The sequence below is a fragment of the Streptomyces sp. NPDC001002 genome (assembly GCF_053599215.1).
Genome location: NZ_JBSFLV010000072.1, coordinates 1 through 47,948, shown reverse-complemented (window position 1 = coordinate 47,948; position 47,948 = coordinate 1). Strand labels below are relative to the sequence as shown.

The window sequence follows — 47,948 nt, the reverse complement described above, 5'->3', positions numbered from 1 at the left end:
CGACGCGATCGTGGTGGAGATGGGCCTGCCGGGCGCCGGCCTGAGCGGAGCGGTACAGATCTTCACCCACGGGGCCTCAGGCTCTCGCCCGTGAAGACCCTTCACACCGTCGGGACGACAGGATTTGAACCTGCGACCCCTTGACCCCCAGTCAAGTGCGCTACCAAGCTGCGCCACGTCCCGGTGCGGCTCACTCGTCGAAACGTGTGATCACGCAGGTAAACCCTACCGCATGCACACGGCCACCCCGCACGGTCACGGATCGGTCACCGCACCACGGAACCCCTCCTGCCGCGTGCGGCGCAGCACTACCGTCCCCTCACACGAAGTACGCAGGGGGGTACGAAAATGAGCAATCCGTACAACACTTCGCCCACCATCCCGCCCAACCCACCGGCCGGCATACCGTCGGCCGGTCCGGCACCGCGCTGGGCGAGAAAGCGGTACGTCATCCCGGCCGTCGGATTCGCCTTCCTGGTGGGCCTGTTGGCCGGCGGAGGCGACGACGGAAAGGAGCCGGCGTCGGCGTCCGCCGCTCCTCGGGTCACCGCCACGGTCACCACGACCGCCACCGCCACGGCGACGGTCACCGAGGCCGCGGATCCCGAACCGGCCACCACGGTCACCGTCCGGGCGACGCGGACCGTGAAGGCGACGGTCACGGCTGAGCCCGCCGAAGTCGCCGGTGGGAGCGACGATTCCGGCGGGCAGGACGTGTACTACGCCAACTGCGCCGCGGCCCGCGCGGCCGGCGCCGCCCCCGTCCGGGTCGGTGACCCGGGATACGGGCGACACCTCGATCGGGACGGGGACGGCGTGGGGTGTGAGTAGCGGGGCGGGGCCCGCGTAGGGGTCCGTCAGCCTCGCGGGGCGGGGCCCGCGTAGGTCCGTCAACCTCGGGGGCCAGAGGCAAGCGGCTCCGGGTTCGACTCCGCGTTCAACTCCGCCGTCTTCGACAGGTCGTTCGTCACGTCGGTGGTGGCTCGGAGTGAGCCCGAGAGTCCGCGGGCCCGCGTCGGGACCAGGAGTGCCGCCAGCGAGGCCGCCAGGCACAGCGCCGCCAGCAGGGCGAAGCCGTGGGTGTAGCCGGACTCGTACGGCAGGCCCGAGGATTGCAGGTGCCCGGTGACCAGGACGCTGGTCAGCGCGGCGCCGATGGAGCCGCCGATGGTGCGGATGTTGGCGTTCATGCCGGTGGCCGCGCCGGTCTGCGAGGGCGGCACGCTGCCGACGATGAGGTTGGCCATCGAGGCGAAGGCGAGTCCGATGCCGAGGCCGAACACGCCCGAGACCAGGGCGACTTGCCACTGCGCGTCGTGCCACAGGGCGAGCATGCCCAGGGCCAGCGCACCGAGCGCGGCACCGGTGGTGAGGAGCGACTTGGCGCCCACCGCCGGTTCCAGCCGGCCGCTGAGGATGCCGGAGACGAACATCGCGACCAGCATCGGGAGCATGAGGAGCCCGGAAGCCGTGACGCTCGCGCCGAAGCCGTATCCGGCGGCCGACGGGGTCTGCACGAAGCCCGGCAGGAAGGACCACAGCGAGTACATGCCCGCGCCGAACAGCAGCGCGGCCGCGTTGGTGGTCCACACGGCGGGCAGCCGCATCACGCGCAGGTCGATGAGCGGGGTCCGGGAACGGGCCTCGGCCAGCAGCCACAGCGCGAACAGCACGACGGCCGCGGCGAACAGGCCGATCACGCGGCCCGAGCCCCAGCCCCACACGCTCGCCTGGCTGAGCGGCAGCAGCAGGGCGACCAGCCACGCCGAGAGCAGCCCGGCACCTAGCCAATTCACCTTGCCCTCCGCCCTGTTGGGCGACTCGGGCACGTAACGCAGGGCGATGAGCGTGGTCACCGCGACCACGGCGACCGGGATCCAGAACAGCCAGCGGTAGTTGAGCGCGGACACGATGGGCCCGGCCGCCACGATGCCGACGCCACCACCCGCGGCGATGACGGCGGACAGGTTGCTGATGCTGCCGCTGACCCGGGAGGCGTCGAACTCGTCCCGGATGATGCCGAACGACAGCGGGAACAGCGCACCGCCGATGCCCTGGACGACCCGGGCGACGATGAGCACACCGATGTTCGGCGCGAGCGCGGCGAGCAGACAGCCGAGCGCCACGACGACCAGTACGGACACCAGCGTGCGCTTCTTGCCGATCAGGTCGCCGACCCGGCCCAGTATGGGCGTGAAGACGGAGGCGGACAGCAGATACGCCGTCATCACCCAGGTCGCGGTGGACTGCGAGGTGTGCAGCGCGTGCTGGACGGTCGGCAGGGCCGGCGCGATCAGCGACTGCAGCATGGAGAACACGCCGGCACCGGTCGCGAGCACCGCGAAGGTGAGACGGGTGGACTTGCGGGGCATGAAAAGGCCTCTCCGAACCGAGGGAGATGGAGAAAGGGGAGAGCGAAGGGAGAGAAGAGGGAGATGGAGATACGGGGGTGGAGTCGCGTCGGTCGGGCGTGCGGCCGCACGCATCCACACCGAGCCCACCCACACTGGTAAAGTGGAGGTACCCCTCCACTGTAGCGGAGGTATACCTCCGGTTCAACCCGCCCCATCCCGGGAGGCACCCGTGACCGCCCAGCCGTCGCCCCTCAGCGAGGCACAGTCGTTCCCCGTCAGCGAGATCGTCGCGTCCCAGCGGCCCCACCGTAAGGACGCGGCCCGCAACTACGACGCACTGCTGGTCGCGGCACGCGAGGCCTTCGCCGAGAACGGCGCGGAGGCCTCCCTGGAGGACATCGCCCGCCGCGCGGGCGTCGGCATCGGCACGCTCTACCGGAACTTCCCGACCCGCCGCCATCTCTTCGAGAGCGTGTACGCGGACGAGGTGAACGACCTGGTCCGGGTCGCCCGGGAGGTGGCCGACCAGGAGCCTTGGGAGGCCCTGTCCTCCTGGCTCGCCAGGTTCGCCGCCTACATGGTGACCAAGCGCGCGATCCGGGAGGCCCTCGACGGGGAGTCGGAGATCCTCAACGCCTGCCGCGACTCGATGTACGCCGCGGGCGGTCCGCTCTTCGAGCGCGCCCAGGAGGCCGGGGTGGCGCGCAAGGACATGGACTTCGGCGATCTGATCCGGATGGTCGCGGGCGTCACCGGGACGACCTTCCTGGACGACGCCCAGCGCGACCGGGTCCTGTCCATCGCCCTGGACGGCGTCCGCGTGATCCGCTGAGAACGGAGCCCACATGTCGCTTCTCGCCAGGCCGGTAGTGGCCGCGTTCGTCGCCAAGGCGATGCAGCGCGCGACCCTGGCCGCCGAGCGCCGCTCCGGCGGGCGCGGATCCGCTGCCGCGTCGCACGCGCGGTTCCCCGAATACCCGCGCGTGGTCACCGAGTTGACGATCCCCACGTCGATCGCTCCCGCGCGGGCCGTTGTGTACCTGCCGACGACCGAGGGCGACGATCCGCCACCGGTGCACGTCAACTTCCACGGCGGCGGATACGTGATGTCCGTGACGGAGATCGACGATCCGCTGTGCCGGTTCCTCGCCGTCGAGGCGGGAGCGGTGGTCATCAACGTCGACTATGCGGTCGCCCCGCAGCACCCGTTCCCGGCTCCCCCGCGGCAGGCGTACGAGGTGGTCCGCTGGGTCGCCGAACACGGCGCCGAGCACGGGTGGGACGGCGGGCGCCTCACCATCGGCGGGCAGAGCGCGGGAGGCGGGCTCGCGGCGGCTGTGGCGCGGCAGGCGTTGGAGGAGGGCGGGCCGTCGATCGCACTTCAGGTGCTGCACTATCCGCCACTGGACCTGACGACCGAGGCGAGGTCGAAGCGGGCCGCCGTCGACAAGCCGGTGCTGCGGCCCTGGATGGCCGACGTGTTCGACACGGCGTACATCCCTGACGTGGAGTTGCGTCGGGATCGGCTCGTATCGCCCGCGCATCCGTCGGACACGGTTTCCCTGAAGGGGATCGCTCCGGCGGTGGTCATCACCGCGGAGTTCGATCTGCTGAAGGCGGAAGCGGTGACGTATGCGGATCGGCTGCGGGCGGCGGGAGCGTTGGTGGAGTACCGGGATGTGAGTGGGGTCGATCACGGGTACGACGGCCAGGATGATCAAAAGGCCCGTGAGACCTACGAGTTGATTGCTCGTCAGGTGCGAAGGGCTTCTGCGAGCGCCTAAGAGCTCGGTGGCTTCCGGCTGTTGGCGGCCAGCGGTTTTCTGTGGCTGGTCGCGCAGTTCCCCGCGCCCCCACGGGGCGCTGGGGGAACCCGCGTTGTGAGCGCTAGCCGATCGTCCCCGGCAGCCTCACATCCAGCTTCTCCGCCTGTTCCGTCAGGTCGCGCCAGACCTTCGGGGCCACCGGGATGCCCAGCTCGCCTCGCTCCACGGCCACGGCCGCGCTGCGTTCGCCGGGGTAGTGGACACCGTCCGCGCCCTCCGCCACCGGGAGGTCCTTGAGCGTGGCCAGGGTGGTGTCGACGTTGGCGGTGAAGGCGTCGGCGTCACCGAAGGCGGCCGGGTCGAGAGCGATGAGCAGGGCGTTCTGGCGGTGCTTGCGGCCGGCCGGGTCGTCCGAGTGGAAGGCGGAGAAGATCGGCGCGCCCACCAGGACGCTGGTCAGCAGCTCGAAGGCCAGAGACATCCCGGACCCCTTGGCGCCGCCCAACGGCAGTGGCATGACCGCCAGTTCGGGGTCCGTGGTGGGGGTGCCGTCCTCCGTGGCCGCCGCGCCCTCGGGCAACGGCGTGCCGCTCGCCTTCGCCTGGCGGATCTTGCCGAGGGCGATGGTCGCGGTGGCCATGTCGAGGAGCAGCGGGGCGTGGTCGCGGGCCGGTACCGCGACGGCCAGCGGGCTGGTGGCGACGGCTGCGCCCTTGACGCCGGTGTAGCCCATGTTGGGCATGCCGGCCACGAACCCGATCCCGACCAGGCCCTGTTCGGCGATCCTGGAGACGTAGTAGCCGATGGCGCCGGTGTGCACGGTACGGCGGACGCCGACGGAGGCGATGCCCGTCACGCGGGCCCGGCGTACGGCCTCGTCGGCGGCGGCGCTGAGGGCAACCGGGCCGGGGGCGCGGTCGGCGTCGAGGACCGCGGCGGCCGGGGTGGTCGACTCGATCGTGATCTCGGCGTCGGCGTTCGCGACCCCCTTGGCAAGCAGCTCCAGGTAGGCGGGGACGCGGGCGATGCCGTGGGAGTCGACTCCGCGCAGGGCGGCCCAGACGAGCACGTCGGCGGTGGTGCGCGCGTGTTCGGGGCTGAGGCCGCCCTTCTCCAGGAGGGCCGCGGAGAAGGTGCGCAGGTTGTCGGCGGGGACCAGGACCTTCGTCGGTGTGGTGGACATGGTGGCGGGTGCCTCCTGGATCAGCGGGTGACGAGCACGTCGACGACGGCGGTGGTGCCCCCGGCCACGGCCTTGAGGGCGCGCTCCAGCGCGGGCGCGAGCGCGTCCGTGGTGTCGACGGTCTCGGTGTGCATGCCGAACGGCTCGGCGAACTGCGCGAGTCGGGGCAGCCGGCGCAGGTCGGTGCCGAGCCACTCACCGGTCTCGGCGGCGGCGCCGTCGGGGTAGAAGCGGCGGTGGTTGAGGTTCATGGACTTGTAGACGCGGTTGTTGAACACCACGATCAGCAGCGGGAGTTCGTACGCCTTGGAGGCGTCGTACGACGGGATGACCGGGTTGTAGGTGAAGGCGCCGTCGCCGATGGTGAGCACCACCGGGCGCTCGGGCGCGGCGAGTTTGACGCCGAGGGCGACCGCGATGCCCTGACCGAGGCCGCCCTGGACGTAGAAGTAGGAGTCGGGGGCGTCCGTCCGCAGGTGCCGCTTGACCACGCGGCTGTGCGTGATGGTCTCGTCGACGACGATGCCGCCCTTGCCGTCGAGGAGCCTGCGCAGGGTCGCGGCGACGAGCACGGGGTCGATGCCCTCGGCGTCCGCGGCCTTGGTCTCTGCGACGGTGACGGCGGCCAGTTCGGCGGTGTGCCGCTGTTCCTGGGCGCTTCGGCGGACGGCGATCGCGGCCTCGTCGAGATCCCTCGCCCGTTTGGTCAGCTGGCGCAGGGTGTTGGTGACATTGCCTTCCAAGTAGCGGTCGGCGAACAGGACTTGATAGACGACGTGCGGGCGCTGCGGCACCTCGTCGATGACGACGACCTTCGCCTTGGCGGGGCGGCGGGACGGCGGGTAGAAGGGGGCACGGCAGTTGACCAACAGGATCAGATCCGCCTCGTCCATCCATGGTCCGATGTCGCTGCCGGCGTGCAGCGGGTGGGTGCGCGGGAAGTTGCCGCACACCGCCGAGTCGGGCTCGACGACCGGGATGTGCCAGGCCTCGGCGAAGGCGACCAAGGCCTCGAAGCCGCCCGCCTCACGGCCCGAAGTCTCCGTGACGATCACGGGGTTGGCGGCCTCACGGATCAACTGCGCGACGGGGTCGACCTCTTCGGGCGAGCTGTGCGTGGAGCCCGGCGCGACGATCGGCTTGGCCTCACGGCCGTCCCACTCCTCAAGGAGGATCTCCAGCGGGATGTTGAGGTACGCCGGACCCGCCGGCGCCCGCCACGCCAGCTCCGCCGCCCGGGTGATCATCGTGGGCAGGGTGTGGACGCTCGCGGCCTCGTTGGACCACTTGGTGAAGGGCTGCGCGATGCCGTGCGGACCGCCCACGACGGACAGGTTGCGGTACCACTGGCCGCCCGGATCATGGCCGGGGGCGTCGCCGTACGTGGTCGACTCCGAGGAGGCGACCACCATCGGGACGCCGGCCAGGAGCGCGCCGTGCACGGCCATGGAGCCCTGGAGCAGACCGGGGGCCGCGTGCAGCAGGACGCCCTGAGGGCGCCGCCTGACCAGGCCGAAGCCGGTGGCCATGCCGACGGCGACCGTCTCGTGGGTCAGGTCGAGGTACTCCGGGGCGGGCTCGCCGTCGCGGTGCCGGCGGGCCAGCGCCTCCCACACCGGGGCCCACTCGGACCCCGACGAGCAGAAGAGGTACTCGGCGCCGACGGCGTTCAGGGCGGAGACGACGGCGTCACCGCCGTCGGCGCCCGGGTTGTACTGGGTGTCCGTCATCTCTGGTGCTTCCTCAGCCCTCGATCGGCCAGTTCAGGACCTCGGAGATACCGCGGCCCATGATCCATTCAAGCTCCTCGGGACTGAAGTCCCAGTGCTTGGTGAACTGCTCGATCGTGTCGGTGTACGTGATGCCGTGGCCGAGCAGCCGCGTGATGTCGGTGCCGTAGAAGCAGCGCCGCGGGCCCATCTTGTCGACCATCTCGCGGACGTACTTCTGGATGTTGTTGTTCGGGAAGGGCTGGGTGGAGTAGCCCGGCAGCGCCGACACCTTGACGTAGATGTTCGGGTGGGCCGCCAGGTCGGCGGTCTCCGAGACCCAGTAGCCGATCGCGTCGTCCACGCAGCGGGCCATGATGCCCATGTGATCGATGATGATCTTCAACTCGGGGTGCTTGTCGGCGATTTCGCCCAGCTCCCGCTTCCAGATCGGGGCGTGCACCATCGTCGGGATGCCCAACTCGGCGGCGACGGGCCAGTACCAGTCGTTGGTGCCGTCGATCATCCAGTTCCGGTCCTGCGGCCGGTGGAAGGTCAGCCGCGTGCCCTTCACATGCGGGTTCTGGGCGAAGTCCTTCAGCATCGCCGTGCCCTCTTCGGGCTTGTTCTGCGGGATGCGGGCCATGATGCCGAAGCGGTCGGGATGCGCCTCGCACGCCTCCAGGGCGTAGTCGATGCGGTCGCCCTCCCAGGACGGCGGCAGGATCAGCGCACGGTTGACGCCCGCCTCGTCCATCAGCTCCAGGGCCTCCTCGTAGGAGAAGGGGTCCTCCCGGTGACCGTTGAGACGGATGCGCTCCCGGGCGCCGGGGACCCAGGGGCGGTCCGGGGTCTCTTCCTTCCAGATGTGAATCTGGGTGTCGACGACGAACATCCTTCAACTCTTTCTGTCGAACGGGGTGATGGGCGTTACGGAGGGAACGCTAGGCGGGTCCCGGGGCCTTGCGGAGTCCCCGGGAGCGCAAGCAGTTGTTGCGTGAAAGTGCGCCGCACGCAGGGCATTTTCAGTTTGCGGCGACATCTTCGAAGACCGCGCGCACGATGTGTTCGGCGATCGCCATCGACGCGGTGGCGGCCGGCGAGGGCGCGTTCCGTACGGCGGTGACGCGGCCGGCCCGGTGGATGCGGAAGTCGTCCACGAGCGTGCCGTCCCGGTCCAGCGCCTGGGCCCGCACACCCGCCCCGCCTCGCACGACGTCACGGACGCCGACTCCGGGGACGTACAGCCCGGCGTCCTTCATGAAGGCCGCCGTGGAGAAGGAGCCGCGGTACTCCTTGATTCCGGTACGCCAGTGCTGGGCCGCCATCTTCCAGGCGCCGGGGTAGCCGGCGAGGCCCAGCAGGTCCCTCGGCGAGATCCTCGTCCGGGTGTAGCCCTCCCTCGCGAGGGCGAGGACCGCGTTGGGGCCGACCTCCACGGAGCCGTCCACGCGGGGCGTGAAGTGGACGCCGAGGAAGGGGTAACGCGGGTCCGGCACTGGGTAGATGAGCCCGCGCACCAGGTTCGTACGCTCCGGCCTGAGCAGCATGTACTCGCCCCTGAAGGGGATGATCCGCGGTTCTTTCGCGTCGTGCGCGAGCCTCGCGACCACGTCGGACTGAAGACCCGCGCACAGGATCAACCGGTCCACGCGAATACGTTCTTGCGCGGACCCCACCTCGATGCCACCCGGCACGTCGGTCAACGAGCCGACCGGGAAGCCCAGTTTCACCTCGCCGCCGGAGTCGACGACGTCCTCGGCGAAGGCGCGGGCGATCGCCGGGTAGTCGGTGATCGCGGTGCGCGGGGAGTGCAGGGCGGCGATCCCGCCGGCGCGCGGTTCGATCTCGCGGATCTCCTCGCGCGACAACTTCCGCAAGTCCGGCACGTGGTTGTTGCGGGCCCGCTCGAACAGGGCGTCCATCCGGCCGAGTTCGTCCTCGCGGACGGCCACGACCAGCTTGCCGATCTCGCGGTACGGGAGTTGGCGTTGCCCGCAGTACTCACGCAGCAGGGCCACGCCCCGGACGCACAGGTCTGCCTTGAGGCTGCCGGGCGGGTAGTAGAGACCGGCGTGCACGACACCGGAGTTGTGGCCGGTCTGGTGGCGGGAGACCTCCGGCTCCTTCTCGAAGACGACGACTCTGGTGCCGGGGCGGCGCAGGGCGATCTCGCGGGCGGTGGCCAGGCCCACGATGCCGGCGCCGACGACTCCGACGGTCTCGTCAGCCACGGGTCTGCTCCGGAGCACCGAGGTTGACGGCGACCGTCTTGACTCGGGTGGAGAAGCGGAGCACCTCCTCGCCCTGCTCCTTGTACGCCGTACCGGAGTCGTGGAACCCGCCGAAGGGCAGGTGGACGTCCCAGCCGGTGGTCGTGGAGTTGACCGCGACCTGCCCGCACTCGGCCGCGTCGGCGAAGCGGTACGCATGGCCCAGGTCGCGGGTGAAGACGGCGGCGGCGAGGCCGAAGTCGGAGTCGTTGACCGCCTCGACGGCCGCGTCGAAGTCGGCGACGGCCCGCAGCACGAGGACGGGACCGAAGACCTCCTCGCGCCAGATCGCCAACTCGGCGGTGACGTCGGCGAGTACGGTCGGCTGGACGTAACAGCCGTGCGCGCGCTCGCCGTTGGTGTCGGCCCGGCCGCCGGTGAGGACGGTGGCGCCCTGGTCGAGTGCGCGGGCCAGGTCGGCCAGGACGGAGTCGCGCTGCCTGGGGCTGGAGAGAGGGCACAAGGTGGTCGCCGGGTCACTGCCGGGACCGACGGTCAGGGTCTCGACCTCGGCGACCAGCAACCGCGCGAACTCCTCGTACACCGGCTGTTCGACGATCACCCGGCTGGTGGCGGTGCAGCGCTGTCCGGCCTGGCCGAAGGAGGCGGCGACGACCGCCTTCGCGGCGGTCGGCAGGTCGGCGTCGCGCAGGACTACGGAGGCGTTCTTGCCGCCGAGTTCGCCCTGGAAACGGACGTTGCGGTCGGCGAGGCGGCGGCGGATGCGGTTGCCTACGGCGTTGGAGCCGGTGAAGGTGATGCCGACGACGCGCGGGTCGTCGAGGAGGGCCTCCTCGATCTCGGCGGTGCGGCCGGTGACGACGTTCAGGACACCGGCCGGCAGGCCCGCGTCGTGCAGGGCGCGGGCGAAGTGCAGCCCCGCCAAAGGGGTTTCGGTGGCCGGCTTGAACACGGCCGCGTTGCCGGTGGCGAGCAGCGGGGCGAGTTTGCGGGCCGGGGTGATCAGCGGGTCGTTCCAAGGGCTGATCACGAGGATCACGCCGATGGGCTCGCGCTGGGTGTGCGTACGGTGGTTGGGGCGTACGTCGTGCAGGAGCGTGCCGTAGCCCTGCCGGGCGAGAGCGGCGTAATACTCCAGGAAATCCGCTGACTTGAGTGTCTCGGCCGTCGCCTCGGCGCGGGTCTTGCCGTTCTCTGCGGTGACGTCGGCGGCGATTCCCTCGACCCGCTCGCGGATCAGGCGCGCCGCGTCGGTGAATATCCGGGCCCGCTCGAAGGGGCTCGTGCGCTTCCAGACGGCGAACCCGCGTTCGGCGTGGTCGTAGGCCCTGGTGACGTCTTTCGCGGCGAGGGCGGGGACGCGGGCGATGGGGGCGCGGACGTCGGCCGGGTCGTGGACGTCGATCCAGTCGCCGGTCGTGATCCACTCCCCTCCGGAGAGGGTTTCGAGAGTACGCATGCGGTTCACCACACCTCACTGGGCGATGGGGGGCCAGAGCCGGGGCGGCACACATTGGTTGCGCTCCGTGCGAGCCGCTCATCAGGGGATTCGTGCTGGAATCGGCGGGTCGGGGGATCGGAATCGCCGAGGAGAGAACAAGACATGGGGTACGCAGTCATTGCCCGTTACCAGTGCGCGCCGGAGGACGAGGCCGCAGTGCGTGACGCTCTGCTGGAGATGCGCGAGTTGACCAGGGCCGAGCCCGCGAATGAGGCGTACGAGGTGCATGCCGTGGCCGACGGGTTTCTGCTCTACGAGCGGTATGCCGACGAGGTCGGGTTCGACGCGCATAAGGCTGCGCCGCATTTCAAGGAACTGATCGTGGAGGCTGTGTGGCCGTTGCTCAGCGAGCGAACGGTGACTTTTGCCGAGGCGCTTTAGCGTCTGCCTGGCTTGTGTGCGATGTGGGGCGCGGGTTGTGTGTGGTTGATCGCGCAGTTCCCCGCGCCCCTTAGGGCGTTCTAGAACTCGTTGCCCCAGCAGTAGCGGGCGATTGTCTCTACCAGGACCAGCTTCTGGCGCTGGGCCTCTGCTGTCAGTAGGGGTCGGCTTGCTACGTCCGCGAAGCCTCGGGACGGGGAGACCGCTCCGTCCTCCAAGTCCTTGAACTCCCCTACCGCGTCTATCCGTTCCATCACCGTGTCGATGTCTTCCAGCTCTGGTGTGGTCGCGTCTACGACGCCCAGGCAGAAGTCGCGGTCCTCCGGGAGTGCCCTGACCAGGTCCAGTTCGGCCTGGGTGCCCTGGTCGAAGGGGAGGATCCAGCGGTCGGCGGGGATGGTGGCGTACAGCTTCTCGGTGCGGGTTCGGCCCGCCTCCATGGGTGCTGCCCAGCCTGGGCAGAGGCCTATGCGGACGCCCTCGGGGCGCTTGTCCAGACGTACCGCCAATGCCTCTACGGCGAGCGCGTCCTCGAAGGACAGCGCGCCTCGGTCGCCTTCCAACTGAGCAAGCAACAAGGGGTTGTTGAGCTGGATGAGGCGTACGCCCCTCGCGACCAGCAGCTCGATCTCCGCCCGGATGATCTCCGCCAGGGCCTCGCCCAGCTCGCGGGCGGAGGACACTCCGAGGCCGGGCTCGTACGTCGTGGCGGCCAGGTAGGCCGGGGAGGGCAGCGATGCCTTCGGGGCGATCACCGTCAGTTCGGCGAGCTTGGCGGCCGAGTCGGCGAGCAGCGGGCCGGCCGTCTTCGGGAGGGATTCCGCGATCCAGCGGGCTAGGCCGTCGGGGTCCGTCTCGTCAGTGCGACGAAATCCTGACACGCCGTCAAGTACTGCGCTGCGGAAGTCCTCCCGCGGAAAGTCGCCGTCGGTGACGACCGTCGAGCGCAGCTTGCGCTGGAAGGCCACCGCGTCCCTGACCGCCTGCTCTACGCCGATCGTGGCGAGGTCGCCGGGGCGGACCAGGCTGCCGTGGTGGTCGATGCGGTAGTTGAAGGTGTCCGCCATGTCGTCACGCGTCCTTTCCGGACGGAGTCGGCTGAGACGGATTACCCGTTGTGCCCCACGCCGCGAACTCCAGCTCGTAGCCGAGGGATTCGAGGACCTCCTCGGCGATCCGCTGGTCCTCGTCCGCCGTGCCGCCGGCGATGCCGAGGCCGCCGATGATCTCGCCGTTCCTCTTGATGGTGAGGCTGCCTTCGGTGGCCATGATCGGCATGGACGCGCCGGGGAGTTGGGAGAGCTGGGAGAAGAAGACGGGCTGGCTCTCCTGCCACTTCTTCAGCATCTTGCCGGGGCGTTGCATGATCGCGGCGGTGTACGCCTTGGCGCGGGCGATGTCCGGGGTGAGCGGGCGGGCCCCGTCCGGGCGGCGGATCGCGATCGGGAAACCGCCGGCGTCCACCACGGCCACGCTCACCGCCTTTCCGATCGCCTGGGCGCGCTTGTGGGCGGCGTCGATGATCTCCTCGGCGGCGTCCAGGGTGAGGCTGCTCATGCGGCTTCCTTCGGTGCGGTGAGGGTGCGGCGCAGGTGGGCGACGGCCGCGTTGTACTGCGCGGGTGCCTCCCAGTACATGGAGTGCGGGGCGTCCGGGACGATCTCCAGGTGCGAGCCTGGAAGGAGTTCGTGGGCGCGGGCGACGGTCTTTACGCTCAGCACCGCGTCCTTCTCGCCGGCCAGGAAGGCGACTTGGATGCCCGAGGCCTGGATCTCCTCCAGGGAGGGGCCGTTGGTGTCGAGGTTGCGCAGGTCCTGCATCCGGGCGACGTTGAAGGTGCCCATCTGCTGGAAGAGGAAGGTCAGATCGGCGCGCTCCCGCTGGAACTGCCGGGTGAGCAGCCGGTCGATGACGGGCAGCTTGACGGCCTCGGCGCGGTCGGCGGCGGCCAGTTCCTTGAGCTCGGGGTGGCTGATGCCGCCGAGTGAGTGGCCTAGGACCACGGACGAGACGCGCTCGGGGCGCAGCAGTCCGGCGCGCAAGGCGGCGACGGACCCGATGGACTGACCGACGAGCATGGCGTCGGTGATGTCCTCGGCGTCGAGGACCGCGACCACGTCACCCGGGAAGTCCTGGCCGTCGAACTCGGCCATGGACGAGTCGGACTTGCCGAAGCCGCGCAGATCCACGGTCAGGATCGTGAACTCCTGGCGCAGGGCGGCCACTTGCTGCCACCAGGCCGCGTGATGGCCACCGCTGCCGTGCACGAGCAGGATCGCCGGGCCGCTGCCGTGCCGCTCGTAGTAGATGGAGGTGCCGTCGGAGTCGGCGATGGGCATGAGGATGAACTCCCGTGCGTGCAGGCTCAGTTGGGGCGCTTGGCGTGGTGGACCAGCTCGATCATGGTGTGGTCGGGGTCGTGGATGTAGCAGAACTTGGACTGGTTCTCGGGGCGTTGGATCGGCCGGGTGTGGCGGATGCCCAGGTCCTTGAGGTGGTCGAGGAAGTCGTCCCAGTCGTCGACCTCGACGGCGAAGTGATAGGGCGCCATGCGCTCCATCTCCTCGACCGGCGTGAAGTGGAGGTCGAAGTTGCCCCGGGTCATCAGCACCACACGGGTGTTGGACTTGGGCATGATCCGCTTCATCCCGAAGACCTTCGTGTACCACTCGGCGGTCCGGTCGGGGTCGGTGGTGGGGAAGTTGACGTGATGGATGTAGCGCGGTTCCTTGCTCATGGCTCGTTCCCTTCGATTCGTACGGGGTTGGAGAGCACGCCGATGCCGCTGATCCCGATCTCCACGGTGTCGCCGGGCTCCAGTTGGCAGGTGGCCTCGGCGCCCATCCACAGCACGTCACCGGGGTGCACGGTGTTGTGCCGGGTGATCTCGACGAGGTGGTCGAAGGGGTCGAACACCATGTCGCCGGTGGGGAATCGGGCCCGCGTCTCGCCGTTCACGCGCAGGGTGGTGGTCTGGGCGAGGGCGTCGACGTCGGTCTCGATCCAGGGCCCCATGGGCTTGAACGTGTCGCTGTTCTTGCTGCGCCAGAAGGTGCGGTCCTCGTGCTGCCAGGTGCGGGCGCTGACGTCGTTGCCGATGGTCCAGCCGAAGATCGACGCGCGCGCCTCCTCGTAGGAGGCGTGCCGCAGCGTTCGCCCGATGACGGCGACGAGTTCGGGCTCGGCCTCGAAGCGCCCGGTGACCTCGACGGGCTTGATGATGGGCGAACGGTGGCCGGTGAGCGCGTTGTTGGCCCGGTAGCCGACCTCGGGGCGCTTGGGGGTCTCGACGCCGGCGTGCGCGATGTGCCGCGGGTAGTTCATGCCGACGGCGTAGAAGACGGGCGGGAGGACGGGCGGCAGCCAGACGGCCTCCGCGAGCGGCACGGTGCCGGTCACGTCCGGGGCGCCTTCGAGCAAAGAGCCGGACCGCGACTCGTGCGCGGAGCCGGACGGCGACTCGTGCGCGGAGCCGGACGGCGACTCGTGCCCGGAGCCTGACGGCAACTCGTGCGCTGAGCCGGACGGCAACTCGAACGGAGACCCGGACAGCAGCTCGATGTCCCGCTCCCCCACCCGGCCCCAGACCGGCCGCCCGCCGACCGAGATCCGCGCGTACCTCATGGCACCAGCAGGTGGGAGACGCGCTTGGTGACCAGGTAGGAGTCCAGGGCCTCGGGCCCGCCCTCCCGCCCGTAGCCGCTCTCCTTCACTCCACCGGAGGGCGCCTCGTGGACCGAGCCGCCGCAGTGGTTGAGGGAGAGGATGCCGGCCTCCAGCTCGGCCGAAAGTCGTTCCGCGGTGGCCGCGTCGCGGGTGAATCCGTAGGCGGCGAGGCCGTACGGCAGGCCGTTCGCGGTCTTCAACGCCTCGTCGAGATCCGTGAACGGCACGATGGGCGCGAGCGGTCCGAACGGCTCCTCGTGCAGCACCTCCGCGTCCGGCGGTACGTCGCTGAGGACGGTCGGCGCGAAGAAGTACCCGGCGCGGTCGAGCCGTTCGCCGCCGGTGAGCACCTTCGCTCCGCGGGCGACGGCGTCGGCGGTCAGCCGCTGCATCGCGGTGAGCCGGCGTTCGTTGGCGAGGGGGCCCATGGTGGTGCCCTCGGCCAGTCCGTCGCCGACGACCACGGACTCGGCGGCCGTCACGAACTCGGCGGTGAAGTCGTCGATCAGGCTCTCGTGGACCAGGAACCGGCTCGGCGAGGTGCACACCTGACCGGCGTTGAGGAACTTGGCCTGGGCCGCGCGCCGGGCGGCCGTGGCCGGGTCGGCGTCCGCGCAGACGATCACCGGGGCGTGGCCGCCCAGTTCCATCAGGGAGGGCTTCATGACCTTGCCGGCCTCGGCGGCGAGGAGCTTGCCGACCGGGACCGAGCCGGTGAAGGCGACCAGGCGGATGACCGGAGAGGCGATCAACTGGGCGGATACTTCGGCCGGTTCGCCGAAGACGAGGTTGAGGACGCCGGCCGGCAGACCCGCGTCCACGAAGCAGGCGACCAGGGCGGCGGCGGTCGCGGGGGTCTCCTCGGAGGCCTTGATGACGATCGAGCAGCCGGCGGTCAGCGCGGAGGAGATCTTCCGCATGGGGCCGCCGGCGGGGAAGTTCCACGGCACGAACGCGGCGACGGGGCCGACGGGTTCGCGGCGCACGGAGAGCACGGTGCCGGGGGCGGACGGGATGAGGCGGCCGTACGCGCGGCGGGCGTCCTCGATGTGCCAGCGCAGGGTGTCCGCGACCCGGCGGGCCTCACCGGCGGCCTCCGCGAGGGGTTTGCCCTGCTCCTGGGTCATGATCCGGCCCACGGTGGCGGCGCGTTCGGTGAGCAGGTCGGCGGCGGTGTGCAGGATCTGCGTGCGCTTGGCGATCGACGTACCGCGCCAGGTGCGGAAGCCCGCGTCGGCGGCCGCCAGGGCGCGGTCGAGGTCGGCGGGGGTGGCGAGGGGTACGTCGCCGATCACCTCTTCGGTGGCCGGGTTCACGATCGGGGCGGTACGTCCGGTGCCGCCCTGGCACCACTCGCCCGCTATGTACATGCGGACGGCGGGGTAGCCGTGGTCGGTGGTCATGGGTGGGTGCCCTCTCAGGGTCAGGACCGGTCAGGGGCTTCCTGGTCGCGGTTGGTGCGCAGCGCCCAGATGTGGTGCGGCGGGGTGGTCTCGTGGACACGGGTCTCGTAGGTGTCGTCGACCCGGTCCATGTCGGCGGCGTACTCGACGCGGCCGCCGCAGGGGGCGTGCAGGAAGCGGAAGACGTTGGAGCCGATGGTGTGCCGGCCGAGTCGGCGTGCTTCCCGCCAGCCCTTGTCGATCATGTGGTTGCCGCCTTCGACTACGTCGTCGAAGCCGGGGACCTCGTAGGCGATGTGGTTGATCCCGGCCCGGTCGGGGCGGTGGCACAGGAGCATGGTGTGCTGGTCCTCGTCGCCCGGGGCCTGCATGAAGACGCCCATGGGTTCGACGACATCGGTCGGGCGGAAGCCGAGGAGCTCGGTGTAGAAGGCGACGGCCGCCTCCTTGCCGGGCTTGGGGATGTTCAGCGCCACGTGGCACATGCGCAGCGGGCGGACCCGCTCGATGGCCGTCAGGGCGGTGTTCCAGCGGGTGACGTTGCCCAGCGCGTTCGCGGGGCGAGGTGTGACCGGGGCCTGCTTCGGGCGGGCCAGGGCCAGTCCGACGCCGAAGCCGGTCTCGTCCACGGTGTGGTGGACTCCGTCGGCGCTCTCGCGGACCTCGCGGTCCTTGGCCACGACGGCCACAAGGCGTTGCAGTTCCTCCTGCGTGTCGACGCCCCACACCACCTCGCGCAGGGTCGGCCCGTCCTCCACCGGTGACGGCAGCAGCGGCCCGGGAACCGTGTCCAGGTGGAGGGTCTGCCCGGTCAGCGTCTCGAAGACGGCGTGCTCCTCGGTCCGCTCCAGCGGGAACAGCCCGAAGTCGTCGAAGAAGCGGGCGCATTCGTCGAGATCGTCGATGCCGTAGGTGACCGATTCGATTCTCTGGATTCCCATGGATTCCTCGCTTCCGGGTCGCCTCGTGAGCGTAGGTTCGCGCGCGCCCGCCCCTCAATGGCCTGAGCTCTACGAGGTGCGCAATCGTTTCTTGCGACAGCCGCCCGCAGTTGTCCGCGTATCGGTTATCCGCGCATCGCGGGGATGGGATTCTGTGAGAACCACTCGGCGAGGAAGTCCAGGAAGACGCTGACCTTGCGCGGGGTGTCCTGGCCTGGACCGTAGATCGCGTACAACGGGCGGTCCGGTACGGCCAGTTCGGGCAGCAGCACCTGGAGCGCGCCGGAGACGAGGTCGTCGTAGGCGGGGCGCTGCGGGAGCAGGGCGATGCCGCGGCCGTGGACGGCGGCCTTCTGCAGGGCGATGTAGGAATTCGACGAGAACGCGATGTTGCGGATCTTGTGCAGGGTGCTCTGGTGTCCGTGGCCGATGCGCCAGACCGGGTCGTTGACGTGCACGAGGCAGTCGCGGGTGGCGAGGTCGTTCGGGTGGGCCAGCGGACCCTCCCGGTCGACGTACGTCTTGGACGCGCACAGCACGAAGGGCAGGGAGGAGATCTTCTTCAGGCGGACGCTGGAGTCCCGTAGATCCCGGGTGTGGAATGCGACGTCGAATCCGCTGTCCAGGAAGTCATAGGTACGGTCGGACATTCCGCCGAGTTCGAAACGGACCTGGATTTTGGGGTGGGCCGCGGAAAAGGCGGCTATCGCGTCACCGAGATCGAGGCTGCCTATCCATTTCGGGCAGATGATGCTCAGCATTCCTTCGGCGCGGTCGTGCAGATGCGCGATGCCGGCGTCCTCGGCCTCGATCTCGTCCAGAATGCGGGCGGCGAATTCCGCGTACCGCAGGCCCGGTTCGGTCAGGCTCACCGAGCGCGCCGTGCGGTTCACGAGCCGGACGCCCACCTGTCGCTCCAATTCGGCGACGTGCCGTGACACCAGCGAGCCGGACGAACCCAGCTTCTTCGCGGCTCCGCTGAAACTGCCCACCTGGGCGACGGTCACGAAGCTGTGCATGAGGAGCAAGCGATCCATGATTTCCTCCGGGCCCTCCCGCTCGCGGCGTCGAGAGTGGGGGGTTGTGTGCGGCTCGGACACCGTGAGGGGGAGGCACCGCGTCCTGGTGGGGCCCGTTACTTCGGGCAGTACTGGGGTGCGTCGCTCAGATTGTCCTTGGTGACCAAGACAAGAGGAATGTTGGCAATCTTGTCAACCTTCTTGTCCCCGAGCAGACCGACGGCGTTCTTGACCGCGGTGTCCCCGATCGTCTTGGCCGAGTTCGCGACGGTCGCCGAGAACTCGCCCGACTTCACGGCCGCGAGTCCTTCCTCGGTCCCGTTGACGGTGACGATCTTGACGTCCTTCTTGCCGGCCGCGTCGAACGCCTTGCGCACCGCGAACGCCATGTCCTCGTTGGCGACGAAGGCGTAGTCCAGGTCGGGCTGGGCCTCGATCATGTTCTCGGCGACGTCCTGCGCCTTGGCCGGGTTGAACATGCCGGGCTGGTTGGCGACCACCTTGGCGGTGGCCGGCAACGCGCCCTTGAAGCCGTTCACCAAGAGGTCGGACGCGGCGCCCGGGGCACCGGCGACGATGCCGACCTTCACGTCCTTGCCGCCGGCGTCGTCGGCGACCCAACCGGCGTCCAGGGCACCGACCTTGCCGAGGTCGACGACGGCCGCGCCGAGGATGTCGTTCACGTCGCTGGTGGCCACCGACGTGAGATAGATCGGGATGTCGGAGGCCTTGGCCTTGGCTATGTCGCCCTTGAGGGAGTCGACGTTGACCGTCTGCACGATCAGCGCGCTCACATTGCGGGAGATCATGTCCTCGATGTTGGACAGCTCGGTACCGGCGTTCTGATGCGAGTTGGCCGTGTAGACCTTCGCGCCCTCCGTCTTGGCCGTCTCCTCAACTGCCTTCTGCAGACAGGTGTGGAAGCTGGTGTCACCGCCGTTGACGAACCCCAGGGTGAGGTCGCCCGAAGTGCTGCTGCCACTGTCGCTGTCATTGCCGCAGCCGCTCAGGACCAGGGTGGTCGTGACGGCCGTGGCGAGCAGTGCGCTGCGGGAACTGACGGAAATTCTCATGGAGTTTCGCCCTTTCAGAGGGACAGGGTTCGGAGAGGCAAGTGGGTCAAGTCGTCCAGGTGGCGGGGCAGTTCAGTGGCGTGACCTGGCACGGGCCTTGTGCATCTCGTTGGCGATGGCCGCGACGAGCAGCACGGCGCCGACCGAGACCGGCTGGTAATTGCTGGAGAAATCCAGGAGGTTGAGCGCGTTGGCGACCACGCCGAGCAGCACCAGGCCCAGGGCGGTGCCTACGACGGTGCCGTAGCCGCCGGCCAGCGAGGTGCCGCCGATGACGACCGCGGCGACGACGGCGAGTTGGAGCGAGAGTCCGGCGGTGCCGCCTGGGCTGGAGGAACCGAGGCGGGAGAGCAGCATCAGACCGGCGAGCCCGGAGAGGGTGCCGGTGAGGCCGTAGAGGGTGAGTTTGCGGGCGGTGACGTTGATGCCGCTGAGCCGGGCCACGTGTTCGTTGCCGCCGATCGCGAAGGCGTCCCGGCCGAACACCGTGAACCGCATGACCAGGGCGGTCGCGATCAGGACGAGGACGGCGACGACCAGCAGATACGGCACGCCGAGCACCTTGTCGTTGCCGAGCGCGAACATCCGGGTGCCGATGGAGATGGTGTTGCCGTCGTGCACCAGCAGCGCCACGCCGTCGAGCAGGGTGGCCGAGGCCAGTGTGGCGACGAAGGGCGCCACGTTGGTGAACGTCACCACCAGCCCGTTCACCAGCCCGATCGCCGTGCCCAGCACCAGCGCGACGACCACGGTGTACGCCGTGGCGTGGCCGCCCGCGAGCAGCTTCGCGGCGACCGCCGCGGTGACGGCGACGTTGGAGCCCATGGAGAAGTCCATGCCGCCCGCGGTCATCAGCAGCGTGAGCCCGGCGGCGAGCACCGCGTTGACGCTGATCTGGCTCAGGACGTTGATGATGTTCCGGTCGGTGGCGAACGTCTCGCTCTGCGCGGCCGTGAAGATCACCACGAGGGCGAGGACGACGATCAGTCCGGCGTGCGGTACGTCGCGCAGCGCGGCGAGCGAGAAGCGGGATCGGCGGGACGCTTCGGGCGGGTCGGAGACGCCGGGGGCATCGGGAAGTGTCTTGACGCTCACTGCGGTTCGCCTCCGAGGGCCGTGGCGACGAGTTCGTCGCGGGTGATGGCGGTGATGTCGTGCTCGGCGACCGTGCGGCCCGCGCTCACCACGACGACCCGGTCGGCCAGGCGCATGACCTCTTCGGCGGACGAGGAGGCGAGCAGTACGGCCACGCCCCGGGAGGCGAGGTCGTCGATGAGGGTGTGGATGTCGGCCATGGCCGCGATGTCCACGCCGTTGGTGGGGTCCTCCAGGAAGCAGGCGGCCGGTGAGGTCTCCAGCCACTTGCCGAGCAGCACCTTCTGCTGGTTGCCGCCCGACAGCGCGCTCACCGGCGGATTGCCGGACAGCGCCTTGACGCCGTAGCTGCGCCTCAACGGGGCGGCGCGCCGGGCGAGTTGGGTACGGCGGTGCAGGCGCCGGCGGTGGAAGCGGTCGTCGGCGAGCATCAGGTTCTCGTCCAGGGAGAGTTCCGGGACGAGGCCGAGGGCGCGGCGGTCGCCGGTGACGCAGCGCAGTCCGCTGGCGAGCGAGGCGGGGACCTTGCCGAAGGGCACCGGGCGTCCCTCGACGGCGAGTTGACCGGCGTCGGGCCGCTGCCGTCCGGACAGCAGGTCGAACAGGCGGGACTGGGCGTCCCCGGCGGGCCCGAGGACGGCCACGATCTCGCCCTTGCGGACGTCGACGGTGAAGTCCCGGATGGCCCGACCGTGGGTCAACCCCCTTACGGAGAGGCCGACTTCGTCCTTGGGCTCGGGGCGTTCGGGCCGGGTGGAGACGACATCGCGGCCCACCATGGCCCGTACGAGATCCGTGTGGTCCATCTCCGAGGCGGGCGCCGTGCGGACCACTCCCCCGTCCCGCAGGACGGTGAGACGGTCGGCGACAGCCATGACCTCGTCGATGTAGTGGGAGATGTAGACGACGGCGACGCCCTCGTCGCGCAACGTCCGTACCAGGGACCGGATTTGGTCCGCGGACTCGGCGCTCAGGCAGGCGGTCGGTTCGTCGAGGATCAGGATCCGGCCACCGCGGCGGACCTCGCGGGCCACCTCGACCATGGTCTGTTCGGCGACACTGAGCGAACCGGCGGTGCGCTCCACGTCGATGTCGATGCCGAGCCCGTGCAGGGCGGCGCGGGCCTGGTCGCGGACGGTCTTCCAGCGCACAGCGCGGGCCCGGGTGGGCAGGTCGCCCAGCAGGACGTTCTCGGCGACGGTCAGGCCCATCGCCAGTTCGCGGCGCTGCGGCACTGAGGCGATGCCGAGCCGACGCGCCCTGCGCACGGTGAGTCCGTGCTGGACGTGTCCGTCAACCTCGATCGTGCCGCCGTCGGCCTGGTGGACCCCGGAGAGGATCTGCACGAGGGTCGACTTGCCGGCGCCGTTCATGCCCATGAGGGCGTGGATCTCGCCGGGGTACAGGTCGAGGTCGACGCCCTTGAGGGCGGCGGCCCCGCCGAAGCTCTTGCGGACACCCCGGACGCGAAGCACGGCCGCGGGCCTGTCCTCGAAGGCCGGAGCGGCCGGGTCGGCCGGTGTCACGGCGGCACCTCCCTGCGTGCCCGGGCCGGTCAGGGAACTCACGGCTGCGGCCGGTCGGCGACGAGGTCGACCCGCCCGTAGCCGCGGATGTCGGGGAAGGGCGGTTCCTTGTCGGCCTGGAGGTCCACCTGGAAGGTGTTGAGGCACATGCCGAGCATGGTGAAGTTGCCGAGCGCGCCGATGGTGTCGACCAGGCCCTTGGAGCCGAAGTGCGCGAGGGCCGCGGCGAAGGTCTCGTCGGTGACGAAGTGCTCGTCGAGGATCTCCCGGCAGAACCGGTAGAAGGCCTGGTCGGCTTCGTTGTCGAAGACGGCCTCGCGCTTCTCGGCGATGGCCTCGACCGCCGCCTCGGGGATGCCTGCCTCGATCGCCTGGTGCACATGCGCGTTCCAGGAGTACTGGGCGTCCCAGTTGCGAGCGGCCATCAGCAGCGTCAACTCACGCAGATGCCGGGGCAGACTGCACTCGAACCGGGCGAACGCACCGAGCGATTCGGCCCGTTCGCACATCTCCGGGCTGTGCAGCCAGACCCGGAAGGGACCGCGGACCGCGCCGCGCCGGCCGGCTATGCGGGCGGCCAGCTCCTGCTGCCGTGGATCCATTTCCTCTTCGCTGAGAACGGGGAGCCTCATCTGGCCGTACCTGCCTTTTCTTTCCGCCGCGTTTCGGGCACGGAACGGGAAACCGTCCGACGCGAGCAGACCGTACAGCCGGGTTCCGGAAGCTCAGCCCCTCCCGGACTGCAACGTAAAACTGCACGCTGGAGGGCACCCATTCACCCGCGCGCGACCTAACGTCGGTCAACACATCGCCGCCCGAGGAACGGAGAGGAAGCCCGGATGACCACGATCATCAAGGTCGCGTCGGTACCGCCACTGGACCGCGGAGGTGCCGTCGTCTCGACGCCGCTGATCACCACGCCGTCGGCCGGCGGGGAGAACAGGATCACCAGCGGGATGAGCGTCTATCCGGTCGGCTCCGGCGCCCCGCTGCACTCGCACAACTGCGACGAGCACGTGACGATCTTGGAGGGCCGGGCGGAGGTGTGGGTCGACGGCGAGGTGACCAAGCTGGAGCAGTACGACACCACTTATGTCCCGTCGCCGATCCCGCACCTCTTCCGGAACATCGGTGACGTACCGCTGCGCATCCTGTGGGTGTACTCCTCCGGCCATGTGACACGGACGTTCACCGAGACCGGGAAGACGGTGGAACACCTGTCGGATGAGGACCAGATGGGCAACGACTGACCGCCGCAAGGCAGTTGGGAACGACGGACGCCGGCCCCGCATCCCGTGCGGTGGCCGGCGTCCGTCGTTCCATGACCCGTGCGTGCTCAGTGCGCGGTGACCAGCTTCCGCTCGCTGCCGGTCGGGGTGTCGGACTTGGCGCTGCGCAGCGCCGCGATGCCGATGAAGACCATGGACGAGACACCGGCGAGCGCGAAGGCGGTGAAGCCCCAGTCGCCGTTGCCCGCGGCGAGCAACTGGCCGCCGAGCCACGGTCCGAAGACGGCGCCGAAGCGGCCCATGCCGGAGGTCCAGCCGACGGCGGTGGCACGGCTGTCGGGCGTGGAGCGGATCGAGACGGTCGCGTAGATCATCGTCTGGGCGCTGTTGAGGAAGACGCCGGTGAGGAAGACGACCAGCATCGTGACCGCCTGCGCCATGTGGACACCGAGCAGGAAGACGCCAACGGCCGTGAGGGCGAACCAGATCGCCGAGATGCGCGGGGCGCCGAAGCGGTCGGCGGCACGCCCTGCCACGAGCATGCCCACGATGCCGCCGAGGTTGAAGACGACCACGAAGGTCAGCGCGTTGGCCAACTCGTAGCCCTCGGCGCGCATCAGGGTGGGCAGCCAGGTGGCCACGCCGTAGACCAGCAACAGCCCGCCGAAGGAGGCCAGCCAGTACAGCAGGGTCTGGATCCACTCGCCGCCACGGAACAGACCGACCAGGGCGTCCCAGCGGTCCGCTGCGGTCTTCTTGCCCGCCGCGGCCGGGAGTTCGACGTCGTAGCGGGTGGCGAGTTCACGGGCTTCGTCGGTACGTCCCTTGGCGACCAGGAAGCTCAGCGACTCGGGCAGGAACCTGGCGAGCACCGGCGCGAAGGCCAGCGGGACCACACACACCCAGAAGGCGGCGCGCCAACCGACCGGATCCACCAGCCACTTGGCGACGTAGGCGGACAGGATGCCGCCCGCGTGGTGGGCGGTCATCAGCATGCCGATGGTGAGGGCGGTGCGGCCGCGCGGGGCGTAGTCGGAGACCATGCTGATCGCGGTCGGCAGCAGACCGCCGAGGCCGACGCCCGCGAGGGTCCGGCCCAGGCCGAAGACCTCGATGCTGCCGGAGACCGCGCAGATCCCGGAGGCCAGCGAGAAGAGCGTCACGCAGGCGACCATCAGCTTCTTGCGGCCGATCCGGTCCGCGATCGTGCCGGCGGTGAGCGCGCCGACCAGCATGCCGAAGGTGGCGTAGCTGCCGAGGTCGCCGGCCTGGTCGGCGGTGAGCCCGAAGGTCTTCGTCTCCAGCAGGTGCGGCAGCACCGAGCCGTAGATGAACATGTCGAGCCCGTCGAAGAGCACGGCCAGCCAGCACAGGCCGACGACGATCAGCGCGAGTCTGCTGCCGCGGGCGGACGAAGGGGACAGGGAGGGGGACGGGGAGGAGGACATCGTTGGTTACCTCTCGTGCTTGGTGCGCTAGACGCTAAGGAGCCACCCCCGGGATAGTCAACGTTTTTGTCAACAATCTCATCGACAGTTGCTCGGGGGTGGCTCTCGCGCACCGTTCAGCCGACCGGCGGCGTCCCGTGCGTGTGGAAGGACTCGATGGTCTTCAGGCCCCAGGCCTGCCCCTTCTTCCGCTCCTCCTCGGTCCAGGTGATCAGCGGCCAGTCGGGGGCCAGGACGAGCCGGGTGAGCGGGTTGCACAGTTCGATCCGGTTGCCGCCCGGCTCGTAGACGTAGAGGAAGAACGTCTGCTGGATGGCGTGCTTGTGCGGGCCCGTCTCGATGAACACGCCTGTGTCGATGGCGAGATCGGCCGCCCGCAGGATGTCCTCGCGGGTGTCGGTGGCGAAGGCGATGTGATGCAGCCGCCCGCTCGAACCGGTCCAGTCCTCGGTGTAGACGACGTCGTACGACTTGTTCGTGTACGTCAGCCAACGCGCCGCGATCCGCCCGCTGTTGAGCCGGATCTGTTCCGTAGGCCGGGCGCCCAGCACGTGTTGCTGGAACTCGGCGCTGGAAAGCACGTCCGCGGCAAGGAAGTTGATGTGGTCGAGGCGCCGAACTCCGACGCCCCGGTTGGGCTTGGCCTGCGGCTGGTTCTTCAGCGCGGGCTTCAGTTCGTCGGGCGCCTGGTAGTACTCGCTCTCCCAGTACAGGGCGTGCTCGTGGCCGTCCGGGTCGGTGGTGACGTACAGCTTGCCGAGGCCGGGTTCGTCCTCGACCCACCTGCCGGTGCCGCCCGCCTCCTCGACCGCCTTGACCCGGCGCTGGAGGGCCTCCTCGCTGGAGGTGCGCAGGGCGAGCCGACCGAGGCCGGGCTGTGCGCGGGCCGTGAGGACCAGGCTGTGGTGCTCGTAGTCGTCGTAGGTGCGCAGATGGACGGTGTCGCCGTCCTGCCCGTTGACGGTCAGCCCGAGGTAGTCGGTGAAGAAGGCGACACTGGCTTCCAGGTCCGGGGTGAAGAGCTGGGCGTGGCCGATATGGGCGATGTCACCGAGCGGCGGAGCCATCGTTGCCTCCAAGGGGGTGTGCGGGTGCGGGCGCGGGGGCTGTGTCGGCCGACCGGGGGAAGACGGTGCCGTCGAAGATCTTGCGTGCGGTGCGTACGACCGCGGTTCGGCGGACCACGGGAGCGGAACCGTCGGTTCCGGCGGCCACGCTAGTTTCGATGTCTAGGAATCCGCTGGGATGCTCGATGCGAATTCGGTCACTTTGTGCTGGTTCTTTCGGTGGTACGGGGATGTCCGCGATCCCCTCCCCCACCCCACCCGGCACCAGCAGCCCCGCCGCCACGCTCGCGGCGCCCAGGACGCCGATCGAGGTGTGGCAGCGGACCGGGATGAAGGTGCGAGTCATGAGGGCCCCGCCGTCCGTGGGCGGCGCCAGCAGGCTGAGCTTGGGCACGGTGGTGCCCTCGACGTCACCGAGACCCATCAGCTTGCCGGCCTCCAGGCGGATCTCCCGGAGGCGGTCGGCGAGGGTGAGGTCCTCCTCCAGGTCCTTGGGCGCCTCGTAGCCGGTGACGTCCAGCGCGGTGGCCGGGATGAGGACGACCGGCATGCCGTTGTCGACGCAGGTCACCTCGATGCCGGCGATCACGTCCCGGACGCGCCCGGTCGGCAGCAGCTGCCCGCTGCCTTGCGGGAATTCGATCACCACCGGAGCCGCGGTACCGGGCACGCCGGATATCTCCGCGGTGCCGGTGTAGTCGACCCGCCCGCCCGGCGTGGGGAAGCGCGCGATCGCCAGTTCCTCGGTGTTGAGCATGCGGATGCGGACGGATGTCTCACCGTCACCGGGGGCCACGAGCCCCCGCTCCACGGCGAACGGGCCAATTCCGGCAAGGATGTTGCCGCAGTTCTGCCGGTCGGTGACCTCGGGGCGGTCGACGGCGACCTGGAGGAACAGGTAGTCGACGTCGGCTTCGGGGTCGGCCGAGGCGGAGACGACGGCCACCTTGCTGGTCAACGGGTGGGCGCCGCCCAGTCCGTCGATCTGGCGCGGGTCGGGGCTGCCCATGACGCGCAACAGCAGGTCGTCGCGTTCGGCGGGGTCGGCCGGCAGGTCCTCGGCGAGGAAGTAGGCGCCCTTGGAGGTGCCGCCACGCATCAGCATGCAGCGGACCTCCTCGGGCCCACCGGTCACGGCTGCTCCCCCGCGTACTCCTCGTAGGTCTTGTACTCGACGCCGAGTCGCTTGAGCGTCTCCCTCAACCCGTAGCGGTCCAGGCCGAGTTGGCCTTCGAGGAAGGCGGCGCGGGTGGCGGCCTCCTTGGCCTCGCGGGCCTCGGACTTCGCCGCCGTCTCGCGGGCCTGCTCGCGCGGTACGACCACCACGCCGTCGTCGTCGGCGACGATCACGTCTCCGGGGCGGACGACCTGGCCGTCGATGGCGACGGGCACGTTGACCGAGCCGCCGGTGGCCTTGACGGTGCCCTGGGAGGAGACAACACGGGACCAGCCGGGGAAGCCCATGTCGCGCAGTTCCTGGGTGTCGCGGATGCCCGTGTTGAGGACGACGCCACGCACCCCGCGGTGCTGCAACGCGGTGGCGAACAGCTCGCCGAACAGGCCGTCCGTGCACGGGGATGTGGTGGTGACGACCAGGATGTCGCCCTCGCCGCACTGCTCAACGGCCGCGTGGATCATGAGGTTGTCGCCGGGCCAGCCGAGCACGGTGACCGCGGTGCCCGCGACCCGAACTCCCTGCTGGACAGGTCGAATTGACGGCCCGAGCAGACCGGTGCGGCCCATCGCCTCGCTGATGGTGGCCACGCCGAAGCCGGCCAGCGCGTCGACGTCCTTCGCGTCCGCCTTCGGCGGGTTGGTGACGATCACTCCGCCCATGGCTACGCCAGCTCCTTCGCGATCTGCGGGAACGGCCGCATGTACGCCTCGGCCATGGTGGTGTGGGCGAGCCCCAGGTTCGGGCCGGCGTTGCGCTTGAGCTGGACGCCGCGGCGGACGGCGAGGTCGGTGTAGTAGGCCCACAGGTGCTGTTGGGCGCCGAGGCACTCCATGGCCTTGCGCTTGGTGTCCCACACCTCGGTGATGTCGAGCAGGACCTCCGGCTTGAAGCCGCTCATCTCGGGCTGGTGCGGCTCGAAGTAGAAGACAGGCGGGGCGCCGATGATGTCGCCCTCGCCCGGGTAGCCGATGGCCTGCGCGAGGATGCGGGCCTCCAGCGCCATCCGGTTGGCGGCCGGATGGTCGCCGTTGTAGGGGTCCTCGACGGGGTGGGTGAGCACCACGTCCGGCTGGGTCTCGCGGTAGACGGCGACGAGTCGGTCGGTCAACTCGGCGGTGGCGACCAGCGGATAGTCACCGGCGTCGAAGAAGCGGACCTCGGCGCCCAGGGCGGCGGCGGCCCGCTCGGCCTCGTCCCGGCGGAGCGCCTTGATCTCCGCCAGCTGCTTGCCCTCCCGCCACGCCTTGGCGGACTCGCCGCGCTCGCCGAAGGTCAGACACGCGACGGTGACCTTCTCCCCGCGGGCGGCGGCCAGGGCGATGGCGCCGCCCGCCCGCCACACAAAATCCCCGGCGTGCGCCGTGACGACGAGCGTGGATCGTGGGGTGGCGGGCGCGTTGGCCTGGGTCATTGCTCGAATCTCCTTGTGGACAGGTGAGCGCCCACCCCCTGCGTGTCCGCGGCGCGGTTCAGTCGCGCAACGCCTCGATCACGCTGGTGAGATGGGCGCGGACGGCCGCCTCGGCCGCCTGCGGATCCCTGGACCTGATCGTCTCGATCATCGCCAGATGCTCGTTCAGGGAGTGCTGCGGACGCCCCGGGCGCAGCGCCAACTGGAAGCGGTGCCGCACCAGTTGGGCGTTGAGCCGCTCCAGCAGGTCCACGGCCGTCGCCTGGCCCGAGAACTCCCGGACCTTGGCGTGCAGCTCCTGGTTGAGCTCGGAGTAGGTCACCGGCTCGCCGTCGGCCACGGCCTTGGTCATCGCCGTGCCCAACTCCGTCAGCTCGGCGAGCTGTTCGTCGCTGGCCAGGGTGGCGGCCTTGGCCGCGCACAGACCTTCGAGGACCATGCGGCACTCGGTGATGGCGACCGCTTCCTCCACGGTCACCACCCGCACCCGCGAACCCCGGTTGCGGATCCGCTCGACCAGCCCCTGGGACTCCAGGTCGATGAGTGCCGCACGAATGCTGGCCCGGGTCACACCGAACTGCTCGGCGAGCTCGTTCTCCACCAGCCGCTGTGCCGGTGCCATCTCGCCGTGCAGGATCGCCTGCCGCAGCTGCGCGAGCGCATGCTGCTTGGCCTGCTCCCCGGTGCTCGGACGGGCTTCTTTGAGCATCGTGCCCTCCCTGAGTGAGTGCCTGTCGAACCTAAATCTAGCCAAACAAGATTGTCAACAATTTTGTCTGCCGTATTGCCCGCACGACGGGAGGGGCGCTACGTTCCCGGGGCGGCGCCGCCAGATCCTTCCGCCCCCTCCGGAAAGGAACCCGCATGAGGCGATCACGCCTGTCGTACCGCCTGTCCCGCACCAGGTTGTCCCGCACCAGAACCGCCCTCCTGGCCGCCGTCGCCGCGGCCGCACTCACCGTCACCGCGGTCCTGGTGGCCCCCACCAGCTCCGCCGACCCCACCACCGTGACGACCACGGCGGGCCGGGACCTCCCCGTCACCCAACCCACGCTGCCCTGCGCCCAGTTGGCGACGCAGGACTTCAGCAGACTCGACGAGGCCGCGACGGGCATCACCGCCGCCACCCTCGTCGCCAAGAGCGACACCAACAAGTACGAGTACTGCAAGGTCACCGGAGTCATCGCCCCGCAGATCCACTTCGAGCTGCGCCTGCCCACGCAGACCTACCGCGGGCGCTACCTCCAACTCGGCTGCGGCGGCTACTGCGGCAGCGTCAACGTGACCACCTCCCCCGCCGCCACCGCGGGCTGCGCCCCGCTCACCGACGGCACCTTCGTGGTCGGCCAGGACGACGAGGGGCACACCGGCACCGGCGGCGCCGACGTCTGGGCCACCGACCCGCAGCTCAAGGTGGACTTCGGCTACCGCTCCGAGCACGTCTTCGCCGTGGCCGCCAAAGCGATCGTCAAGTCCTTCTACGGCGCCCCGCCCACCTATTCCTACTACTCGGGCTGCTCCGACGGCGGGCGTGAGGCCCTGTTGGAGGCGCAGCGCTACCCCGACGACTTCGACGGGATCCAGGCCGGCGCGCCCGCCTTCAACCAGACGGCGCTCAACGGCTTCGAGGAGGCCTACCTCGGCACCGTCGACTTCCGTGCGGACGGCTCGGTGATCCTCCCCGCCGCCAAGCTGGACTTGCTGCACGCGGCGGTCATCGCCCGCTGCGCGGACGACGGGATCGGCAACGGCACGATCCAGGACCCGGACGCCTGCGACTTCGACCCGGCCACGCTCAAGTGCCCGGGCGACGAAGACGCCGCGAACTGCCTGACCGGCGAGCAGATCACCGTCGTACAGAAGATCTACCGCGGTGTGACGGCCCCGGACGGCACCCACCTCTACAGCGGCGGCGAGGCGAAGGGCTCCGAGCCGCAGTGGGCGGGGCTCGTGATCCCCAAGGCCGGTCAGTCGCAGAAGGACCTCTTCATGTACCGGATCGGCTCGGGCTTCCTGCGCTGGCTGGGCACCTGGACGGCGAAGCCCCAACTGGAGCTGACCGCCGACCTGTTCACCGAGCGGAACTTCGAGAAGACCATGAAGGAGTTCGCCGGCATCTACGACGCCACCGACCCCGACCTGACCCCGTTCTACGAGTCCGGCGGCAAGCTGATCATGTGGCACGGCCTCGCCGACGGCTACATCCCGCCCACCGGCTCGATCGCCTACCGCCAGGCGGTGGTTGACACCGTCGGCAAGGCGACGGCCGACCGGTTCTACCGCTTCTACACGGTCCCCGGCATGTTCCACTGCTCCGGCGGCTACGGAGCGACGAGCGTCGACTTCCTCTCCCCGCTGATGGACTGGACGGAGTCCGGCAAGGCCCCGGGCGCGGTCACCGCGGCGAAGCTCGACAGCGACGGCTCCACGGCCTACACCCGGCCGGTGTACCCCTACCCGCAGCAGGCGAAGTACGCCGGCACGGGCGACCGGGACGACGCCGCCAACTACGTCGCCTACACGCCGAAGGGCAAGACCGCTGACGACGCCTTCCGTTGGGCGGGTGCGCCGTTCAAGTCGGGCACCCAGCTGTGGTGCGAGAGCACGAACGGCCGCGACATGAGCTGCACGCGGCGCAGGTCGAAGGGCTGACGGGCGGGCCCGGCGGTGTGTCAGGGCCGCCGGGCCCTACGTCGTACAGCCTCTTGGTCACTGGAAGGTGGGTACGACCTTCGGTAGCGGATCCTCCGCATGCGCGACGAAATCGTCGGTCAACCGGTGGAAGAGCGTGGCGAGTTGCTCCAGGTCCTCCTCCGACCAGTCGGCGAGGGCCAGCGCCATGCCCCGTCGGCCGGCCTCCCTGATCCGCTGGACGGCGGCGAGACCGAGGTCGGTGAGCTGGACGCGCTGGGCCCGGCGGTCGTCGGGATCGACGATCCGTACGACATGGCCGGTCCGCTCCAACTGCCCCAGCTGACGGGTGACATGGGACGCCTCGACCGACAACCGCACCGCCAGCACCCCGGGCCGCAGCGGCTCGCTCTCGGCGATGTGCCGCAGGATCGTCACCGCCGCCCGGTCGAGATCCAGTCCCGCGACCGCCATCAGACGCTCGTGCTGCCGCGCACGCCCTGCCAAGTACGTGATGCGGCTGAGGACTTGCTCGATCTCGACCACGGTCGCGGAGACGGGTGCCGGGGCGGATCGGTGTGCGGGCATACGAGCCAGGGTAAATCTACTTGCCTAACTTAAGCAATATCCGGATGCCCCGCAGCCACTCCCATGACGGGCCGGGGTCGGAATTGCTTGCTTGACTTAAGTAACCCAGTCATGCTTGCCTAAGTCAAGCAAGCCCATCAGGCCGGGATCGCGTCGAGCGGATGCGGTCCCCGTGCGCCGAACCCGTGGGGACGGGGAACGGCGCAGTCGACGGGCCCGGCGACCGGAGCACTCCCCCCGTCCGGCGCCGGGCCCGGCGACACCACTTTCCGTGCGTCCCGTTGTCAGTGCCGAACCTTGTCAGTGCCAAGCCCTGCCAGTGCCTCCCCTGTCAGTACCTCCAGAAAGCGAGTCTCTCCATGGCCACCATGAAGTCCGTCAAGACCGGCGAGCGGAACCACATCGCCGTGGTGGACGTCGAGCGTCCCGTGCCGGGCCCGAAGGACGTCCTGATGAAGGTGCGCGCCTGCGGTATCTGCGGCACCGACACATTCTTCCTGCACATCGGCGGCATGCCCGCGGGCGCCGACGGTTCGATGCGCTCCATCCCGCTGGGCCACGAGCCGGCCGGCGAGATCGTCGAGGTGGGTGCCGAGGTGACGGATCTGAAGGTCGGCGACCGGGTGGTGGTCAACCCGCAGGGTGTGCCGTCCGGCATCATCGGGTGCGGCGGTGAGCACGGCGCGCTGAGCGAGTACCTGCTTCTGGAGGACGCCGAGCTCGGCAGGACCGTGACCCGCTTCCCCGACACCGTGCCCTTCGCCGTCGCCGCGCTCAACGAGCCGATGGCGGTCGCCCGGCACTGCGTCAACCGCTCCGAGGCGAAGCCGGCCGACAAGGTCGTGGTCTTCGGTGCCGGGCCCATCGGACTGGGCGCGACGATCTGGCTGAAGCTGCGCGGGGTGGAGCACGTGGTCGTCGCCGACGTCATCCCCGAGCGGCTGGAGACCGCGTTGGCCGTCGGCGCGGACGCGGTCGTCAACTCCGCCGAGGAGGACGTCACCGCCCGGCTGACGGAACTGCACGGCCAGGCCGCCAACGCGCTCGGACAGCCCCGGGCCGGCACGGACATCTACATCGACGCCGCCGGTGTCGCGGCCGTCGTCAACACCACGATCGACTCCGCCAAGTGGGGCGCCAAGCTGGTCATGGTCGCCGTGCAGAAGAAGGGCGCGGACATCGATCTCGGGGGCATGCTCCGCAGCGAGTTGACCCTGATCGCCTCGCAGGGCTACCCCACCGAGATCTTCGAGGTCACCCCCGAACTCGTCGAGCACCACGAGCGTTTCGCCCAGTTGATCAGCCACCGCATCCCCTTCACGGAGGCCGAGCACGCCTTCGAACTCGCGTTGACGCCGGGGGCGGCGGAGAAGGTCGTCGTCACGTTCGACGCGTAGGGCTCCGCCGGGGGGGACGGCTCTGGCATCTTCCGTCTGCCACGGAGGGCGCCGTACGGCACCTTGGGCGAGGGCCCGCCGGAGCGGTGGAGTTCCGCGGGACGCGCGCCGGGATTCTCGGCGGCCTGCGCGGGGCGACTCGACGACGGTGGTCCGGCGGGCGCGACGCTCGCCTCTCGCGAGGCGGTGCCAGGTGGCGTGGGGTGACGTCGTCTGCCCGAGGCGGGGCGCCGCCGGCGCTGCGTCGGGTCACGTCAGCGGCCCCACCAGCGGCGCGGGCGGGTGTACGGCGGTCCCGGCGACGGCAGTCGCAGCGGCGGCTGCGTCGGCGTTCGTGTCGGAGAGCCGAACGGTGTTGCGCTCGGCCGTATCCGTCCGGTCGGCGCCCCGCTCTGCCGGCGGCCCCCCTCACCGGGCAAGCCCCAGCAGGACACGCGACCTTCCGACCGACGGGTCCCGGCCGTCTGCCCCCGACACCGCTCCTCAGCCCCCGGCGTCCACCCCGCCCCACCCCTCCTCGCCCCTCGGCCCACGGACCCCCGGCGCCCCGGACAGGAACCCCACCGCCATGATCGACAATCTGCGACCTCCCCCAACCGGCCGCCCCCGCACAGTCGACGCGATCGTCGCCCTCGCCCTGTTCGCCTGCTCCTTCCCCGGCAGTCTGATCACGCTCCCCGGGCGTGACCTCGGGGTGTCGTGGTGGCCCGGCGTCCTGCTGGCCGGGGTCTCCTGCGCCGCTCTGCTGTGGCGCCGCTCCCGGCCCCGCGCCACCGTGCTGCTGACCCTCGGTTGCGCGACTGCCGCGGCCGCGCTCGGCTACCTCCTCACCGTGCTGCTTCTCGCGCCGCTGATGGTGGCCCTGTACTCGCTGGCCGTCGGCACTGACCGCAGGACCGCCAACACGTTCACCCTGTCCGGGATCGCGCTGCTGGTGGGCACGGGCGTACTGGTCGGCCCGGTCGGTGAGCCGTTGGTGCTCAGGCTGCTCGGGCCGGCCGCGTGGCTGCTGTTGCCGACCTCGCTGGGCACGGTGACCCGGTTGCGTGCGGCCTACTTGGATGCCGTGCGGGCCCGTGCCGAGGACGCCGAGCGCAGCCGGGAGGAGGAGGCACGCCGCCGGGTCACCGAGGAGCGGATGCGTATCGCCCGCGACCTGCACGACGTCGTCGCCCACCACTTGGTCCTTGCCAACCTCCAAGCGGGCGCCGTCACCCGGCAGTTGCCGACGCATCCCGACGAGGCCGTACGGATCGCCACCGACCTCGGCGGGACGACCGCGTCGGCGCTGCGCGAACTCAGGTCCACCGTCGGCCTGTTGCGACAGGCGGGCGATACGGACATGGCCACGGGCCACGCGGAGGAATCGCTGACACCGACTCCCGGACTGGCCCAACTTCCCGAGCTGGCAGCCTCGTTCGAGAACGCCGGGCTCGTGGTCACCGTCAGCACGGAAGGTGAACCCGGTCCGCTCTCCGCCGGCGCGGACCTGACGGCGTACCGCATCGTGCAGGAAGCCCTCACCAACGTCACCAAGCACGCGGGCGTCCGCGTGGCCGAGGTGCGGCTCGTGTACGCGCGGGACCAGCTGACGGTGACGGTCGCCAATGACGGCCGGGCGGGGTCGCTCTCCGGGTCTCCCCAGGACAGCGGCTACGGCGTCATGGGCATGCGCGAGCGCGCCCGTTCCGTCGGCGGACGCGTTCGAGTGGGTCCGCGGCCCGCCGGTGGCTTCGAGGTCGTCGCCGAACTGCCCCTTAATGCGGACCAGTTGGCGCGTTCTCCAGCCGACTGAGTCTCGCTCCCCCATCCGCCCCGGTCACCCGCGGCACACGCCACAGAACATCCACTTGCTTAAGTCAATCAATCCTGCTTATGCTTGCGTAAGTCAAGCAATGACCCCTTGCCGGAGGCACAGCCATGTCCGACGCCCTGACCCGACCCGCCGACGCGGGGACAGCCGCCCCGCCGAAGCCGAACGCCGTGGTGGCGGTCCTGGCTCTGGCCGGAATCGTCGTCTCGTTGATGCAGACCCTGGTCATCCCGATCGTCCCGGAGCTGCCCACCCTGCTGCACGCCTCCGCCTCGAACACCGCCTGGGCGGTCACCGCCACCCTGCTGGCGGCGGCTGTGGCCACGCCCGTCGTCGGCCGGCTCGGCGACATGATCGGCAAGCGGCGCATGCTGCTGGTCAGCATCGTGCTGCTGGTCGCCGGCTCCGTGGTCTGCGCGCTGGCCGACTCGCTCGTACCGATGATCATCGGTCGCGCCCTGCAGGGTCTCTCGGCCGCCGTGGTGCCGTTGGGCATCAGCATCATGCGGGACGCGCTGCCCGCCGACCGGCTGGCGGGGTCCACCGCGCTGATGAGTGCCTCGCTCGGTGTGGGTGGTGCGCTGGGGCTGCCGACGGCCGCGTTCATCGCCGACAAGTGGGACTGGCACCTGCTGTTCTGGGCCTCGGCCGTACTGGGTGCCGTCGCCTTCGCGATGGTGCTGCTGATCGTGCCCGAGTCCAAGGTGCGCACCGGAGGCCGCTTCGACCTGGTCGGTTCGCTCGGGCTCTCCGCCGGTCTGCTCTCCCTGCTGCTCGCCGTCTCCAAGGGCGGTGACTGGGGCTGGACTTCGGGCACCACCCTCGGTCTGGGCGCCGCGGCCGTGCTGATCCTGCTGGCCTGGGGCTGGTGGGAGCTGCGTTCCGCGCAGCCGCTGGTCGACCTGCGGACGACCGCCAAGCCGCAGGTGCTGTTCACCAACCTGGCCTCGGTCGCGCTCGGCTTCTCGATGTTCGCGATGTCCCTGGTCCTGCCCCAGCTGTTGCAGCTGCCCGAGCAGACCGGCTACGGCCTCGGCAAGTCCATGCTGACTGTCGGTCTGGTGCTCGCTCCGCAGGGCCTGGTCATGATGGCCATGTCCGCCGTGTCCGCGCGGGTCACCAAGGCCAAGGGCCCCAAGATCACCCTCATGATCGGCGCGTTGATCGTCGCGTCGGGCTACGCCCTGAACATCGTTCTGATGAGCGAGGTCTGGCACCTCGTCCTGGTCTCCTGCATCATCGGCGCCGGTGTCGGCTTCACCTACGGCGCCATGCCCGCCCTGATCATGGGCGCGGTCGACCCGTCCCAGACCGGTGCCGCCAACAGCCTCAACACCCTGATGCGCTCCCTGGGCACCAGCTTCGCCAGCGCCCTGGCCGGCGTCATCCTGGCCCAGATGACCACCGACTTCGGCGGTCACGCCCTTCCGTCGGAGAGCGGCTTCAAGGTCGTCATGGCCATCGGCGCCGGAGCCGCCCTGCTCGCCTTCCTCGTCGCCTCCTTCATCCCACGCCGACAGACCCCGGCCCCGGCGGCGACCGAGTCGGACGACCAGCCGGAAGCTGTCACGGCGAAGGCCTGACACTCCAACCACCGCCCCACCGACGGCCGTTGTCCCGCTCCTGCGGGCAGCGGCCGTCCGCCATACCCAGTCAACTCACGCCGTTCACTGGCTACTTGATCACCGCGTTGGCGACCACCACGACCACCCCCAGCAGCGCGTCCACCGCCCCGATGGCCACGGCGATGGGCCAACTCCGGTGCGACCAGCGGGCCGTGACCAGGCCCAGCGTGAACAGCAGCACGATGTTCAGGGCGAACGCCGCGTACTCCACGTCGTCCGCCGGCCACCAGCCCCAGCCGGCCCCGGCGAGCACCAGCACCGTCGGCAGCACCGCCGTGACCAGGGGCCACTCGTCGGCGAGGACGCGCAGGGCGTCCCCCCGACGGTGCGGAGCACGCTCGGCGATGTAGTGGGCGTAGCCGTGCGCGAGGGCGGAGGCGGCCGCGGTCACCAACAGCCAGGTGGCGTCGTAGAGACGGCTGTCCTGGGAGGTGTGGCCGTACTGGGTGAGCGCCGCGACCATCGAGCAGGCCAGTACGGAGCCGTAGACACCGCCGAAGAGGATCGCCTCGCGCGTGTCGTGCTGTCGCGGCGCGGGGACGGCCGTCGTGGAGTCCGTCATGCCATCGACGATCACCCGGCCCGGGCCGCCGCGCCAGTCCGGGGCCGCCCGACGATGTGTCCTCCCACCTGGGCCGATACCGCACACACTGTCCACGACCGGCCGGCGGACGATCTCGCTAGGGTCCGGGTATGACCGACAGCTTCGTACTCCACATCCCCGACGTCGAGCTCGAACCCGAGCCCCTCGACCCCGCGCAGATCGTCTCCGGGACGCCCGAAGTGACCGGCAAGGTGGTCTGGGAGTCCGCGGACGGGCGGCAGATCCGGGGCGTCTGGCAGATCACGCCGGGGGTCGTCACCGACACCGAGGCGGACGAGCTGTTCGTGGTGGTCAGCGGGTCGGCGACGATCGAGGTCGAGGGCGGGGCGACGCTCCGGGTCGGGCCCGGCGACCTGGCGGTGCTGCGCGCGGGCGACCGTACGACATGGACCGTGCACGAGACGCTGCGGAAGGCGTACGCGATCAATCTGTGAGGGCGGGGGGCGGCGCCGTGGTGCCCCTGATCTTCAGGGTCGGGGTAGCCAAGTGGACGCTGCCCGCTCCCCCGGGCGTCTCGAAGCGGTCCAGGAGGCAGCGGGCGGCGCGCCGGCCGACCTCGTGCGGGGCCGTGTCGACCGTGGTCAGCCAGACGTGGCGCAGGCGGGCGATGCTCGTGTTGTCGTAGCCGGTCACCGAGACGTCCGCCGGTACCCGCAGTCCCAGTTCCTCGGCCGCCGAGAGGGCGCCGACGGAGGCGATGTCGTTGACGGTGAGGAGGGCGGTGGGGCGGTCCGGGCGGCCGAGCAGGCGGACGGCGGCGCGGTAGCCGCCCTCCTCGGTCATGTCGCCGGCCTCCACCCGGGCTCCGTCCGCGAGGCCGTGCGCCCGCATCGTCTCCTCGAAGCTGCGCCGGCGCAGTTCGCCGACCGCGCCGTACCCGGCGATGTGCGCGATCCGGCGATGGCCGAGCCCGATGAGGTGCTCGGTGACCAGGCGCGCGCCCTTCTCGTCGTCGCCCGCGCAGACGTCCACGCCCGGCAGCACCGGCTCGCGGGCGCCCGCCACGACGACCGGCATCCGCTCGGCGAGCGTGCCGAGGACGGCCGGATCGGGGAGGGTGCCGACCGCTACGAGGCCGTCCACGCCCAGGTCCAGGAAGGGTCCGGCCAGGTCGTCGCCCGTGCGGCGATTCAGGCGGGCGTCTGCGAGCAGCATGTGCAGGCCGTTGTCGCGCAGCAGGGAGTTGAGGCCGTCGAGGAGGTCGACGAACCAGGGGTTGCGCAGGTCGTTGAGGAGCACGCCGACCGTGCGGGTGCGCTGCTCGCTGAGGCTGCGCGCGGCGGCGTTGGGCCGGTAGCCGAGCTCCCGTACCGCCCGCAGCACGGCCTCCCGTTTCTCGGGGCGCACCTGCTCGGAGCCGCGCAGCACGAGCGAGACCAGCGACTTGGACACGCCGGCCCGCTCGGCCACGTCGCGGATCGTCGGCGGTTTCATGCTCTGGACCGTTCCATGTGCCGATACGGCTTGTCAAAGGGTCGGGCGAGGGTCGAGTGAGGGCCTGGTGAGGGTTGACAGCGGCGGAGCATGGGCTTCAGGGTGGGCTGGACAGGATATGGACCGGTCCAAAGAGGGGCTGTCATGGTGGAATCGCTCGGGGTCGCCGTCGTCGGGTTCGGCTGGATGGGCCGGGTGCACACCCAGGCGTACGCCCGCGTGCTGCACCACTATCCGCGGCTGCCCCTGCGTCCGGAGCTGGTGACGGTCGCCGAGGAGGTGCCGGGCCGGGCCGAGGAGGCCGCCGCGCAGTTCGGGTTCGCCTCGACGGCCCGCGACTGGCGCGAGGTCGCGCGGGACCCGCGGGTCCAGGCGGTCAGCATCACCGCCCCGAACTTCCTGCACCGCGAGATCGGCGTGGCGATGGCCGAGGCCGGCAAGCACATCTGGATCGAGAAGCCGGTGGGCCTGACCCCGGCGGACGCCCGGGCCGTGGCCGACGCGGTCGCCAAGGCCGGCGTCCAGGGCGCGGTCGGCTTCAACTACCGCAACGCGCCCGCCGTGGAGGCCGCCCGCGAGCTGATCTCCTCCGGCGCGATCGGCACGGTCACCCACGTCCGGATCCGGCTCTTCAGCGACTACGCGGCCCACCCCGACGGCGCCCTGACCTGGCGGTACGAGCGTGAGCGCGGCGGCAGCGGAGTCCTGGGCGACCTCGCCTCGCACGGCGCCGACCTGGCCCGGTACCTGCTCGGCGACATCGCCTCCCTGACCGCCGACACCGCCGTCTTCATCCCCGAGCGGGCCCGCCCCACCGGCGCCACCGCCGGCCACACCCGGGCCACGGGCGGCGTACTGGGCCCGGTCGAGAACGAGGACTACGTCAGCTGTCTGCTGCGCTTCGCCTCGGGCGCCCGCGGTGTCCTGGAGGCCTGCCGGGTCTCGGTCGGCGAGCAGAACAACTACGGCTTCGAGGTGCACGGCACCGAGGGCGCGGTGTTCTGGGACTTCCGCCGGATGAACGAGCTCGGCGTCAGCCGCGGCACCAACTACCAGGACCAGCCCGTCAGTACGGTCTTCGTCGGCCCGGGCGACGGCGAGTTCGCCGCCTTCCAGCCGGGCGCGGCCAACGCGATGGGCTACGACGACCTCAAGGTGATCGAGGCCCACCGCTTCCTGCGCTCCATCGCGGAGGGCAGCGCGTGCGGGGCCACGCTGCCGGACGCGGTGCACAGTGCCGCCGTGGTGGACGCGATGGTGCGGTCGGCGGAGAGCGGGACCTGGGTCAACGTCCAGGCGTAGGGCCGGACTTGGGCCCGGACGCGGGTCCGTCTCCGGGCAGGGTCGCCAGCAGTTCCACGCCCTTGGTCAGCGCGTCGGCGACGGGCGGCGGAGGTGTGTCCGGGACACCGGGGACCCAGCCGTGCCGTGATGTCCTTGCCGGGAGCGGGAGTTCGACCTGGACGCCTCCTCGGCGGGCCAGGTTCACCGGGTTGCGGGCGTGCAGGCCGCGCAGGGCGACGGGGATCTCGTCGAGGTCGGTGACCGGCTCGAACTCCGGTCGCAGGGCGCCGAGTTCGTCCGCGAGCAGCCGTGCCGCGGGCCGGTTGCCGCCGCCGAGGAAGATGGCTCGCGGTGCCGCGGGGCGCATGTGGCCGTGCAGGGAGACCACCAGCTCGACATGGGCGAGGAACTCCCGCAGGAGGGCGCAGTGTTGCACCGCCATGCGCGGGGACGGGATGTGCACCGGCTTGCGGACGCCGGGCTGGGTGAAGACCAGGCTGGTGGCGCCGCAGCGGCCCGCGACGGACCGCGCGAGTTCCGCCGTACCGCCTTCGTTGCTGCCGTGCAGCGCGAGCAGTCCGAGCTCGCCGCCGAGCGTGAGCGTGGCGAGCAGGCCGGCGCCTTCGATCTCGACGCGTTCGGTCCTCGTGGTCACTCCCGTCCCCTCAACTCGTCGCCTGGGACGGCATGTTGTAGGGCGTGACGACCTGGATCGCGGACGGCAGGGTCGGTCCGGCGGGCGGCAGGGCGCCGTGGGCGCGCATCACGATGTGGCAGGCCTCCCGCACGTCCTGGCGCAGGTCGTGATGGAGGACGGCGGACAGGCGGTGCGCGCGCAGCAGGCGGGTGTTGTCGTGGTCGAGGTCGTGCGCGACGAACACCGCGCACTCGCGGCCCAGGTCCTCGAAGGCCTTGAGGGTGGCGATGTTGCCGCCGCCGATGGAGTAGACGGCCCGGATGTCCGGGTCGCGTTCAAGCGCCGCCCGGACCAGGTCGTACTGAGTGGCGTCCAGGCCCTGGCCCTCGGCGATCTCGACCAAGGCGCGCTCGGGGTGGCGGCTGCGCATCGCGCTGCGGAAGCCCATCTCGCGCTCCTCCTCGTTGCGGAAGAAGCCGCTGCTGAGGCTGGTGAGGACGTTGCCGGGGCGGTCGCCGAGCCACTGGCCCATGAGGTACGCGGCGGTCGCGCCGGCGGCCCGGTTGTCGATGCCGACGTAGGCGAGCCGGGCGGTGGCGGGCAGGTCGGTCACCAGGGTGACGACGGGGATGCCGGCGTCGGCGAGCCGGGCCACGGCGGCGGTGACCTCGGGTACGTCCGGGGCCTTGAGGATCACGCCCTGCGAGCCGCGCCGGCCGATGCGGTCCAGGGTCTTGGTGAGTTCCTGCACCGGGCCCGTCTCGCGGAAGTGGAAGCGCGAGCGCACGACGGCCGGGTGGAGGGAGGGAAGCTCCGTCTCCAGGGCGCCGCGTACCGCGGTGGAGAAGCGGTCGGGCGTCTGCATCACAATGTCGATCATGAAGGTGCGGCCGACCAGCCGGACTTGGGTGCGCTGGCGGTCCAGGTCGGCTATCGCCTGGCGGACCTCCCGCTCGGTGCTCTCCCGGACGCCGCCCCGGCCGTTCAGCACCCGGTCCACCGTGGCTTCGCTGAGACCCGCCTGACGTGCGATCTCGCGGATCGGGAAGGGGTGGCCCACCGATGACTCCTTGAAGGGTTTTTGATGGCTGCCTGCTGGTTGTTCGAGGGGTTTGTACTGACAAGAATGACAGAGCTGGGTCACTCCGTTCCCGAGAGGACGACGATGTCCTTCCTTTCCGTCCGCAGCCGTGCGCGGCTGTCCGAGCAGGACTGCGATCTCGACGCCTTCCGCACCCTCGCCGAGACGGTCACCGACCTCGCCGAGTACCCGCACGCCACCGGCGTCGAGCGCAACGTCCTGGTCTACGACAGCGACCTCCTGCGCAAGACCGAGGAGCGCGCCGACGTCGAGGACGAACTGGTCCGGGCCCTCGCGGACGGACCCGGCATCGTGGTCCTCAAGGGCGCCTTCCCCGACCTGTCCGTGGTCGACGGGCTGAGCACCGTGTTCGACGCCCTGATCGCCGAGCAGCGCGCCTCGGGCGCGAACGCCGGCGACCACTTCGCGAAGCCGGGCGCCAACGACCGGGTGTGGAACGCGCTGGAGAAGGCGGCCCTGTACGACCCCGAGGCGTTCGCCGACTACTACGCGAACGACATGCTGGCGCTGGTCTCGACCGCCTGGCTGGGCCCGGGCTACCAGGTCACCTCGCAGGTCAACGTGGTCAACCCGGGCGGCGCGGCACAGACCGTGCACCGGGACTACCACCTGGGCTTTCTCTCCAACGAGGCCGCGGCCGCCTACCCGGCGCACGTGCACGCCCTCTCCCCCGTGCTGACCCTGCAGGGCGCGGTGGCGCACTGCGACATGCCGGTCGAGTCCGGGCCGACGATGTACCTGCCGCACTCGCAGAAGTACGAGCCCGGCTACCTGGCGTGGCGACTGCCCCGGTTCCAGGAGTACTTCGAGGCGCACCACGTGCAGCTGCCGCTCGCCAAGGGCGACGCGGTGTTCTTCAACCCCGCGCTGTTCCACGCGGCCGGCACCAACCGGTCCGCGGACATCCGGCGCGCGGCCAACCTGCTCCAAGTGTCCTCCGCGTTCGGGCGGGCCATGGAGACGGTGGACCGTGAGGCGATCTCGAACGCCGTGTTCCCCGCCCTGCTCCGGCGCCGTGCCGAGGGCGTGGGCGAGGAGTGGCTTGCGCACGTGATCGCCGCGAGCGCCGAGGGGTATCCCTTCCCGACCAACCTCGACAGCGACCCACCCGTCGACGGCCTCGCCCCGCCCTCCCAGGCGGACGTGGTGCGGCGGGCGCTGCGCGAGACATGGACACCCCGGGCTCTGCGCGACGAGCTGCGGGCCTGCGCCGAGCGGCGCGAGAGCTGAGGAGAATCATGGGCCTTCTAGACGACAAGGTCGTCCTGGTCAACGGCGGCAGCCAGGGCGTGGGCGCCGCGATCGCCCGGGCCGCGGTCCGCGAGGGCGCGGTCGTGGCCGTGACCGGGCGGCGCCCGGCACCGGGCGAGGAACTGGTGGCCGAGCTGACGGCCGCCGGCGGCAAGGCGATGTTCATCCGCGCCGACCTCGCCGACGCCGAACAGGCGAAGACCGCCGTGGGCGATGTCGTCGCCGCGTACGGTCGCGTCGACTGCCTGGTCAACTCGGCCGGGCTCACCTCGCGGGGCTCGCTCCTGGAGACCACGCCGGAGCTGTTCGACAAGCACATCGCGATCAACCTCAAGGCGCCGTTCTTCGCCATGCAGGCCGCGGTCGCGGACATGCTGGGCCGCAAGGCGCCCGGCACGATCGTCAACATCGGCTCCAACTGCGCCCACGGCGGCCCGCCCAACCTGGCCGCGTACTCGGCGGCCAAGGCCGGTCTGGCGGGCCTGACCCGTAACGCCGCGCACGCCCACCGCTGGGACCGGATCCGGATCAACGACCTGAACATCGGCTGGACGGCGACCGAGGGCGAGGACGCCACGCAGAAGGCCTTCCACGGCGCCGACGACGGCTGGCGCGAGGAGGCCGCGGCCAAGCTGCCGATGGGCAAGCTCGGCCAGCCGGACGAGATCGCCGACTTCGTGGTCTTCCTGCTGTCCGACCGGTCGGGCGTGGTGACCGGTTCGGTGCTCGACTGGGACCAGAACGTCCTCGGCGCCCTCGACTGAGACCTCCCCGCAAGAAACCCGCACTTCCAAGGAGCAGCACCCTCATGCGTATCGGAATCCTCGGCCTCGGCCGCATCGGCGCCTTCCACGCCGAGACCCTCTCCGGACTCGACGCGGTCGAGTCGCTCGTCCTGGCCGACCCGTTCGCGGAGGCGGCCAAGGCCGCCGCCGAGCGCTTCGGCGCCGAGGTCGCCGACTCCCCCGAGGCCGTGCTGGCCGCCGGGGTGGACGGTGTGGTGATCGCCGCCGCGACCGACGCCCACCCCAGCCTGATCCTGGCCGCCGTCGAGGCCGGCATCCCGGTCTTCTGCGAGAAGCCGGTCGCCAAGACCATGGCCGAGGGCGTCCAGGTGCTCAAGGCCGTCGAGGGCAGCGACGTGCCGATCCAGATCGGCTACAACCGCCGCTTCGACACCGGATTCGTCACCGCCCGGGCCGCCGTCCAGTCGGGCGAGCTGGGCAAGCTGCACACCGTCCGCTCGACCACGCTGGACCCGGCGCCGCCCCCGGCCGCGTACATCGCCGCCTCCGGCGGCATCTTCCGGGACTGCTCGGTGCACGACTTCGACATCATCCGCTGGGTGACCGGCCGCGAGGTGACCGAGGTGTACGCGGTCGGCGGCAACCGCGGTGCCGACTACATCAAGGAGGCGGGCGACGCCGACACCACCGGCGCGATCCTCACCCTGGACGACGGCACCATCGCGGTGGTCTCCAACTCCCGCCACAACGGCCGGGGTTACGACGTCCGCATGGAGATCCACGGCTTCGACGACACCATCGCCGTGGGCCTGGAGGACCGCCTCCCGCTGCGCTCGGTCGAGCCCGGCGTGACCTTCCCCGCGGGTGTCCCTTACGACTTCTTCATGGACCGCTTCACCGCGGCCTACCGCGCCGAACTCACCGCGTTCACCGAGGTCGTGGCGGGCACCCGGCCCTCCCCCTGCACGGTGGCGGACGCCCTGGAGGCCGGCTGGATCGCCGACGCCTGCACGCTCTCACTCCAGGAGCACCGCCCGGTGACGATCGCCGAGGTCCGCGGCGCCTGATCCGCGGTCCCCCTCACGTTCCGGGCGCGGGACCGGCCTCCGGCGCCCGGAACACCCTTGTCGAACCTGTCGAACAGGAGCCGCAGCCATGAGCGAACCGGTCCGAGAACCCCTGCGCATCGGCGTCCTGGGCGCCGCGCGCATCACCGAGAACGCGCTCGTCGTCCCGGCCCGGGCCACCGGCCACCGGCTCGTCGCGGTGGCGGCACGTGACCGGTCCCGCGCCGAGGCCTTCGCGGCCGAGCACGGCGTGGAGCGGGTCGCGGACTCCTACACCGACCTGCTGGCCGACCCCGAGGTGGAAGTCGTCTACAACCCGCTCGCCAACGGGCTGCACGGCCCGTGGAACCTCGCCGCCCTCGCGGCCGGCAAGCACGTCCTGTCGGAGAAGCCGTCGGCGAGCAACGCCGAGGAGGCGGCCGAGGTCCGGGAGGCGGCGGCGAAGGCCGGGACGGTCTTCATGGAGGCCTTCCACTACATCTTCCACCCGGTCACCCGGCGCCTGCACGAGATCCTGGCGAGCGGCGAGATCGGGACGCTGCGCCGGGTCGAGGCCATGGTCGCGATCCCCGCACCGGCCGACACCGACCCGCGCTGGTCCCTCCCCCTCGCCGGCGGCGCCACGATGGACCTGGGCTGCTACAGCCTGCACGCGCTGCGCCGACTCGCCCCCTGGGCGGGCGGTGCCCCACGGCTCGTCTCCGCACAGGGCGGCGAACGGGCGGGCGCACCCGGGGTCGACGAGTGGCTGGACACCGAACTGGAGTACCCCGACGGCGCCACCGGCACCGCCCGCTGCCACATGGCGTACGGCGAGCTGGAGATGAGCCTTCGGATCGTCGGCACCGAAGGCGAGGTGAGCGCCCCGAACTTCGTCCTCCCCCAGCTCGACGACCGGGTCGTGGTCCGCACGGCGAAGGGCGAGCGCACGGAACAGCTCGGCACCCGGTCCTCGTACACGTACCAACTGGAGGCATTCGCGGCGCGGGTGCGCGGCGGCGAACCACTGCCGCTCGACTCGGACGACGCGTTGGCGACGATGACGCTGATCGACGAGAGCTATCGGGCAGCGGGCTTCGAGCCGCGGCCGAGGTCCGTCGTGAACCGGTAGACGAAGGTCGGATACGGCTCACCCGTCGCCGTTTCCCACGCCTGCCGGACGGCGTCCCCGTGCCGGGCGTGGGCGTCCGCGAACGCCGTCACGCAGGTCGCGTGGACGTCCGTGCCGTCGGCGCGGCGGGTGAGCGCGAGCAGGGAACGCAGGGACACGACCGCTTCCGCGGTGCGGCCGGCGGACAGCTGGGCCCTGGTCGACCTGGCGAGGGCCTCGGCGAGATCCGCGAGGGTCCCCGCGAGGTCGTCCGGCGTGCCGGGCTGCTCCCGCAGCAGGCTCTCGGCCTCCTCGTAACAGCCCGCGGCGGCCGCGTAGTCGCCGGTGCGGTACAGAGCGCGCGCCAGGACGGTCAGGCGGCGGGCGGTCACCGGGGTGTACGTCGACCAGTCCGACTCCGCCAGGCGGCGGGTGAGGGTGACCGCCTCGCGGGCGCTCGCCAGGGCCGACTCCCGGTCGCCCGCGTCCTGCTGACGGATACTCAGGTTGGCCAGCAGGCGGGCCAGTACGTCCTCGTGACCGGGCGTGCGGCGGCAGGCGGCCACGCCGCGTTCGGTGGCCGCGACCGCTTCCCGGCGGCGGCCGGCCCGCTTGTGGCAACGGGCCAGGTCGTCCAGGGCGTCCGCGAGGCGCGGCGCGTAGAACTCGGGGTTGCCGGTCGCGAGCCGGTCGTACAGGTCCGTCAGCTCTTCGAGGGTCTTCAACTCCTCGTGGCGCGACTCGAGTTCACGGAGAACGATGGCCAGCTCGTACAGCGCGGCGGCCAGCCAGGGTGTTCCCTGGTCCGGGGTCGACGCGGTCCAGTCACGCGCCTCCGTGACCGCCTCCTCGGCCCGGTCCCGCGCCACCGCCGACCGGCCCAAGGCGCTCTCGCAGTGGGCCAGATCCGCCAAGAGCCTTACCCGCAGGGGCAGGATGTACTGCGGCAGGGCCCACGCCACCGTGCCGTGCACGGCTTCCCGTGCCTCGACGCCGACCGTCACGGCCTCCTCGTACCGTTCAAGTGCCCTCAGTCCGCCGACCAGTTCCACGAACACGCGTGGTGTGACCAGCGAGGCGCGCGACGACTCCCGTACCGTCATGGCCCGCAGGAGGCCGGCGCACTCCTCGTACACCGCCACGGACTCCCGGGTCCGGCCGAGCGTGCCCAGCAGCAGGGCTCTTGTGCGCAGCGCCCCCGGTAGGTCGCCCAACGCGCGGTCCCGGCGGGCGGGTCGGTCGGCGCGGGCGCGGTACAGCTCCTCGCACCGGTGGGCGCTCTCCAGGGCCTCCTCGTAGCGGCCGAGGCCCAGCAGCGCCTGTGCCCGCAGGTGGACCGCCGACGCGGTTTGGGTCGGCGACGGCCGCGCACCGGGCACGGCCGAGGAGGCGTCCAGCGCGGCGACCGCCTCCTCGCACCGGTCCATCAGCAACAGGGCCTGGCCGTGCAGTACCAGGGCGCGGGCCAGTTCGTCCTGGCGGCTGCCGTCGGTGATGGACCGGTACACGGCGACCGCCTCCCGCGCCCACGCCAACCGGCGTGCGGTCGGCGGCGGTCGCAGCAGCACCCAGTCCGGCGTGAGACAGCGCAGCAGCGCCGCGCCGAGCAGCGGCCGGCCCGCTCCCGGCGCCACCCGGGCCACCGCGCGCGGCACCGGCAGCATCATCCGCAGGACACCCATCCGCAGCCCCCTAGCCGTCAATCAGATGACGACCGGGGGCACTTGGAGGTTGCGCCCCTCCCGTGCTCGACGACGCCATGGTCGACGAGGGAGGCCGTCAGCCGTACAGCTTCGGCCGCTCCACGAGCTCCACCTCCACCCGGCCGCCGTCCTCCAGCGACCGCACTCCCGCCTCGCACACGGCCGCCACCGCGTACCCGTCCCAGACGCTCGGGCCGACGACCTCGCCGGCGCGGGTGGCGTCGACCCAGGTCTGGAGTTCGCGGTCGTAGGCGTCGGCGAAGCGTTCGACGAAGTCCTGGGCGATGGTGCCGCCCCAGCGTCCTGCCATGTTGGTGACCATGGCGTGGCCGTCGCCGATGCGGGCGGTGCCGCGTTCGCAGACCACCTCGGCCTGGACCTGGTAGCCGAAGCCGCAGTTGACGAAGATCTCGACGTCGACGACGGCACCGCCGTCCGTCTCGAAGACGACGAACTGCGGGTCCTGCAAGGCGTCCGGGGCGTTCGCGGACGGTCTCGGGCGCAGCACCGTGACCGCCGTGATCTCCTGGTCGAGGAGCCAGCGGGTCACGTCCATCTCGTGCACGACGGAGTCGTTGATCAGCATCTCGCTGCGCCAGTCGGGTGCGGAGGCGACGTTGCGGTGCCGGTTGTGGAGCATGAGAGGTCTGCCCAACTGGCCTGTCTCCAGCAGGGTCTTGAGTCTCAGGTACTCGGCGAGACGGGCACCATCTGGTGCACGGTGGAGCGCTCGGAACTGAACAGGTTGTCCGGGTCGACCTGACCTGTCACGGAGATCGCGCCCGCCGCGAGC

General features: G+C 70.6%; 45 protein-coding genes, 1 tRNA gene and 1 pseudogene. 15 read left to right on the top strand and 32 right to left on the bottom strand.

The window, feature by feature from the left end; all coding sequences use genetic code 11:
* Window positions 1-109: 109 nt before the first annotated feature.
* A tRNA-Pro gene (locus tag ACWDR3_RS28900) sits at window positions 110-183 on the bottom strand.
* A gap of 165 nt (window positions 184-348) precedes the next feature.
* Here ACWDR3_RS28900 and ACWDR3_RS28895 point away from each other — a divergent pair.
* The gene (locus tag ACWDR3_RS28895; RefSeq protein ID WP_450355503.1) at window positions 349-831 is read left to right on the top strand and encodes an excalibur calcium-binding domain-containing protein; all 483 of its coding nucleotides are present in this window, start codon (window positions 349-351) and stop codon (window positions 829-831) included.
* A gap of 59 nt (window positions 832-890) precedes the next feature.
* On the opposite strand, the gene ACWDR3_RS28890 is transcribed toward ACWDR3_RS28895, so the two are convergent.
* Window positions 891-2,372, bottom strand: a complete 1,482-nt coding sequence (locus ACWDR3_RS28890) for an MFS transporter (RefSeq protein ID WP_450355502.1) — start codon at window positions 2,370-2,372, stop codon at window positions 891-893.
* Between the two features lie 211 nt (window positions 2,373-2,583).
* Between ACWDR3_RS28890 and ACWDR3_RS28885 the strand changes: the two genes are divergently transcribed.
* On the top strand, window positions 2,584-3,186 hold the full coding sequence (locus ACWDR3_RS28885; protein ID WP_450355501.1) for a TetR/AcrR family transcriptional regulator: 603 nt from the start codon (window positions 2,584-2,586) through the stop codon (window positions 3,184-3,186).
* Between the two features lie 13 nt (window positions 3,187-3,199).
* Window positions 3,200-4,138, top strand: a complete 939-nt coding sequence (locus tag ACWDR3_RS28880) for an alpha/beta hydrolase (protein ID WP_450355500.1) — start codon at window positions 3,200-3,202, stop codon at window positions 4,136-4,138.
* A gap of 103 nt (window positions 4,139-4,241) precedes the next feature.
* Here ACWDR3_RS28880 and ACWDR3_RS28875 read toward each other — a convergent pair whose 3' ends face one another.
* The 5 genes from ACWDR3_RS28875 to ACWDR3_RS28855 form a co-directional block, all read right to left on the bottom strand.
* The gene (locus tag ACWDR3_RS28875) at window positions 4,242-5,303 is read right to left on the bottom strand and encodes an Ldh family oxidoreductase (protein ID WP_450355499.1); all 1,062 of its coding nucleotides are present in this window, start codon (window positions 5,301-5,303) and stop codon (window positions 4,242-4,244) included.
* A gap of 20 nt (window positions 5,304-5,323) precedes the next feature.
* Window positions 5,324-7,033, bottom strand: coding sequence for a thiamine pyrophosphate-dependent enzyme (locus ACWDR3_RS28870; RefSeq protein ID WP_450355498.1), 1,710 nt, complete (start codon window positions 7,031-7,033; stop codon window positions 5,324-5,326).
* 13 nt (window positions 7,034-7,046) lie between these two features.
* Entirely contained in the window at window positions 7,047-7,907 is an 861-nt protein-coding gene (locus tag ACWDR3_RS28865; RefSeq protein WP_450355497.1) for an amidohydrolase family protein, read from the bottom strand.
* A 130-nt stretch (window positions 7,908-8,037) separates the two neighbouring features.
* Window positions 8,038-9,246: an L-2-hydroxyglutarate oxidase gene (gene lhgO, locus ACWDR3_RS28860; RefSeq protein WP_450355496.1), complete on the bottom strand. Its 1,209-nt coding sequence runs from the start codon at window positions 9,244-9,246 to the stop codon at window positions 8,038-8,040.
* Window positions 9,239-10,705 (bottom strand): aldehyde dehydrogenase family protein, encoded by a 1,467-nt coding sequence (locus ACWDR3_RS28855; RefSeq protein ID WP_450355495.1) that lies wholly within the window; start codon window positions 10,703-10,705, stop codon window positions 9,239-9,241. The genes lhgO and ACWDR3_RS28855 overlap by 8 nt, the downstream gene beginning before the upstream one ends.
* Window positions 10,706-10,849: 144 nt before the next feature.
* Here ACWDR3_RS28855 and ACWDR3_RS28850 point away from each other — a divergent pair, with 144 nt between their 5' ends.
* Window positions 10,850-11,128 (top strand): putative quinol monooxygenase, encoded by a 279-nt coding sequence (locus ACWDR3_RS28850; protein WP_450355494.1) that lies wholly within the window; start codon window positions 10,850-10,852, stop codon window positions 11,126-11,128.
* Between the two features lie 80 nt (window positions 11,129-11,208).
* On the opposite strand, the gene ACWDR3_RS28845 is transcribed toward ACWDR3_RS28850, so the two are convergent.
* From ACWDR3_RS28845 to ACWDR3_RS28790, 12 genes are all read right to left on the bottom strand, one after another.
* Window positions 11,209-12,195 carry a methionine synthase II (cobalamin-independent)-like protein gene (locus ACWDR3_RS28845; protein ID WP_450355493.1) on the bottom strand — a complete coding sequence of 329 codons (987 nt, stop codon included), beginning with the start codon at window positions 12,193-12,195 and terminating at the stop codon, window positions 11,209-11,211.
* Window positions 12,196-12,199: 4 nt separating this feature from the next.
* The gene (locus tag ACWDR3_RS28840) at window positions 12,200-12,685 is read right to left on the bottom strand and encodes a GlcG/HbpS family heme-binding protein (RefSeq protein WP_450355492.1); all 486 of its coding nucleotides are present in this window, start codon (window positions 12,683-12,685) and stop codon (window positions 12,200-12,202) included.
* The gene (locus ACWDR3_RS28835) at window positions 12,682-13,467 is read right to left on the bottom strand and encodes an alpha/beta fold hydrolase (RefSeq protein WP_450355491.1); all 786 of its coding nucleotides are present in this window, start codon (window positions 13,465-13,467) and stop codon (window positions 12,682-12,684) included. The genes ACWDR3_RS28840 and ACWDR3_RS28835 overlap by 4 nt, the downstream gene beginning before the upstream one ends.
* Window positions 13,468-13,493: 26 nt before the next feature.
* Entirely contained in the window at window positions 13,494-13,865 is a 372-nt protein-coding gene (locus ACWDR3_RS28830; protein ID WP_401711803.1) for a VOC family protein, read from the bottom strand.
* Window positions 13,862-14,752 carry a fumarylacetoacetate hydrolase family protein gene (locus tag ACWDR3_RS28825; protein WP_450355490.1) on the bottom strand — a complete coding sequence of 297 codons (891 nt, stop codon included), beginning with the start codon at window positions 14,750-14,752 and terminating at the stop codon, window positions 13,862-13,864. The genes ACWDR3_RS28830 and ACWDR3_RS28825 overlap by 4 nt, the downstream gene beginning before the upstream one ends.
* Entirely contained in the window at window positions 14,749-16,197 is a 1,449-nt protein-coding gene (locus tag ACWDR3_RS28820) for an NAD-dependent succinate-semialdehyde dehydrogenase (RefSeq protein ID WP_450355489.1), read from the bottom strand. The genes ACWDR3_RS28825 and ACWDR3_RS28820 overlap by 4 nt, the downstream gene beginning before the upstream one ends.
* A 20-nt stretch (window positions 16,198-16,217) precedes the next feature.
* Entirely contained in the window at window positions 16,218-17,138 is a 921-nt protein-coding gene (locus tag ACWDR3_RS28815) for a VOC family protein (protein WP_450355488.1), read from the bottom strand.
* A 125-nt stretch (window positions 17,139-17,263) separates the two neighbouring features.
* The gene (locus ACWDR3_RS28810; protein ID WP_450355487.1) at window positions 17,264-18,175 is read right to left on the bottom strand and encodes a LysR family transcriptional regulator; all 912 of its coding nucleotides are present in this window, start codon (window positions 18,173-18,175) and stop codon (window positions 17,264-17,266) included.
* A 98-nt stretch (window positions 18,176-18,273) separates the two neighbouring features.
* Window positions 18,274-19,230 (bottom strand): sugar ABC transporter substrate-binding protein, encoded by a 957-nt coding sequence (locus ACWDR3_RS28805; RefSeq protein WP_450355486.1) that lies wholly within the window; start codon window positions 19,228-19,230, stop codon window positions 18,274-18,276.
* Between the two features lie 72 nt (window positions 19,231-19,302).
* Complete coding sequence (locus tag ACWDR3_RS28800) at window positions 19,303-20,325, bottom strand: ABC transporter permease (protein ID WP_450355485.1); 1,023 nt, start codon at window positions 20,323-20,325, stop codon at window positions 19,303-19,305.
* On the bottom strand, window positions 20,322-21,851 hold the full coding sequence (locus ACWDR3_RS28795) for a sugar ABC transporter ATP-binding protein (protein WP_450355484.1): 1,530 nt from the start codon (window positions 21,849-21,851) through the stop codon (window positions 20,322-20,324). Before ACWDR3_RS28795 ends, ACWDR3_RS28800 begins: the two co-directional genes overlap by 4 nt.
* A gap of 38 nt (window positions 21,852-21,889) precedes the next feature.
* Window positions 21,890-22,453, bottom strand: coding sequence for a carboxymuconolactone decarboxylase family protein (locus ACWDR3_RS28790; protein ID WP_450355483.1), 564 nt, complete (start codon window positions 22,451-22,453; stop codon window positions 21,890-21,892).
* Window positions 22,454-22,690: 237 nt separating this feature from the next.
* Here ACWDR3_RS28790 and ACWDR3_RS28785 point away from each other — a divergent pair, with 237 nt between their 5' ends.
* Window positions 22,691-23,101, top strand: a complete 411-nt coding sequence (locus ACWDR3_RS28785) for a cupin domain-containing protein (protein ID WP_450355482.1) — start codon at window positions 22,691-22,693, stop codon at window positions 23,099-23,101.
* Window positions 23,102-23,187: 86 nt separating this feature from the next.
* On the opposite strand, the gene ACWDR3_RS28780 is transcribed toward ACWDR3_RS28785, so the two are convergent.
* From ACWDR3_RS28780 to ACWDR3_RS28755, 6 genes are all read right to left on the bottom strand, one after another.
* Window positions 23,188-24,528 carry an MFS transporter gene (locus ACWDR3_RS28780; RefSeq protein WP_450355481.1) on the bottom strand — a complete coding sequence of 447 codons (1,341 nt, stop codon included), beginning with the start codon at window positions 24,526-24,528 and terminating at the stop codon, window positions 23,188-23,190.
* A 116-nt stretch (window positions 24,529-24,644) separates the two neighbouring features.
* Window positions 24,645-25,595: a catechol 2,3-dioxygenase gene (locus ACWDR3_RS28775; protein WP_450355480.1), complete on the bottom strand. Its 951-nt coding sequence runs from the start codon at window positions 25,593-25,595 to the stop codon at window positions 24,645-24,647.
* Window positions 25,576-26,700: a 4-oxalomesaconate tautomerase gene (locus ACWDR3_RS28770; protein WP_450355504.1), complete on the bottom strand. Its 1,125-nt coding sequence runs from the start codon at window positions 26,698-26,700 to the stop codon at window positions 25,576-25,578. Before ACWDR3_RS28770 ends, ACWDR3_RS28775 begins: the two co-directional genes overlap by 20 nt.
* 26 nt (window positions 26,701-26,726) lie before the next feature.
* Window positions 26,727-27,431 (bottom strand): 4-carboxy-4-hydroxy-2-oxoadipate aldolase/oxaloacetate decarboxylase, encoded by a 705-nt coding sequence (locus ACWDR3_RS28765; protein ID WP_450355479.1) that lies wholly within the window; start codon window positions 27,429-27,431, stop codon window positions 26,727-26,729.
* Between the two features lie 2 nt (window positions 27,432-27,433).
* Window positions 27,434-28,183 carry a PIG-L deacetylase family protein gene (locus ACWDR3_RS28760; protein WP_450355478.1) on the bottom strand — a complete coding sequence of 250 codons (750 nt, stop codon included), beginning with the start codon at window positions 28,181-28,183 and terminating at the stop codon, window positions 27,434-27,436.
* A 58-nt stretch (window positions 28,184-28,241) separates the two neighbouring features.
* On the bottom strand, window positions 28,242-28,892 hold the full coding sequence (locus tag ACWDR3_RS28755; protein ID WP_450355477.1) for a GntR family transcriptional regulator: 651 nt from the start codon (window positions 28,890-28,892) through the stop codon (window positions 28,242-28,244).
* A gap of 155 nt (window positions 28,893-29,047) precedes the next feature.
* Here ACWDR3_RS28755 and ACWDR3_RS28750 point away from each other — a divergent pair, with 155 nt between their 5' ends.
* Window positions 29,048-30,835, top strand: a complete 1,788-nt coding sequence (locus tag ACWDR3_RS28750) for a tannase/feruloyl esterase family alpha/beta hydrolase (protein ID WP_450355476.1) — start codon at window positions 29,048-29,050, stop codon at window positions 30,833-30,835.
* A gap of 57 nt (window positions 30,836-30,892) precedes the next feature.
* Here ACWDR3_RS28750 and ACWDR3_RS28745 read toward each other — a convergent pair whose 3' ends face one another.
* Window positions 30,893-31,402 carry a MarR family winged helix-turn-helix transcriptional regulator gene (locus tag ACWDR3_RS28745; RefSeq protein ID WP_450355475.1) on the bottom strand — a complete coding sequence of 170 codons (510 nt, stop codon included), beginning with the start codon at window positions 31,400-31,402 and terminating at the stop codon, window positions 30,893-30,895.
* Between the two features lie 359 nt (window positions 31,403-31,761).
* Between ACWDR3_RS28745 and ACWDR3_RS28740 the strand changes: the two genes are divergently transcribed.
* From ACWDR3_RS28740 to ACWDR3_RS28730, 3 genes are all read left to right on the top strand, one after another.
* Window positions 31,762-32,799 carry a zinc-dependent alcohol dehydrogenase gene (locus ACWDR3_RS28740; protein WP_450355474.1) on the top strand — a complete coding sequence of 346 codons (1,038 nt, stop codon included), beginning with the start codon at window positions 31,762-31,764 and terminating at the stop codon, window positions 32,797-32,799.
* 568 nt (window positions 32,800-33,367) lie between these two features.
* The gene (locus ACWDR3_RS28735; protein ID WP_450355473.1) at window positions 33,368-34,594 is read left to right on the top strand and encodes a sensor histidine kinase; all 1,227 of its coding nucleotides are present in this window, start codon (window positions 33,368-33,370) and stop codon (window positions 34,592-34,594) included.
* 125 nt (window positions 34,595-34,719) lie between these two features.
* Complete coding sequence (locus ACWDR3_RS28730) at window positions 34,720-36,195, top strand: MFS transporter (protein ID WP_450355472.1); 1,476 nt, start codon at window positions 34,720-34,722, stop codon at window positions 36,193-36,195.
* Between the two features lie 91 nt (window positions 36,196-36,286).
* Here ACWDR3_RS28730 and ACWDR3_RS28725 read toward each other — a convergent pair whose 3' ends face one another.
* A complete protein-coding gene (locus tag ACWDR3_RS28725) occupies window positions 36,287-36,799 on the bottom strand; it encodes a hypothetical protein (RefSeq protein ID WP_450355471.1) in 513 nt (170 codons plus the stop codon).
* Between the two features lie 131 nt (window positions 36,800-36,930).
* On the opposite strand from ACWDR3_RS28725, the gene ACWDR3_RS28720 reads away from it, so the two are divergent.
* Window positions 36,931-37,275 (top strand): cupin domain-containing protein, encoded by a 345-nt coding sequence (locus ACWDR3_RS28720; protein ID WP_124002159.1) that lies wholly within the window; start codon window positions 36,931-36,933, stop codon window positions 37,273-37,275.
* Here the strand turns inward: ACWDR3_RS28720 and ACWDR3_RS28715 are convergent.
* Window positions 37,265-38,275, bottom strand: coding sequence for a LacI family DNA-binding transcriptional regulator (locus ACWDR3_RS28715; protein ID WP_450355470.1), 1,011 nt, complete (start codon window positions 38,273-38,275; stop codon window positions 37,265-37,267). The two genes, ACWDR3_RS28720 and ACWDR3_RS28715, sit on opposite strands and share 11 nt — an antisense overlap.
* 144 nt (window positions 38,276-38,419) lie before the next feature.
* Here ACWDR3_RS28715 and ACWDR3_RS28710 point away from each other — a divergent pair, with 144 nt between their 5' ends.
* Window positions 38,420-39,577, top strand: coding sequence for a Gfo/Idh/MocA family protein (locus tag ACWDR3_RS28710; protein ID WP_450355469.1), 1,158 nt, complete (start codon window positions 38,420-38,422; stop codon window positions 39,575-39,577).
* Here the strand turns inward: ACWDR3_RS28710 and ACWDR3_RS28705 are convergent.
* On the bottom strand, window positions 39,561-40,214 hold the full coding sequence (locus tag ACWDR3_RS28705; RefSeq protein ID WP_450355468.1) for a poly-gamma-glutamate hydrolase family protein: 654 nt from the start codon (window positions 40,212-40,214) through the stop codon (window positions 39,561-39,563). The genes ACWDR3_RS28710 and ACWDR3_RS28705 overlap by 17 nt on opposite strands.
* 10 nt (window positions 40,215-40,224) lie before the next feature.
* Window positions 40,225-41,256: a LacI family DNA-binding transcriptional regulator gene (locus ACWDR3_RS28700; protein ID WP_450355467.1), complete on the bottom strand. Its 1,032-nt coding sequence runs from the start codon at window positions 41,254-41,256 to the stop codon at window positions 40,225-40,227.
* Window positions 41,257-41,361: 105 nt separating this feature from the next.
* On the opposite strand from ACWDR3_RS28700, the gene ACWDR3_RS28695 reads away from it, so the two are divergent.
* The 4 genes from ACWDR3_RS28695 (at window position 41,362) to ACWDR3_RS28680 (ending at window position 45,473) form a co-directional block, all read left to right on the top strand.
* The gene (locus ACWDR3_RS28695; protein WP_450355466.1) at window positions 41,362-42,528 is read left to right on the top strand and encodes a phytanoyl-CoA dioxygenase family protein; all 1,167 of its coding nucleotides are present in this window, start codon (window positions 41,362-41,364) and stop codon (window positions 42,526-42,528) included.
* 8 nt (window positions 42,529-42,536) lie between these two features.
* A complete protein-coding gene (locus tag ACWDR3_RS28690) occupies window positions 42,537-43,313 on the top strand; it encodes an SDR family oxidoreductase (protein ID WP_450355465.1) in 777 nt (258 codons plus the stop codon).
* Between the two features lie 44 nt (window positions 43,314-43,357).
* Complete coding sequence (locus tag ACWDR3_RS28685; protein ID WP_450355464.1) at window positions 43,358-44,362, top strand: Gfo/Idh/MocA family protein; 1,005 nt, start codon at window positions 43,358-43,360, stop codon at window positions 44,360-44,362.
* 88 nt (window positions 44,363-44,450) lie between these two features.
* Complete coding sequence (locus ACWDR3_RS28680) at window positions 44,451-45,473, top strand: Gfo/Idh/MocA family protein (protein WP_450355463.1); 1,023 nt, start codon at window positions 44,451-44,453, stop codon at window positions 45,471-45,473.
* On the opposite strand, the gene ACWDR3_RS28675 is transcribed toward ACWDR3_RS28680, so the two are convergent.
* Together ACWDR3_RS28675 and ACWDR3_RS28670 are read right to left on the bottom strand one after the other, a co-directional pair.
* Window positions 45,422-47,134, bottom strand: coding sequence for a hypothetical protein (locus ACWDR3_RS28675; RefSeq protein WP_450355462.1), 1,713 nt, complete (start codon window positions 47,132-47,134; stop codon window positions 45,422-45,424). The two genes, ACWDR3_RS28680 and ACWDR3_RS28675, sit on opposite strands and share 52 nt — an antisense overlap.
* Window positions 47,135-47,231: 97 nt before the next feature.
* A pseudogene (locus ACWDR3_RS28670) lies at window positions 47,232-47,852 on the bottom strand (Gfo/Idh/MocA family oxidoreductase); the annotation flags it as partial.
* Between the last annotated feature and the right edge of the window lie 96 nt (window positions 47,853-47,948).

Excerpts from the sequence above, each read along its gene's own strand:
- ACWDR3_RS28755 (WP_450355477.1), bottom strand. The coding sequence starts at position 28,892 with ATGCTCAAAGAAGCCCGTCCGAGCACCGGGGAGCAGGCCAAGCAGCAT.
- ACWDR3_RS28830 (WP_401711803.1), bottom strand. The coding sequence starts at position 13,865 with ATGAGCAAGGAACCGCGCTACATCCATCACGTCAACTTCCCCACCACC.
- ACWDR3_RS28895 (WP_450355503.1), top strand. The coding sequence starts at position 349 with ATGAGCAATCCGTACAACACTTCGCCCACCATCCCGCCCAACCCACCG.
- ACWDR3_RS28720 (WP_124002159.1), top strand. The coding sequence starts at position 36,931 with ATGACCGACAGCTTCGTACTCCACATCCCCGACGTCGAGCTCGAACCC.
- ACWDR3_RS28870 (WP_450355498.1), bottom strand. The coding sequence starts at position 7,033 with ATGACGGACACCCAGTACAACCCGGGCGCCGACGGCGGTGACGCCGTC.
- ACWDR3_RS28850 (WP_450355494.1), top strand. The coding sequence starts at position 10,850 with ATGGGGTACGCAGTCATTGCCCGTTACCAGTGCGCGCCGGAGGACGAG.
- ACWDR3_RS28680 (WP_450355463.1), top strand. The coding sequence starts at position 44,451 with ATGAGCGAACCGGTCCGAGAACCCCTGCGCATCGGCGTCCTGGGCGCC.
- ACWDR3_RS28675 (WP_450355462.1), bottom strand. The coding sequence starts at position 47,134 with ATGGGTGTCCTGCGGATGATGCTGCCGGTGCCGCGCGCGGTGGCCCGG.
- ACWDR3_RS28715 (WP_450355470.1), bottom strand. The coding sequence starts at position 38,275 with ATGAAACCGCCGACGATCCGCGACGTGGCCGAGCGGGCCGGCGTGTCC.
- ACWDR3_RS28840 (WP_450355492.1), bottom strand. The coding sequence starts at position 12,685 with ATGAGCAGCCTCACCCTGGACGCCGCCGAGGAGATCATCGACGCCGCC.
- ACWDR3_RS28760 (WP_450355478.1), bottom strand. The coding sequence starts at position 28,183 with ATGACCCAGGCCAACGCGCCCGCCACCCCACGATCCACGCTCGTCGTC.
- ACWDR3_RS28810 (WP_450355487.1), bottom strand. The coding sequence starts at position 18,175 with ATGGATCGCTTGCTCCTCATGCACAGCTTCGTGACCGTCGCCCAGGTG.
- ACWDR3_RS28845 (WP_450355493.1), bottom strand. The coding sequence starts at position 12,195 with ATGGCGGACACCTTCAACTACCGCATCGACCACCACGGCAGCCTGGTC.
- ACWDR3_RS28690 (WP_450355465.1), top strand. The coding sequence starts at position 42,537 with ATGGGCCTTCTAGACGACAAGGTCGTCCTGGTCAACGGCGGCAGCCAG.
- ACWDR3_RS28685 (WP_450355464.1), top strand. The coding sequence starts at position 43,358 with ATGCGTATCGGAATCCTCGGCCTCGGCCGCATCGGCGCCTTCCACGCC.
- ACWDR3_RS28820 (WP_450355489.1), bottom strand. The coding sequence starts at position 16,197 with ATGACCACCGACCACGGCTACCCCGCCGTCCGCATGTACATAGCGGGC.
- ACWDR3_RS28735 (WP_450355473.1), top strand. The coding sequence starts at position 33,368 with ATGATCGACAATCTGCGACCTCCCCCAACCGGCCGCCCCCGCACAGTC.
- ACWDR3_RS28825 (WP_450355490.1), bottom strand. The coding sequence starts at position 14,752 with ATGAGGTACGCGCGGATCTCGGTCGGCGGGCGGCCGGTCTGGGGCCGG.
- ACWDR3_RS28855 (WP_450355495.1), bottom strand. The coding sequence starts at position 10,705 with ATGCGTACTCTCGAAACCCTCTCCGGAGGGGAGTGGATCACGACCGGC.
- ACWDR3_RS28745 (WP_450355475.1), bottom strand. The coding sequence starts at position 31,402 with ATGCCCGCACACCGATCCGCCCCGGCACCCGTCTCCGCGACCGTGGTC.
- ACWDR3_RS28775 (WP_450355480.1), bottom strand. The coding sequence starts at position 25,595 with ATGGCTCCGCCGCTCGGTGACATCGCCCATATCGGCCACGCCCAGCTC.
- ACWDR3_RS28730 (WP_450355472.1), top strand. The coding sequence starts at position 34,720 with ATGTCCGACGCCCTGACCCGACCCGCCGACGCGGGGACAGCCGCCCCG.
- ACWDR3_RS28770 (WP_450355504.1), bottom strand. The coding sequence starts at position 26,700 with ATGCTGATGCGTGGCGGCACCTCCAAGGGCGCCTACTTCCTCGCCGAG.
- ACWDR3_RS28740 (WP_450355474.1), top strand. The coding sequence starts at position 31,762 with ATGGCCACCATGAAGTCCGTCAAGACCGGCGAGCGGAACCACATCGCC.
- ACWDR3_RS28695 (WP_450355466.1), top strand. The coding sequence starts at position 41,362 with ATGTCCTTCCTTTCCGTCCGCAGCCGTGCGCGGCTGTCCGAGCAGGAC.
- ACWDR3_RS28785 (WP_450355482.1), top strand. The coding sequence starts at position 22,691 with ATGACCACGATCATCAAGGTCGCGTCGGTACCGCCACTGGACCGCGGA.
- ACWDR3_RS28880 (WP_450355500.1), top strand. The coding sequence starts at position 3,200 with ATGTCGCTTCTCGCCAGGCCGGTAGTGGCCGCGTTCGTCGCCAAGGCG.
- ACWDR3_RS28835 (WP_450355491.1), bottom strand. The coding sequence starts at position 13,467 with ATGCCCATCGCCGACTCCGACGGCACCTCCATCTACTACGAGCGGCAC.
- ACWDR3_RS28750 (WP_450355476.1), top strand. The coding sequence starts at position 29,048 with ATGAGGCGATCACGCCTGTCGTACCGCCTGTCCCGCACCAGGTTGTCC.
- ACWDR3_RS28710 (WP_450355469.1), top strand. The coding sequence starts at position 38,420 with ATGGTGGAATCGCTCGGGGTCGCCGTCGTCGGGTTCGGCTGGATGGGC.
- ACWDR3_RS28765 (WP_450355479.1), bottom strand. The coding sequence starts at position 27,431 with ATGGGCGGAGTGATCGTCACCAACCCGCCGAAGGCGGACGCGAAGGAC.
- ACWDR3_RS28780 (WP_450355481.1), bottom strand. The coding sequence starts at position 24,528 with ATGTCCTCCTCCCCGTCCCCCTCCCTGTCCCCTTCGTCCGCCCGCGGC.
- ACWDR3_RS28725 (WP_450355471.1), bottom strand. The coding sequence starts at position 36,799 with ATGACGGACTCCACGACGGCCGTCCCCGCGCCGCGACAGCACGACACG.
- ACWDR3_RS28805 (WP_450355486.1), bottom strand. The coding sequence starts at position 19,230 with ATGAGAATTTCCGTCAGTTCCCGCAGCGCACTGCTCGCCACGGCCGTC.
- ACWDR3_RS28790 (WP_450355483.1), bottom strand. The coding sequence starts at position 22,453 with ATGGATCCACGGCAGCAGGAGCTGGCCGCCCGCATAGCCGGCCGGCGC.
- ACWDR3_RS28815 (WP_450355488.1), bottom strand. The coding sequence starts at position 17,138 with ATGGGAATCCAGAGAATCGAATCGGTCACCTACGGCATCGACGATCTC.
- ACWDR3_RS28890 (WP_450355502.1), bottom strand. The coding sequence starts at position 2,372 with ATGCCCCGCAAGTCCACCCGTCTCACCTTCGCGGTGCTCGCGACCGGT.
- ACWDR3_RS28875 (WP_450355499.1), bottom strand. The coding sequence starts at position 5,303 with ATGTCCACCACACCGACGAAGGTCCTGGTCCCCGCCGACAACCTGCGC.
- ACWDR3_RS28865 (WP_450355497.1), bottom strand. The coding sequence starts at position 7,907 with ATGTTCGTCGTCGACACCCAGATTCACATCTGGAAGGAAGAGACCCCG.